The organism is Streptomyces goshikiensis, from assembly GCF_014650555.1.
In the GTDB taxonomy this organism is placed as follows: Bacteria; Actinomycetota; Actinomycetes; order Streptomycetales; family Streptomycetaceae; genus Streptomyces; species Streptomyces goshikiensis.
This window is the reverse complement of the sequence record NZ_BMVE01000009.1, coordinates 54,601-110,994: the sequence shown is the minus strand read 5'-3', so window position 1 is coordinate 110,994 and position 56,394 is coordinate 54,601. Positions and strand designations below refer to the sequence as shown.

Here is a 56,394-nt window from a genome sequence, read left to right as displayed (position 1 = left end):
TCCCCCCGCAGCCGCGCGGTCAGGGAGCGGTCCGGCCCCTCCATCAGGTGCAGATAGGCCAGCTCCAGGCCGGCGAGCCGGTCCAGCAGGGCCGCGTAGACCTCGGCCGGGTCGTCCTCGGCGATGTCGTTGTAGACGTTCCCGGGCGAGATCCGCAGGCCCACCCGGTGGCCGCCGATCGCCTCGGCCACGGCCGTGACGACCTCCACGGCGAAGCGGATGCGGCCTTCGGTGCCCGCCCCCCAGGCATCGGTGCGCAGGTTGGTGTTGGGCGCGAGGAACTGGTGGATCAGGTAGCCGTTGGCGCCGTGGATCTCCACGCCGTCGAAGCCGGCCTCGATCGCGTTGCGTGCCGCGTCGGCGAAGTCGGCGACGGTCTGCCGGATCTCGGTCTCGGTGAGCTCCTTCGGCGTCACGAACTCCTTCGGGCCCTGTTCGGTGTACACCGACCCCTTCGCGGGCACCGCCGACGGCGCGACCGGCACCAGACCCTCGGGCAGCAGGCTGGGGTGGCCGATCCGGCCCGTGTGCATCAGCTGGGCGAAGATCGCGCCGCCCTCGCGGTGCACGGCGTCGGTCACCGTCCGCCAGGCCCGGACCTGGCCGGGCGTGTGCAGGCCGGGGGTGGCGGGGTAGCCCTGGCCGACCCGCGAGGGCTGGATGCCCTCCGTGACGATGAGGCCCGCGCCGGCGCGCTGCGCGTAGTACGTCGCCGTCAGCTCCGTCGGCTCGGCGCCGGGTCCGTAGGCGCGGCTGCGGGTCATCGGAGCCATCGCGATGCGGTTGGCCAGGCGCTTGCCGCCCAGGACGATCGGATCGAAAGCAGTGGTCATGGTCTGGTCTCTTCCTCTGGATGCGTGGCACCCCGCGGCGCGGGCGCTGCCCGCCCGGAGCAGCAATGCCTGTCCGAACAAGTAAATCACCTGTCCGAACAGGTAAGCCGGAGGATTCATTCCCGGGAGCAGGATGTGAAGCAGGTAACAGGCTCTGACCTGCCCATATGCACCCGTACACCTCAAAGAGACCCGCAGGGACGCAGGCCGGAGGTAGAATCATCCTGACCAAACAGGAAAGGTGGGTACGAGGTGACGCAGTCCACGCCGGAGGCCGGGAACGACGCCGTGGGGAAGGGACCGGAGGGCACCGTCCCGATGCCGGGCGCCGCCAAGGGCGGTCCGGTCAGCCACGCGATCTTCCGCCTGGCCCGCCTGCACCGCATGTTCGCCGGGCAGCTGCTGCGCCGCATCGGCCTGCACCCCGGCCAGGAGCTGGTGATGATGCACCTGTGGGAACTCGGCCCCCAGCGGCAGGCCGATCTGGTGCGGCTGATGGACTCCGACGCCGCCACCATGACCCGGACCGTCCGGCGCTTGGAGCAGGCCGGCTTCGTCCGCCGCCGGCCCTCGCCCACCGACCGGCGCGCCTCGCTCATCGAGCCGACGGCGGCCAGCCAGGCCCTGCGCCACGAGGTGGAACGGGTCTGGAGTCAGCTCGAAGAGATCTCCACGGCGGGCCTCTCCGACGACGAACGCGCCGCGGCCCTGCGCACCCTGGAGTCCCTGGAGCAGAACCTCGTACGCGCCGCCGCCGACCCGGCGGCGTGCGCGGAGGCGGAGGGTCCGCGACTCGGGTAGGCCGGGCGCGCGGCGGGGAGGGGATAGCGGCCGGCGGGGGTCAGTTGCAGCGGCCGCTGCCGCTGTAGCAGGGCGAGTAGCCCGGGCTCGGGGCGGGCGCGGGGCGCGGGTGGGAGAGGTCGTAGTCGTGCTGCGCGAGCACGAGCAGCGCGGCCGCCGCCGCGGCGGCCAGGAGTTGTGACAGCGCGGTCCACGGCGCGCGGAACAGCAGCGCGATCACGACGAACACGATCATGGCGACGAGGAAGTGCTGCATCCAGGCGAGGTCCGCGAGCCGCGCCGCCTCGATCCGCGTTTCGTCGCCCTGCGCGGCCCACATCTCCATGCCGTGCCCGAAGCGGACCGAGAAATGGACGGCGGCCTCGACGACGAACAGCACGATGCCCAGGGCGATGTCCCGCCCGAGGGGCGTCCTGCGCGACCAGGGCCGGCCGCGCCGGGGCCGGGGCGCAGGCTCAGTGGGTGCGTACGTCATGTCCCCCACCCTGCCGTTCCGGTCACGGGAGCGCATGAGTACGCGCACTCAGATCGCCCCGGCCACGATGCGCGGCGGCACAACCCACCGTCCGGCCCGCGGACCTGACGGACCCTCACTCGCGCGGAAGGCCCGGGCCGTCAGCGTCCTTGGCGCAGGCCCGCGACGAGGAGCGCCACCAGGCGGCGCGCGTCGTAGCGGGCGTCGGCCTCGGCGCCGATGCAGAGGTTCCCGATGCCACGCATGAGCTGGTACGCGGTCAGGTCGGAGCGGATCTCGCCCGCCGCGGCGGCGGCGTCGAGGAGCTCGGCGCACACCGGCAGGAGGCGGTCGAGGAAATAGGCGTGCAGCGTCTCGAAGCCGGCGTTGTCGGCCTGCATCGCACCGGCCAGGCCGTGCTTGGTGACCAGGAAGTCGACGAAGAGGTCGGCCCACCGTTCGAGGGCGGCGTGCGGGGTCGGGCCCGCCGCCAGCAGGGCCGGGCCGGCTTCGGCGCAGGCGTCGACCTGGTGGCGGTAGACCGCGATGACGAGGTCCGCGCGGGTGGGGAAGTGGCGGTAGACCGTGCCGACGCCGACGCCGGCCTTGGCCGCGATGTCGCGCACCGGCGCTTCCACGCCCGACGTGACGAAGACCGCCGCGGCCGCGTCCAGCAGGGTCCGCTGGTTGCGCCGGACGTCCTTGCGCTTCGATCCGGCCGTGGCGCCTTCCTGACCTCCTTGGTCTCCCTGGCCTTCCTGGCCTTCCTGGCCTTCCTGCCTGTTGCCGTCGTTCAACGCGGCACTCCCTTCCCGAGCGACCTTGTGAAACGGAACAGCGTTCCGTATCGTTTGCGGAGCGAGGTTCCGTTTTGCTCATGATGGCAGACCGCGGGACCGCCGACCATGCCGCGCCCGCGCCGCATCCGAAGGAAGGCACTTCCATGTCCGATTCCCCCACGACGGTGATCTCCGCGAAGCCGGTCGTCCTGCCCGCCCCGGAGCGCGGGGAGGACCTCCAGGTCCGCGTTTCCGCTCCCGCGACCGGCGGCGACCTGCCCGTCATCGTCTTCTCGCACGGCTTCGGCTGGTCGATGAACGGCTACGCCCCGCTCGCCGACCACTGGGCCGCCAGCGGCTTCGTCGTCGTCCAGCCCACGCACCTCGACTCCCGGACGCTCGGCATCCCGCACGAGGACCCGCGTACACCGCGGATCTGGCGCACCCGCATCGAGGACCTCACCCGGGTGCTGGACGGACTCGACGTACTGGAGGCCGCCGTACCGGGCCTCGCCGGGCGCCTCGACCGCGGCCGCGTCGCCGTCGCCGGACACTCGTGGGGCGCCCAGACGGCGAGCGCGCTCCTGGGCGCGCGCGTCCTCGGCCCCGACGGCCTGCCCGGCGCGGACCTGTCCGACCCGAGGGCCCGCGCGGGCGTACTGCTCGCCCTGACGGGCCTGGGCGACGACCTCACCCCGTTCGCCGTCGAGCACCTCCCCTTCATGAGGCCGTCCTTCGAGACCATGACCGCTCCGGCCCTCATCGTCGCCGGGGACAACGACCGGTCCCAGCTGTCCACCCGGGGACCGGACTGGTTCACCGACCCGTACGTCTACAGCCCGGCGCCCAAGAGCCTGCTCACGCTGTTCGGCGCGGAGCACTCGCTCGGGGGCATCCCCGGGTACGAGGTCGCCGAGACGACCGACGAGAGCCCCGCGCGCGTCGCCCTCGTCCGGCAGCTCAGCACGGCCTTCCTGCGCAGCGCCCTCTCCCCCGGGGACACCGGCTGGAAGGCGGCGGTCACCGCCCTGGAGAACGACCCCGCACCGCTGGGGGCCCTCCGGAGCAAGTGACACCCGAACGCGCGAACGGGACAGCGGGGACAATGGGGACATGAACCTGGTGGCGCCGCCCGGTGTCGAGCAGCTGCGCGAGTACCTCGGCCGCAGTCTGTTCAGCCGTGTCGCCGGGCCCGCGGGGCCGGAGAACCGCGACCGCATCCACTACGCGCCCGGCCCCCGCTGGTTCGGTCCCGACCGCCCGATCCGCCGGGTGCACGGGGACGCGTCGATGTTCATCGGCGGGCTCAGCGCCCTGCTGCTCCAGTCGCTGCACCCGCTGGCCATGGCCGCCGTGGCCGCCCATTCCGGCTATCGCGGCGATCCCTGGGGCCGGCTCCAGCGCACGAGCACCTTCCTCGCGGTGACCACGTTCGGCCGGGCCGAGGACGCCGAGCGGGCCGTCGCCCGGGTGCGCGCCGTCCACCGCATGGTGTCCGGGGTGACCTCGGGCGGCGAGCCGTACCGGGCCGCCGATCCGCACCTGCTGGGCTGGGTGCACGCGGCCGAGGTCGCCTCGTTCCTCGGGGCCCACCAGAGGTTCGGCGCCGCCCCGCTGGACGGGACGGGCTGTGACGGCTACCTCGCCGACACCGCCCGGATCGCCTCGGCCCTCGGGGCCGAGGCCCCGCCCGCCGACCGGGCGGCCCTCACCGCGCGGCTGTCCGCGTACCGGCCCGAGCTGCGCGCCACCTCGCAGGCGCGCGAGGCCGCGCGCTTCCTGCTGTTCCGGCCGCCGCTGCCGGTGCCCGCCCTCGCCCCGTACGCGGTGCTCGCGGCGAACGCGGTCGCGCTGCTGCCGCCGTGGGCCCGCGAGCTCCTCGGCCTTCCCTGTCCGCCCCTGGTGGAGCGGATGTGCGTACGCCCGGCCGGACACGCTCTGACCGGCGCCATCCGCTGGGCCATGCCCCCGCCGCGGCGCGGCGCCGGAGGCTGAGGGCGCCGCCCGGGTCAGACGGGTGGCCGGCGGCGGTGCTCGCGCCAGCGGGCCCACATCTCGGCCGGGGTGCGCGGCGAGGGCGTGGGCTCGGCGGGCCACTGCTCGGCCGGGGTGAGCGGGAGGACCGGCATGAGGTACGACTGCCCGCCGGTCTCCAGGGTGCACAGGGGTTCACCGCCGGGGATGTCCGCGCGCCCGACGCGCACCGTGAAGCGGCGGGGGACGCCGCCCTCGGTGAACTCGCCCCCCAGTTCCGTCGGCGCGTGCCGGGGCGTCCGGGTGGCGGCCACCACCCTGCCGTCGACCAGCAGCTCGGTGCGGCGCCCGCCCGAGGACCGGACGACGGTGATCGAGTGCCCGTCCTGGTCGAGGTGAAAACGCTGATCGGCCCCAGTGCCCACGGCCGCCTCCTGGTTTCGTACCCCCGCCCACTAATTCTGCGATCAACCAATTCATTTCGCGAGTCCGGCGATTTCCAGTGAATTGGGCCGCCGGTGGGATGGCCTCGGTGACGGGCAATTAACCCCGTTCACACAACGGGGTGTACGAGTACAGTGACCAGGACGGGGAGGCGATCCTCCGTACCGGACATGACTCGTCCGGGCGGCAGATCACCAAGGGGGAAAAGCATGGTTCATCGCTTTCATCGCATTGCCGGAATTGCCGTATTGACCGCCGTCGCCGTGCTGCCGTTGGTGGATCCTGCGCCCGCGGCGGCCGCCGATGCGGTTCCGGTCGCGCGCACCGCGGTGGCGGGCCCGAGCCCGTCGTCCGGGCCCCGGCTGGTGTTCCGTGGGGACGGTCAGCAGCCGGTGGAGCAGGGCGACGAGTTCCGGATCACCGTTCTGGACATGCCCGCCGGCTGGGACGAGGTGTCCGTCGCGTCTCCGGCCCTGGTGGAGCCGGTGCGGCTGGTCCCCAGGGCCGAGGGGGCCACGGACTCCGACCCGGACCGGTACCAGGCAGGCGCCACCGTCCGGATGGACGTGGATCCGGGGACGTACTCGCTGGTGGCCACCAGCCACGGCCGCGTGGTCACCTCCGCCGAGCTGAAGGTCTCGCCGTACGGGCCGGCCCGGATCGGGCGGTTCGGCGTCTGGCAGGAAGAAACGGTTCTGGGGGATCCGGTCCGTCCCGGCAGCCGTGTCAACGTCCTCCTCGGGGACGCGCACCCCCTGCCGGGTGAAGACGTACTGGTGGCCAAGTCCCCCGCGTTCACACGGGACGTGAAGATCCGGAGGGACGGCCCGGAGGATCCGGCGTGCAAGTGTGACGACGGATCCATTCTGTTCACGGGCCACACGACCCTGCGCGACGATCTGCCCGTCGGGACGTATTCCCTCACCGTCGCCAGCCACGACGGCCGCGAGACCCACACCACGCGCATCACCGTGGCCGGTGAGCCCGTCACCCCCTCCCGCTCCTGGGCGCTCTGGGGTGTCCCGGCCGTTCTCGCCGTGCTGTGCGGGGCAGGGATCGCCCTGCGCCTGCGCCGGAAGAACACCGGTCCCGCGTAGCCGGACCATCACCAGCTGTCCTTCCTCCCCGCGTCCAGAGCCGCCGTGGGAGGCCTTCGTCTGCCTTTCGCCGGTCTCGGCGAAAGTGCTCGTCTCCTGACCAGAGAGTCTCTTCCTTGACGCCCAGAACACCTTCCGCGCGCCCTCGGCACGCACGTGCCCGCATGGCCCTCGCCGCCTGCGGGGCCCTGCTCATGGCAGGTGGCGGCACCACCGCGTACGCCGCCGGAACGCCCGCGCCGTCGCCCAGCCCCACGGTGACCGTGCCGATCGGCAGACAGCCGGCCGCCCCGGCGCCCGACGGCTCGCGCGGCCCGTCCGCTCCGGCCGTCAGCGCGCCGTCCCCGTCGGCTCCGCAGCCCCCGTCCGGATCCCCTTCCGCTCTCCCCTCCGGTTCCCCGTCCGCCCTCCCCTCCGGTTCCCCGTCGGGCTCGGCGTCCGGCAGCCCCGAGGCCGTCGTCCCGCCGAACGGCGGGGACGCGGGCTGGTCGGATGCGGACGTGCTCAAGTTCTGGACGCCGGAGCGCATGGCATCCGCCACCGACCCGGGCCGCCCCGCGTCAGGCGCCGCTGCGGAGGGCTCCGCGGCCGCGCGGTCCATGGGGGCGCTCGACATGCCCACGGCCGAGCACTTCCTCGGCGCCAAGTCCGTCGGCACCGTCTTCGTCTACGACACGAAAGACCCCACGACCGGTCAGGCGCACGCCTACTCGTGCTCGGCCAGCGTCGTGGACAGCCCGGGCCACAACCTGATCCTGACCGCCGGTCACTGCAGCGGCGGCAAGGCGGTCTTCGTGCCCTGGTACCGGTCCGAGGCCACTCTGGACAAGCAGACCTACGGGTTCTACAAGATCGACAACAAGGACTGGTACTTCGACCGCCAGTACGAGCACAACACCATGAAGGCCACCTCGGACCTGGACTACGCGTTCGCCAAGGTCTCCCTGTCGCCCAGCGGCAAGAAGGTGCAGGACGTGGTGGGTGCGAACACCCTCGCGCGCACGCCCCGGTTCGACCAGGCCGTGACGATGATCGGCTACCCCAAGGTCAAGCACAATCCGGAGGGTCACCCGGTCCGCTGCCCGGCCCGCACGAACGCGCTGCCGGGCTTCAACCAGATGCGGGTCGAGTGCGCCGGCATGTGGGGCGGGGTCTCCGGCGGTCCCTGGTTCTCGAAGATCAACTGGGAGACGGGAACCGGAGAGATCATCGGAAACGTCGGCGGCTACAACGGCGGCGGCATGGACGTAGGGGAATCGGACCCCCGGTACAACCAGATCACCTACAGCCCCATGCACGGCGACCACTTCCTCAGGCTCTACGCCGACGCCAAGAACGACAAGCACACCGACTACGGCCCCTACCGGCAGCCGCCGCTGCCCTACTCCATGGGCGACGGCGAACTCTGGAAGCACGCCAAGCAGATGACCTCCGGGAACTTCTCCGGCACCGGTCACAGCGATCTGCTCGTCATCTGGACCGACGGCGAAGTCACCCTCTACCCCGGCGACGGCAACGGGGGTTTCGGGTCCGAACGCCGCCTCCTGGCCCCCAACGACACCTGGAAGCCCATCGCCACCATCACCGCCGGTGACTTCGCCGGTTCCAACCAGTTCGACCTCCTGGTCCGCTGGGACGACGGCCGGATGACCCTGCACGCGGACGTCGGCTCCAACGGCCTGGGCATCGGCACCGAGATGGCCGGCTCCGGCTCCATCTGGAGCCACGCCACCCAGATAGCCGCCGGCCGGTTCAACGCCACCACCTACGTCACCGACCTGATGGTGCGCTGGTCGGACGGCGAACTCACCCTCTACACGAACGTCGGTGCCGGAACCCTCGGCCAGGAACACAGGCTCAAGGAACCCAACGACACCTGGAAGGACGCCACCCTGCTGACCGCGGGCCAGTTCTCCGGCAACCAGAAGTGGGACCTCATGGTCCGCTGGTCCACCGGTGAACTCGACAACTACGTCGGCACCACCACCGGCGGCCTCGGCGGCCAGCAGCAGATCCACGGCCCCAACAAGACCTGGACCCACAGCGTCATCATGACCACCGGCCAGTACACCGGCGACGGACTCACCAACGACCTCGTCATCCGCTGGACCGACGGCGAGACGACGATGTACCAGAACACCCGGACGAACAACCTCGGCAGCGAACGGACCCTCGTCCCCGCGGCCTGAGCCACCCGGGGCGTACGGGAGGCGGCAGCGGGCATTTCCGGGCCCCGGCAGATCCGGACGGGGCGGCCCGGCCGGATCTGCCGGGGCGTCAGATCGTATGCGGCGGGCTTCGGGGCTCGGGCGGCACGGCATCTGGTGGGCGCCGGGGCACCGGTCTAGGCTGCGGGGCGACGATCCCCCCGCGGCCGTGCACGTCCGAACTCAATGAGCAACGCTTCGAGGAGCTGACGCATCATGAGCACCACACCACAGGCACGGAACGTCGTTCTGGTCCACGGCGGATTCGTCGACGGGTCCGGCTGGAGGGGGGTCTACGACCTGCTGCGCGCGGACGGATACCGGGTGAGCGTCGTCCAGAACCCGACCCTCTCCCTCGCCGGCGACGTCACGGCGACCCGGCTCGTCCTCGACGCCCAGGACGGGCCGACCGTGCTGGTCGGCCACTCCTACGGCGGCGCGGTGATCTCCGAGGCCGGCAACCACGACAACGTCAGCGCGCTCGTCTACGTCGCCGCCTTCGCGCCCGACAAGGACGAGTCCGTGAACACCCTCATCGCCGACCCGCCGCCCGGCGCGCCCGTTCCGCCGATCGTGGCGACCCCGGACGGATACCTCTTCCTCGACCGGGAGAAGTTCGCCGAGGCGTTCGCCGCGGACCTGCCCGCCGACGACGCCCGCTTCCTGGCCGACTCCCAGGTGCCCTGGGGGCCGGACGCCCTGGCGGGGACCGTCGTCAACCCCGCCTGGCGCGACAAGCCGAGCTTCTACCTGGTCGCCGGTGACGACCGCATGATCCCGCCGCCGGCCCAGCGCGCCATGGCCGAACGGGCCGGGGCCACGGTGGCCGAGACCGCCGCCAGCCACAGCGTGTACGTGTCCAAGCCCGCCGATGTCGCGGCCCTCATCGCCGAGTCCGCCTCGGGAGCCACCTCCTGAGCGGTGACTGACGCACCCGGATCCGCCCGGGCGGATCCGTGGCAAGGAAAGGGCCCCGGCCAGCCGAGGGGGGAGTGGCTGGACGGGGCCGGACCCTGACCGACCGGGGGGGGATGGCAGGTCAGGGCGTATGGGGGATGTGGCCGGGCAGAGCGGTCGACGGTGTGGAGGCCGTGCGCACCGGACAGGTCGGCGCGCACGGCCCAGCCCACTAGAGCCGCTCAGCTCCAGCCGAAGACGCGTATGTCCCGCTACCGCGGATCCACACCTGTGACGCCCCTCACACGGCCCGGCGGGCGCGGCCCGGCGGTGTCAGACGAGGGTGTAGCCGCCGCTGCGCAGGGTGGAGCCCACGTTGCTGCAGTAGGCGTAGGACCACACCCCGCCCGAGCGGACCGGCCCGCTCACGTACTTGTTGTTCTGGCAGATCGCCCAGGCGTAGTAGCTGCCGGTGCCGCCGCACGAGGCCCCGTAGCTGACGTAGTTGCTGTACGTGGAGCAGGCCGCGGGCCCGGCGGGCACGGCGGCGGCGGGCGTGGCCGCCACGGCCGGGACGGCGAGTACGGCGCTCGCGGCGAGGGCCGCCGCGGCAGTCTTGAGACGCATGGTTCCCCCTGGGGACGGTCAGGACGGGTGCGCTGCGCACGCGGTCGCGTGCGGGACCATTCACCCGCATCCGGCTCCGTCCGGTCGAGACCGGTTCAGGACTCCCCCGCCCGCCCCCGAGGGCGGCGGGGAGCGCCCGCACCGGCGCAAGTCACCGGGCGGACGCGCCGCCCCGCGGCCGGTCGCGCTGGGACACCAGCGACGCGGGACCCGCCCCGGGGTGGCCGACACCCGTCCTGATCCGGAAGACAGGGCCTAGCCCAGGCGGCTGACCCGGGCGGTGAAGGAGGGCTCCGCCAGCTCGGTTCCGACCGCGACGGGCACGCTCTTCGCCCCCTCCCCGTCACCGATCGTCAGGACGCCGATCTCGGTTCCCGCCTTCGCGGTGTGCGGGACCTTGGCGGCCCCCGGCCGCAGGGTGAGCTTCAGCCGCTGGCCGGGAACGCCGATCACGTTCAGGTCCTTCGTGGCCACGATCGGCGTGCTGCCGCCGAGGCCGTCGTCCACGCGGCCGACCTGCTGGCCCTTGCGGACCGTCGGAGCCGAGGCGAGCGCCTGCCGTACCGCCTCGATGATCTTCCTGCTGTTGGCCTGTACGAGGATCAGGCTGTTCGCCCCGTTGGGGTCCGGGCCGTCCACGTGCTGGTCCATGAGCGTGCCGAGGATCAGCGGGGTCTCGTCGCCGACCGACTTGTACGCCGCCCACATCAGCGCGCCGCCCGCGGGCGTACTGGACCCGGTCTTGATGCCGCGGATGCTGAGGCCGTTGACGGTGAGCAGGGTGTTGTTGTTGTACAGCGGCGTGGACAGCCCCTTGATCTCGGCGCTCGGCAGCGCCACCACCGCGCGGAACGCCTCCTCCTTCATCACGGCGTCGGCCAGCTTCAGCTGATCGGCGGCCGTGCTGACCGTTGCGGCGTCCAGGCCGCTGGGATCGGTGTACGTGGTGTTCGTCATGCCGAGTTCCCTGGCGGCGGCGTTCATCTTCTCGACGAAGGCGGCCTCGGAGTCGGTACCGCTGTCCCAGCGCGCCAGCAGCCGGGCCACGTTGTTGGCCGACGGGATCATGAGCATCTTCAGCATGTCCTGCTGGCTGAACTTCGTACCGGCGACGAGGCCTTCGACGCGGGACTCGTGCTCCGAGGCGCCGTCCGCCACGGCCTTCGCGTCGATCTCGATCTGGGGGCCGGGGTCGCCGCCTCGCAGCGGGTGGCTCTTGAGGATCACGTAGGCCGTCATCACCTTGGCGACGCTGGCCGTGGGGACGGGCTTCTGCTCGCCGAAGGTGCCGATGTCGCCGGAGCCGGGGACGCGGAGGGCGCCCTGGCCCTTGGCGGGCCACGGTACGGAGAACTGCCCGTCGAGGGTGTACGCCGTATCGGACGCGACGAGCCGCGGCTCGGGCAGCGGGCGCAGCAGCTGCCCGCCGGCGACCGCGCCGGCCAGGGCCAGCAGGATCGGCGTCCAGATCTTCACGCGGCGGACCGCGGTGCGGCGCGGGGTCTCCGGCGGGGCGGGCGTGTTGGTGAGCTCGGCCAGCAGGTCCAGTGCGGGGGGCGCGGGCGCGGGGACCTCGCGGGTGGGCTCGACGACCTGCCCCGTGCCGGGGGCGGGGGCCGGCGGCGGGGTCGGGCGCTGGGGTACGGCTACCGGCCAAGTGGCCTTCTTCGCCGGGGCGTCCAGTTCCTTCAGGGCCACGAGCGTGCTGGTCCGCTCCGCGTCGGCCTCGTCGCCCCGAGCCCATGCCGGCACCCGCCGAGCCTCCCCGCCACCCGCGTCCGCGTCGGGCTTGGGTACGGGCCCGGCTCCGTCGGCGGCCTTCTGCTCGGACTCGGGTGCGGATACGGACTTGGCCCCGCCGGACGGTTCCGCGTCGGGGCGCGCTGCGGCCGCGTCCGCAGCCGCCCGTTCCGCCTCGGGTTCCGCTACGGCGTCGGCGCCCGGCTCCGGGTCCGCGTCAGCAGCCGCGCCTGCGGCCGACCCAGGGTCCGCACCCGGCTCCGGGTCCGTGTCGGCGTCCGACTCAGGGCCCGCGTCGGCGTCCGCGTCCGGCTCCGGGTCCGCGTCCGCGTCCGCAGCCGACCCAGAGTCCGCACCCTCCTCCGGTCCTGTGTCCGCGCCCGACTCGGGGCCCGCATCGGCGTCCGCGTCGGGCTTCGCGCCCGCGTCCGGCTCCGTGCCCGGCTCCGGGTCAAGGCTGGGGCCCGCGTCTGCGCCCGACTCCGTGTCTGCGCCCGGCTCCGTGGCGGCGTCCGACTCGGGTTCCGCGTCCGCGCCCGGCTCCGCACCCGGCTCCGAGTCCGTGTCGGCGCCCGCCTCGGGGCCCGCTTCGGAGACCGCGTCCGCGTCCGGCTCCGGGGCGGACTCGGCGTCCGCTTCGGGGGCCGCGTCCGGCTCCGGGGGCGCCGCGGCGGCCGCGGGGGTGGGCTTCTTGGCTTCGTCGGGGTTGGGGTCCGCGTTGCCGGTGCCGGGATCCGTTGCCGGGATCCCGGTTCCTTCCGGCTCCGGAGTCTCCGGGGTGTCCGGGGAACCGCCCGCCACCGATACCGCCTTCATTCCTGCCCCACCTTGCCGCTCGCTCCCGGCCGGCCACCGCCCCCGCTCGCGCGGTGGGACGGTGGCCGGCCGGATCTTGCCGATATACCGGCTAGATGCACGCCGTGCCCCGTCCGTTCCCGTAACCGGATCCTGTGACCGTCCGGTCATACTTCGGCACCGGAACAGCTGCGGTGTGGTGCGGTGCGGTGCGCCCCTCAGTGGGGCAGTCCGACGGCCCGCTCTCCGCTGCGCCGCTGCTGGATGACGACCGCGACGACCAGGAGCGCGCCCTGGGCCACGTTCTGCCAGAAGGTGTTGATGCCCTCGACGGTGAGGCCGTTCTCCAGCGCTCCCAGCAGGGCCACGGCCAGGAGGGTGCCGCCGATGCCGCCCTTGCCGCCCTTCAGCGCGCAGCCGCCGAGCGCGGCCGCGGTGATGGCCTTGAGTTCCAGGCCCTCGCTGCCCGAGGTGGGCTGGCCGGAGCCGGTGCGGGCGGTGAGCAGGATGCCGGCGACGGCCGCGACGACGCCGATGAGTGCGTAGACGAAGACGAGGTACTTGTTGATGTTGATGCCGGCGAGGCGCGCCGCGGTGTCGTTGCCGCCGATGGCGTACAGGTTGCGGCCGATGTCGGTGTGTTTGAGGAGGAGGTGGACGGTCAGGGCGACGACGGCCAGGATCCACACCATGACCGGGATCCCGGCCAGCTTGCCTCGGCCGAGGAAGATGAAGACGTCGTCGCCCAGGACGAATCCCTGGGCGCGGCCGTCGGACAGCAGCTGGGCGAGGCCCTTGTACGCGGCGAGCCCGGCCAGGGTGGCGATGGTCGGGTTGACCCGGCCGTAGACGATGACCAGGCCGTTGAGGATCCCGATGAGCACGCCGACCCCGATGGCCGCGGCCATGCCGGCCAGGGTGCCGGAGCCGGTGGACGTGAAGACCATGGCGCTGACGACGGAGGCGGCGCCCACTTGCGAGCCGACGGAGATGTCCAGGCCGCCGCAGATGATGACCACGGTCTGGACGACGGCGAGGAGGCCGGTGATGGTCGCGGCTTCCGCGATGACCTGCATGTTCGACAGGCTCAGGTAGTTGTCGTTGAGGATGGCGAACAGGCCGAGGACGACGACGAGGGCTCCGACGAGGCTGATGTTCTGTCCGCCGATCCCGGCGAGGAGTGCGGCGGCGCGCGGGGTGCGGGCGCCGTCCTGGGGCGGCTTCACGGCCGGGGCGGAGGTGCTGGTGACGGTCATGATGCGGCTCCAGGGGCGGCCGCGACGCTGTCGTCGGCCATGGCGAGTGCGAGGATCGCTTCTTCGCTGGCTTCGGCGTGACTCAGTTCTCCGGTGATCCGGCCGCCCTGCATGACCACGACGCGGTCGGCGAGGCCGAGGAGTTCGGGGAGTTCGGAGGAGATCACCACGAGGGCGACGCCCTCCTTGGCGAGGTCGGCGATGATCTGGTAGATCTCCGCCTTGGCACCGACGTCGATCCCGCGCGTCGGCTCGTCGAGGATGAGGACGGCGGGTTTGCGGGCCAGCCACCGGGCGAGAACGACCTTCTGCTGGTTGCCGCCCGAGAGTGTGCGCACCTCGTGTGCGATGGACGGCGTACGCACCCGGAGCCGGTCGGTGTAGTGCTCGGCGAGGGCGCGCTCGGCGGATCCGCGGACGAAGCGGAAGCGGCGCAGGCGGTCCATGACGGCGAGCGAGATGTTGTCCCGGACGGACCGCTGCAGGAACAGGGCCTGGGCCTTGCGTTCTTCGGGGGCGAGCCCCAGGCCGGCCCGGATCGCCTTGCCGGGGCTGCCGCCGGGCAGGGGGGTGCCGTCGAGGGTGACGGTGCCGCTCCGGATGGGCTGGTCCCCGGCGAGGGCGAGGGCGAGTTCGGAGCGCCCGGCGCCGATGAGTCCGGCGAGGCCGACGACTTCGCCGGCGTGTACGCGCAGGCTGATGTCCGTGACCTTGTCCGTGGTGACGTTGCGGACGTCCAGGACGAGCCGGTCGGTGGCCACGTTCTGGCGGACGAACAGCGTGGACAGGTCGCGGCCCACCATGAGGCGGACGAGTGCGCGCTCGTTCGTGTCGCGCGCCTGCTGGACTCCGACCAGGTTGCCGTCGCGCAGTACGGCGATCCGGTCGGCGAGTCGGAAGATCTCCCGCATGCGGTGGGATACGTAGACGATCGCGAGCCCCTGGTCGCGCAGGCCGCGGATGAGGAGGAAGAGTGCTTCCACCTCGTGCTCCGACAGGGAGGAGGTCGGCTCGTCGAAGGCGATCAGCCTGGGGGGCGTGGTGCCGGTGAGGGCGCGCATGATCTCGACGAGCTGCCGCTGGGCGGGGGTCAGCCGGGAGCCGAGGAGGTTGGGGTCGAGCACCCCGGTGAAGCCGAGGCGTTCCAGGTCGGCGGTGATGCGGCGGCGCAGGCCGGCCCGGTCCAGGAACCGGCCCCGAGTGCGGGGCAGGGCGCCTGCGTACACGTTCTCCGCGACGGAGACGTGCGGGATGATCTCGGGTTCCTGGGGGATGATGCGGATGCCCGCGGCCCGGGCACGGGCAGGCGAGGCGAGGTCGGCGGCCGCCCCGCCGATCAGGACGTGGCCCTCGGTGGGCTGGTGGTCGCCGGTGAGGATCTTCAGCAGGGTGGACTTCCCCGCACCGTTCTCGCCCATGAGGGCGGTGACCTGACCGCCGGGGAAGTCCAGCGTGACCCCGCCAAGCGCCTGGACGGTGCCGAAGCGCTTGGTGATGCCGCTGACGCCGACGGAGTCGGAGGGTGGTGCCGTGTCGGGGCGGGGGCCGCGGGGCTCCGGGGCGGCGGCCGGATCGGAGGGTGTGGACATGGACGGATGCACCGGATTCACCTCGGAGGCGGGCGTCGGACGGGTGGTCAGCCGCAGGTGAGGCCGGAGCTCTTCCAGGTGGTGTTGTCGACCATCGTGGTGGGCGCGAAGGCCTCCCGGGGGAAGTCCTTGCCGTTCTTGAGCTTGTCGTACATCGTCTGCACGGCCAGGGCGCCGACGTCCCTGCCGTTGATGAACAGCGCCGCCTTCATTCCGGAGGGCTTGTCCGACTGCCAGTCCTTGCAGGCGAGGTAGGCGCCGAGGCCGACGCCGATGATGCGGTCGGGGCCTATGCCCGCGTTCGAGAGCGCCGTGACGCCGCCCATGACGTTCTCGTCGTTGCAGCCCCACACCACCCAGTTCCTGACTCCGGCGTTGGCGGTGAGGGTCGCCGCGACCTTGTCCTGGGCACCGGTGGGGCTGTTGTCCGTGGGGACGTCGATGCTCTTCACGCCGGGAACGGCGGCGTCGAACGCCTGCTTGGCGGCCTTGACGCGGTCGCCGCAGACGGTGACGTCCTGCTTCCACGCGGAGATGACGCGGGTGTCGGCCGCCGCCCATCCCGCCTTGGTGAACTCGGCGGCGGCGCGCGCGCCGACCTCCTTGCCCATCTGGGCGCCGCTGAAGCCGATCCGCGGGACCAGGTCCGTCGTGCCGCAGGCGGCCGGGTCGGGGCCGGTGGTGCAGATCTGGTCGTCGGAGGTGAGCAGGGCGATCCTGGCGTCCTTGGCGCTCTGGACGACCTGCGGGCCGACGGCCGGGTCCGGGACGACGATGATGATGCCGTTGGCCTTCTGGGCGACCGCCGACTGCACTTCGCTGACGGTCTTGTTGGCGTCGCTGCCCAGGTTCACCATCTTGAGGTCGATCCCCAGCTCGGCGGCCTTCGCCTTGGCGCCGGCCGCCTCCCCCACGAAGTACTCCTGGTCGCCCTGTTTCTGCAGGTAGGTGATCGACACCTTCCCGTCCACCTTGGCGACCGTCCCGTCCCCGGCGGCCTCCTTGCCCGAGGAGCAGGCGGTGCTCAGCCCGAAGGCGAGTACGAGTCCGGTGGCGGCGGCCGCGCTGCGGCGGGACGTCCTGTGCATCTGAGGCTCCTTAGTGCGGACGGCGGCCCGTTGGGTCAGCGCTGCAACCCCGAAATCAATCAGAAACCAACACGTTCCAACGGATTGCTATATGAGACTCCGGGGGCGGGTGTGCGTCAACCCCGCGAACACGGAATGAGAGGAGGAGGATCCGGCCGGGCGCGGGGGGGCGCGCGGGACGCCGGGGTTACGCGGCGCGGGGAGGCCGGGGTTGCGCGGGGCGGCGGGGTTACGCGGGGCGCGGGGCGCCGGGGTTACGCGGCGCGGGGGGCGGCCAGGATCAGCTGGCCCACCGAGTCGCCCAGGACGGTCCGCGCCTGCGCGTCCAGGCCCTCGTCCGAGACGAAGTAGTCGATCTCGGAGAGGGTGATGAACTGACTCAGGCCGACCACGCCCCACTTGGTGTGATCGGCGACGACGGCCACCTGGTGGGCGGAGGCGATCAGCGCGCGGTTGGTCTGCGCCTCCGCCAGGTTGGGCGTGGTCACGCCCGCCCGTTCGGAGACGCCGTGGGCGCCGATGATCAGGAGGTCCACTTGCAGCGAGCGGATCGCCTGGTCCGCCAGCGGGCCGACCAGGGAGGCCGACTTCGTCGGGGTGCCGCCGGTCAGGAGCAGGGTGTGGCCGGTGGAGGGGTGTTCCGCCGCCGTCTTGCGCAGCAGGTCGGCGACGGGCAGGGAGTTGGTCACCACCGTCAGCCCCGGGATCTCCCGGAGCCGGGTGGCAACCGCGTACGAGGTCGTCCCGCCGGAGAGGGCGACGACGCTGCCCGGCTTGACGAGCGCGGCGGCGGCCTCGGCGACCGCCGCCTTGGCCCGCGATTCGAGGGCGGCCTTGGTCTCGAAGGAGGGCTCGTCGCCGGTGGTGACGGCGGAGCTGATGGCGCCGCCGTGCACCTTCGAGAGGGAGCCGGCCCGGGCCAGGACGTCCAGGTCGCGCCGGATGGTCATGTCCGAGACCCCGAGGCGCTCGACGAGTTCGGCCACGCGGACGGCGCCGTCACGGCGCACGATGTCGAGGATCAGGGCCCTGCGCTGGGGAGCCAGGCGCGCCGCTTCCGTCACGATCTCGTCCCCGCTCCTCGAAGCCACGCCACCCCTCACAAACGAACAGTCTACGTCCTCGGCGTGTCGCTTCCCGGGCGGTTCATTCGATGCGCCGCGCGCCCGGAGCCGCGGTGACCGGGATCAGGTGCGGCTCCCGGTACCCGGCGCCCCGGAAGGCCGCGGTGACGGCGGCGCCCATCTGCTCCGCCCGGTCCGCCGCCACGAGGGCGATGACGCAGCCGCCGAACCCGCCCCCGGTGATGCGCGCGCCCAGCGCGCCCGCGGCCACCGCCGAGTCCACCGCGAGATCGGTCTCGGGGCACGAGACCCGGTAGTCGTCGCGCAGCGAGGCGTGTGCGGAGTTGAGGATCGGTCCCAGCTCCGCGACGCGGCCCGCCTTCAGGTGGGCGACCGCCTCGGCGACGCGGGCGTTCTCCGTGACGACGTGCCGTACGAGGGGCCGCAGCCGCGCGGGCAGCATCCGCTCGGCCCGGGGGAGCTGGTCCGGGGACAGGTCGCGCAGGGCGGCCAGGCCGAGGAGGGCGCAGGCCCGCTCGCACCCGGCCCGCAGCGCGGCGTACGCGCCGTCGCCGAGGTCGTGCGTGACCCGGGTGTCGACGATCAGCAGCCGCAGCCCCGCCGCCTCGGGGGCGAAGGGGACGTGCTCGTGGCTCCCGGCGCGGACGTCCAGGTGCAGCGCCGCCCCTGCGGCGCAGCAGGAGGACGCCATCTGGTCCATGACCCCGCACGGGATGCCCGCGAACGCGTTCTCCGCCCGCTGGGCGATCCGGGCGAGAGCGGGCGGGCCCAGACCCAGGCCGTAGAGGTCGTCGTAGGCGCGGGCGACGGCGCACTCCAGCGCGGCGGAGGACGACAGGCCGGCGCCGGTGGGCACGGTGCTGTCGAAGTGGAGGTCGGCTCCGCCGGTCCGGTGCCCTGCCTCGCCCAGCGCCCAGACGACACCGGCCGGGTAGGCGGCCCAGGTGGTGACGGCGCCGGGCGTCAGGTCGGCGACCGCGAGGTCGACGACGGGGCCGCCGGCTTGGGCGCTGTGCAGCCGCAGCCGTCCGTCCGTACGCCGGCGCGCCGCGAGCCGGGTGGTCTGCGCGAGGGCGACGGGCAGGGCGAAGCCGTCGTTGTAGTCCGTGTGTTCGCCGATCAGGTTGACGCGGCCGGGGGCCGCCCAGATGCCCTCGGGACGCCCGCCGTGGACGGCGGCGAAGGCGGTGCGCAGGGCGTCGTTCACGCGCTCTGCCCCCGTGCGGACGCCCGGGCACGGGCGGCCGCCCCGCCGGTGACCGGGTGCCTGCTCATGACGCGACCTCCCGCAGGCGCCGCGCGGCGGCCTCGGGCACCACGTCGTTGACGAAGGAGTCCATGCCGGATTCCACCCCGGCGAGGTGCTTGAGCTTGCCGGCAGCGCGCCGGACGGTGAACAGCTCCAGGTGCAGGGCGAGTTCGCCGCCGCCGGTCTTCGGCGCCTGGTGCCAGGCCGCGATGTACGGGGTCGGGTCGGCCCGCTCCGGCTCCCTTTCGGGGAGGAAGAGCCGGTCGAACCTGCGCAGCAGCTCCAGGTAGAGGCCGGGGAACTCGGCGCGTTCGGCCTCCGTGAGACGGGTGAGGTCGGGGACCCGGCGGTGCGGGTAGAGGTGCACCTCGTACGGCCAGCGCGGCGCGTAGGGGACGAAGGCCGTCCAGTGCTCGCCCGCGAGGACCACCCGGGAGGCCGTGGCGCGGGCCTCGGCCAGCAGGTCCTCGAACAGGTTGCGTCCGGTGGCGGCGCGGTGCGTGGCGGCGGCGCCGGTCATCTTGGCCGTGCGCGGGGGCACGAAGGGGAAGGCGTAGATCTGTCCGTGCGGGTGGGCGAGGGTGACGCCGATCTCGGCGCCGCGGTTCTCGAAGCAGTAGACCTGCTCGATGCCGGGCAGGGACGCGAGCCGCTCCGTACGGTCGGCCCAGGCTTCGAGGACGAGCCGGGCGCGGGCTTCGGTGAGGCCGGCGAAGCTCCGCTCGTGTTCCGGGGTGAAGCACACGACCTCGCAGCGCCCGGCCCGTCCCGCCAGGGAGGGGTAGCGGTTCTCGAAGACGACCACCTCGTAGTCGGCGGCGGGGATCTCGCTGTGGTGTCCGTCGCGGGAGGGGCACAGGGGGCAGAGGTCGGCGGGCGGGTGGTACGCGCGCGCCTGGCGGTGGGAGGCGATCGCCACCCAGTCGCCGGTCGCCCTGTCCAGCCGCAGTTCCGACACGCTCTCGACGGGCTCCAGCGGGCGCCGGTCGAGCGCCTCGCGGTCGGCGGCCGCGTCGAGGTCGTAGTAGACGAGCTCGCGGCCGTCCGCGAGCTTGATGCTGCTTCTCTTCACACCAAGAGAGTAAACACGAACAAACGAAAGTCAACAGAAAGCGAAGGGTGCGGCTCGGAGCCACCGGGTCGTTCGTTTTTGTCCGTCGGTGACAGAACTGAACTCGCGTGCGGTGCGGGGCCGTATGCAGGACGCGGAGGTCCGCGTCCATCTGATCGAGGAGTGCCCATGTCCAGGAAACGGACGATGAGTCTCAAGAAGAAGCTCGTGCTCTCTGTCGTCACGGGAACGCTCGTGACCGGAGGGGTCGCCGCCACGATGGCGACCGGCAATGCGGCGGTCCCGGACGTGGTGTGTCCCGGGTCGACGGTCACGCTGTCGGGTGAGGCGGGGCCGCCCGCGGCGACCAGCGGGACGTTCCCGGTGGGCACGAAGCTGAAGGTGACCAACCTCGACAACGCCCGCTCGACGACGGTCACCGTCAACGGCCCCTCGGGCAGCTGCGCTCTGCTGAACAACGCCGCCTTCGAGAAGGTGCGGGAGCCCGGCAAGAACCTGATCCGGCGCGCCCGCATCGAGCGCGTGGGCGGGGGCAGTGCCGCACCGGCCCGGCCGGGCGCGCCCGGCGGGGCGGCTGGAGGAGCGCCGGTGGGAGCGCCTGCGGGGAAGCCCGCGGGGACGCCCGTACAAGTGCCGCCGGCCACCGGCGCGGTCGTGTGTCCCGGATCGACGGTCACGCTGTCCGGCGAGGCGGGCCCGCCCGCGGCGACCAGCGGGACGTTCCCGGTGGGCACGAAGCTGAAGGTCACCAACCTCGACAACGGGCAGGCGACCACGGTCACCGTCAACGGCCCCTCGGGCAGCTGCGCCCTCCTGAACAACGCCGCCTTCGAGAAGGTGCGGGAGCCCGGCAAGAACCTGATCCGGCGCGCCCGCATCGAACGCGTGGGCTGAGCGACCGGAGCCGGCTTCGGGTCAGCGGAGCCACGGCGGGGAGGACGCCCCTGCCCGCCGTGGCTCCGGGTGGACAGGAGTGGGCAGTGCTGGACAGCCACCGGCCCGGGTGGGCCTGGAGAGTGGACACCGTCCGGCGCGAGTGTGGATGCCGTGGACGCCGCGTCCGCCCGGCACCGTCACGGTGGGGCGGCGCCCGTGTCCGTACCGGTATCCGTATCCGAAGGGGCATCAACCATGACCTCCCGCACGCTCCGCGCCATGACCGTGCTGACCGCCGCCGCGGCCCTGTGCGCCACCGCCTCCACCGCCTACGCCGTCCAGAACACCGACCGGCGCACGCCGAGGATCGTCACCGCCTGGGCACATGCCTGGAACGGCACCGACCCCCAGGCGCTCGGCGGCCTGTTCACCGCCGACGGCACCTACACCGACGAGGCCGTGGCCGTCACCTTCCGCGGCCCCCAGGAGATCGCGGGGTGGAAGGCGCGCGCCGACGCCCTCATCGAAGACGTCCGCGTCACCGTCCGCGCCACCCGTGTCCAGGGAGACCGCATCACCGTCCGGGCCGTCTACTCCGGGCACCTCAAGGGCGCGCCCAAGCCGTTCGCGGTGCCCATGACCACGCTGCTCGACCTCGACGAGAACCACTGCCAGATCGCCTCCGACCGGGACCACTACAGCCTGGCCGCCGTCCTGACCCAGTCCGGCCTGCCCGCCGACTGGACCCCGCCCGCCGCCTGACTGACCCCGGGTCCCGGCCAAGTCCGGTGGCCAGTAGGCTCGTTCCGCAACACGACGCGAAGGGGAGCTTGTGGCGCGGGTTGCGGTGGTCGGTGGGGGTATCAGCGGGCTGGGAGCGGCGCTCATGCTGGGGCGGCGGGGCCACGCGGTCACGTTGTTCGAGCAGGACGCGCGGCAGGCCGGAGAGGACCTGGACGGGGACTTCTTCCACTGGGAACGGCCCCGGATACCGCAGGCCGTCCAGCCCCACTCGTTCCTCGCACCCGTACGCAGCGTGTTGCGCGCCGAAACCCCCGACGTCTACGCGGACTTGCTGGCCCGGGGGGCCCGGGAGTACCACGATTTCGACTGGTTCGGTGAGCACCCGCCGCACCGGGAGGGCGATGAGGAGCTGGTGACCCTGCGCACCCGCCGCATCGTGCTGGAGGCCGCCCTGGCCGCGGCCGTACGGCGGGAGCCCGCCGTCGAGGTGCGCCGGGGCCGCCGGGTGGACGCCCTTGCCGTCCGGGCGGGCCGGCCGGCCCGGGTCACCGGCGTACGGGTGGGCGGGGAAACCTTTCGCGCGGACCTCGTCATCGACGCGGCCGGCCGGCGCTCGCCGGTTCCCGGCTGGCTGGTCGCGGCGGGCTGCCGGCCGCCCGTGGTCGACAGCCACCGGACGGGGCTCGCCTATCTGTGCCGCTGGTACCAGCCGCGCGCCGGCGGCCCGCGCGACCCCGGGCGGGTGCAGACCGGCTCGGCCTCGCCGTTCGCGCTCGCCGGCGTCTTCCCCTCCGACAACGACACCTTCGCGGTGAACCTGGTGCTCTCCACGGGGGATCCGACCCGCGGCGCGCTCACCGACCCCGCCGTGTTCGAGGCCGCGGCCCGCCGGTTCCCCGCCACCGCCGCCTGGCTCGGCCTGGACCCCGAACCGCGCTCGGCCGTCCTCGCGATGGCCGGCCTGGACAACCGCTGGACCGCCCTCGCCGACGACGAGGGCCCCGTCGTCACCGGCCTGGTCAACGCCGGGGACAGCCTCATCCACACCAACCCCACCCTGGGCCACGGCGCGGCCCTCGGCCTGCTCGCCGCCCAGTACCTCGCCGGCCATGCCGACGAGATCGCCGAGGACCCCGCCGGCTACCACGCCTGGGCGGCGGGTGCCCTGCGCCCTTGGTTCGACGCGCAGGTGACCGCCGACCGGGGCAACGAGCAACGCCTCGCCGAGAGCGCACCGCCCCCGGACCGGCAGGCTGCCGCGCGGGCCGCCTGCGCCTTCGACGACCCCGTCGTCATGCGGGCCCGGGCCCACGTACGCCATCTCCTGCGGTCAGCCGACGACGCCTACGGCACCGACGAGGTGGAGCGGCACGTCACCGCCTGGCTGGCGGCCCGCCCGGAGTTCACTCCCCGGCACGACGGTCCGACCCGAGAGGAGTGGGACGCCCTCATCCCGGCCTGAACCCGCTCCCGAGCCCGTTCAGCCGGCTGCGGGCGCGGCCACCTCGACGGCCTCGACGGCCTCGTGGCCTTCGCGGCGCATCCGCTCGGTCCCCCAGGCGCCGAGCGGTCCGAGCGCCTGGTTGAGCGTACGGCCGTGGTCCGTGAGGGAGTACTCCACGCGCGGCGGCACCTCGGCGTGGACCTTGCGGTGGACGAGGCCGTCCGCCTCCATCTCCCGCAGGTGCTGCGTCAGCATCTTCTCGCTCACGCCCACCAGAGCGCGGCGGAGCTGGGCGAAGCGGCGCATGCCGTGAGCATCGAGTTCCCAGAGGATCAGCCCCTTCCACTTGCCGCTCACCACGTCGAGCGCGGCGTCGATGCCGCAGATGTACGGTCCGTTCCTCGGCCCCTTGGCCATCGCTGACCCCCCTTACTGAAAGGTAAGTACCGCAGAAAACAGTGGGTACTTCCGAGACTAGCGGCGCTCTCCGAGCATGGAGGGGTGAACGCACCCCAGACCCCCACCACCAGCCAGAACAGCGCCGTCACCGTGATCGGACTCGGCCCCATGGGCCAGGCGATGACGCGCACGCTCCTCGCCTCCGGTCACCCGGTCACCGTGTGGAACCGCACCGCCGGCCGGGCCGCCGGCGTCGTGGCCGACGGCGCCGTGCTCGCGCCGACGCCCGCCGGGGCGGTCGAGGCGAGCGACCTCGTGATCCTCAGCCTCACCGACTACCGGGCGATGTACGAAGTCCTCGGCGGCGCCACCGGATCGCTCGCGGGGCGGACGCTGGTCAACCTGAGCTCCGACACCCCCGACCGGACGCGCGAGGCGGCGCGCTGGGCGGCGGGCCACGGCGCCGCCTTCCTCACCGGAGGTGTCATGGTCCCCGCCCCGATGGTCGGAACGGAGGCGGCCCACGTCTACTACAGCGGCGGCGGCGGCGAGGCGGCGCGGAGCCACCTGGAGACTCTGGCGCCGCTCGGGACGCCCCGTTACCTGGGGGAGGATCCGGGTCTCGCCCAGCTGATGTACCAGGCGCAACTCGCGGTGTTCCTGACCACCTTGTCCGCGCTGATGCACGCCACCGCGATGCTGGGCACCGCGGGCCTGAAGGCCGGGGAAGCGCTGCCGGAGCTGCTGGCCGGCGCCGACGCGATCGGCGCCATCCTGCGGGCCGGCGAAGAGCACCCCGGCGCCGCGCTCGACGCGGGAGAGCACCCCGGCGACCTCAGCACGGTCACCATGATGGGCGCGACGGCCGATCACATCGTCGAGACCAGCACCTCCCTCGGCCTCGACCTCGCACTCCCCCTGGCCGTCCGGGCCCACTACCGGCGCGCGATCGAGGACGGACACGGCGGCGACAACTGGACCCGCATCATCGACGGCATCCGGGGACCGCGCCGGGCGGACCCGGCTTCGGCCGATCGGGTCATTGCGGCCCCGGCCGGGTAGGCAGTCGCCCCGAGGGGGTACATCGCCTCGGCCACGGGCTGACGCGCGCGGCTCACGCCGAGAGGGAATCACCCATGTGCACGCGGATCTTGTGGAACACCAACGACCGCGCCGTGCTCACCGGCCGGACGATGGACTGGCCGGAATCGACCGAGCCGGTCCTGACCGTCTTCCCCCGGGGGCTCCGGCGCGACGGCGGGATGCTGAAGGGCACCTCCGTCGTCGCCGAGAACCCCCTGCGATGGACGAGCGGACTCGGCAGCATCGTGACGACCGTCTACGGCGCCGGTACGGCCGACGGCCTCAACGAGGCGGGCCTCGGGGCGCACATGCTGTACCTGGACAGCACCGACCTCGGCCCCCGCGACCCCGGCAGGCCGGGCCTCCAGATCGGCCTGTGGATCCAGTTCCTGCTGGACGGCGCCCGCACCGTGACGGAGGCCCTGGAACTGCTCGACACCTGCCAGCTGGTCCCGGTCGAGCTGCACGGCTTCCCGGCCACCGTGCACATCGCCCTGGAGGACGCGTCGGGGGACTCCGCGATCGTCGAGTACCTCGCGGGCGAACGGCGGGTGCACCACGACCGCGGCCACACGATCATGACGAACGCCCCCGCCTACGACGAACAGCTGCGCCTGCTGCGGGAGGAGGTGCGCACCCTGCGGGAGCTCGGCCACGTCAAGCCCGGCAGCGAGGTCCCGCTGCCCGGGAACGTCAACGCGGTCGACCGCTTCCAGCGGGCCGCCTACTTCAGCTCGCTGCTGCCCGAGCCGGCGGACGACCGGCAGGCGGTCGCCGGCATCCTTGCCGTCACGCGCAACGCCTCGGTGCCCTTCGGTGCGCCGTACCGCGAGGGGAGGTTCCGGACCTACAACACCGAGTACCGCACCGTCTGCGACCTCACCAACAAGCGGTACTTCTTCGAACTGTCCACCAGTCCGAACCTCGTGTGGGCCGAGATCGACCGCTTCGACCTGTCGCCCGGCGCCCCCGTGATGACGCTGTCTCCCGAGGGGACCGACCTCGTCGGGGACGTCTCGGACCGGTTCACGCGAGCCCCCGCCCCGTTCTGAGCGGTCAGCGCGGAAGCACCCAGTCCGGCGTCCAGGTCCCGGCGTCGTCGTGGCCGGCCGCCGTGGCGGCGAGGTGGGCGCGGAGCAGGGCCAGCGCCGGGTGCGGGTTGTCGCGGTGCCACAGGAGCGAGTGCGGGTAGACGGGCGTCGGGCCGGTCACCGGGATGCGGCGCAGGCCGCGGCCGGCGGGCCAGGCGGTGCCGGCGCCTCCCGGCGGTAGCCGGGGGAGGGTCAGCCCGCCCATGAAGGTGGCCAGGGCCGGGGTGTCGGCGACGGTGTCGAGGAGCGCGTCGGAGCCGAAGTTGGGGCCGGTCACCTCGATGGTGAGACCGAACTCGGCGACGAGGTCCTCGTAATAGGCGGCCCACTCGGTACCTGGGACGATGCCGGGCATCCAGATCCGGTGCCCGACGAGCTGGGCGACGGTCACCGAGCCGGCACCGGCCAGCGCGTGGGCGGTGCCGGTGAGGAGCTGGAGCGGCTCGTCGAGCACCCGGACGGATTCGATGTCCTCGGGAAGGGGCCGTCCGGGCACGGCGACGGCGCGGAAGGACGCGTCGATCGCACCGGAGCGGATGGCGGCGACGGCCGCCTCGATGTCGATCAGCGTCAGTACGTCGAGGTCGACCTCGGGGTGCGCGCGGTGGAAGGCGCGCATCAGGCCCGACGCCGCGCCGCGCGGGGCGATGACGTCGACGCGCAGCGGCCGGCGGCCGCCGCGCACGGACGCGGCCGCGCGCTCGGCGACGCGCAGCAGCTCGCGCGCGTGGGGCAGGAAGGCCTGCCCGTCGATGGTGAGCTCGGCGCCGCGCGGGGTGCGGGTGAACAGCCGCACCCCGAGGCTGCGCTCCAGTACGGCGATGCGTTTGGAGACGGCCTGCTGGGTGACGGCCAGCTCGGCGGCGGCCTCCTGGAACCGCCCCGCGTCGGCGGCGATGACGAAGGTCCGCACGGTGTCGAGGTCCATGCCGACAGCCTATGGCGTGCGACCACAACCGTTGGTTGTGGGCGGCGGCTCCGTGGTTGTTTGATCCCCGGGTACGGCCTTGCTTTGATGCGTCCGGACGCCCACCGGTTGTGCGGGTGCGGGTGCGGGACGGTGTGGGGCTGAGGGCGAGGGGCGTCGGGCATGAGCGGCGGGCACCGGCTGGGGCGGCGGTTCGGGTGGCTCTGGGGGGCGTACGGGACGAGCGCGCTCGGCACGTGGCTGGCCTTCGGGGCGCTTCCGCTGATCGCCATCCAGGTGCTGCACTCCGGGCCGGCCGAGGTCGCCGCGCTCTCCTCCGCGGGCGCCGCGGTGGGCGCGGTCGTGGCGGTGCCGCTCGGCCCGTGGGTGGAGTTCCGCCGCAAGCGGCCGGTGCTGATCGCGATGGACCTGGTGCGGTGCGCGGCGCTGCTGACGGTCCCCGTCGCGTTCGCGCTCGGCGTGCTCACCTTCGTTCAGCTCCTGCTGGTCTCGGTCGTCGTCGCGGCGGCGGACATCACCTTCCGCGCCGCCTCCGGCGCGTACCTGAAGACGCTGCTGCCGGCCGGGGACCTGCTCGTGGCGAACGCCCGGTTCGAGTCCACCGCCTGGACGACCACGATCATCGGACCGCCGCTGGGCGGCGCCGCGATCGCCTTCCTCGGCCCGGTGGCGACGGTGGTGGCCGACGCGGTCAGCTACCTGCTCTCGGCCCTGGGCATCCGCGCGATGGGCGGGCCGGAGCCGGTGCCCGAGCGCCGGGAGGCCGCGCGGCTGCGGGCCGGGGACCTGCTCGACGGGTGGCGCCACCTTCTCGCCGACGCGACGCTGCGCCCGCTGCTCTTCAACACCGCCCTGTTCAACGGGCTGGTGATGGCCTCCGGGCCGCTGCTGGCCGTCCTGATGCTCGGCCGGCTCGGGTTCGCGCCGTGGCAGTACGGACTCGCCTTCGCCGTGCCGTCGATCGGCGGGCTGCTCGGTTCGCGGCTGGCCCGGCCGCTCGTCGCCCGGTTCGGGCAGCGCGAGGTCCTGGTCGGGGCCGGGGCGCTGCGCGCGCTCTGGCCCGTCGGCCTGGCGTTCCTCGGGCCGGGCACCGGGGGGCTGCTGCTGGTGATGGGGGTCGAGTTCGGGCTGATCCTGTGCTGCGGGGTCTTCAACCCCGTCTGCGCCACCTACCGGCTGGAGCGCACCCCGGCCGACCGGGTCGCCCGCACGCTGTCCGCCTGGGCGGTGACGACCAAGGCCGGGACCGCGCTCCTGACGGCCCTCTGGGGCGTGCTCGGCGCGCTGCTCGGCCCGCGTACGGCCATCGGCCTGGCCGGCGTGCTCCTGCTGGCGACCCCACTGCTGCTCCCCCGCCGCGCGGCGGCGCGCGACACCGAGCCGGAGCCGGAGCCGGAGCCGGGGCCCGGGCAGGAGCCGGAGCCCGCGCCGCACCGCGTCTGACGGGCCACGAGGGCCGCGGCCGCGGTCTCAGCCGCGGGCGGCGACCGCCGCTTCGAGGAAGGCCCAGCCGTCGACCTTGGTTTCCCCGCGCTCCTGCGGGTCCCAGCCGCGGGCGATCGCCGTGTCGAGCAGGAACCGTACGGTGCCCGGTTCGTGCAGGTTCAGGGCTCCGGCGGCGGAGGCGCCGACCTCCCCCGACCCCGTGGTGAAACCCGAGACGTACCGGCCGGGGCCCTCGTCGAAGACGAAGCGCAGCAGTCCGCCGGTGCCCGTGGGGTGGGTGCGCAGGGTGAGGGTCTTGCGGCAGCCGCCGTCGTCCAGCACGTGGTGGCCGTGGCGGACGGTCCACAGGTAGGTGCGGCCGTCGGCGACGAGCCGGCGGGCCTTCTTCGGGGAGCGGGGCATGTGGCCGAGCGTACGCGGCCCGGCGGGACGGTCCCCAGGGGTTTCCCGGCCGCCGGGGCCGGGGGACGCCGCCCCGGCTACGGTGCCCCCATGACTGATCACGTGATCGTGCTGACCACCGTCGACTCGCAGGACGCCGCGCGGAGGCTGTCGCGCTCGGCCGTGGAGGCGAACCTGGCCGCCTCGGGCCAGGTGACCGGCCCCATCGACACCACCTACCGGCACCTCGGCGAGGTCCGCGAGGGCACCGAGTGGCAGGTGACCTTCCGCACCGCCCAGGACCGGCGCGTTTCCCTGGAGGAGCACCTGGTGGCCGAGCACCCCTACGACTCCCCCGAGGTCCTCACCTTCGGCATCGACGCCGGCCGGGCCGAGCACCTGGCCTGGATCACCCGGTCCACCCGCTGAGGGCTCCGCCATACCGGCCCTGACCTGCGGTTTCGCTCTCACGAGATGCGGCTGGGCGGGCCTCGGCGGAGAATCTTGCGTTGGAGATCGTTTCGGCAGCGTCGCCGCGGCCTCCGCTTCTCTGTCGGAAGAAGGAAGGTACTCCATGGCTTCCGGATCCATACGACGCAGCTACACCCTCACCTGCGCATCCTCGCTCCTGCTGCTCCTGGGCACCGCGGGCACCGCTTCGGCGGCGCTCGCCACTCCGCCCGCGCAGAGCACGCGCGCCGTTCTGCCCATGGCCTCCGACCCGGGCAAGATCCTCGAATTGGTGAACGAGGCCCGCAAGGCGGCTGGTTGCCAGCCCCTGGCGGTGGACCCGAAGCTCACCGCCGCGGCCCAGGAGTACGCGAACGACTCGACCACCAGCCACACGGGGTCGGACGGTTCGTCCATCCAGGACCGCCTGAAGAAGGCCGGAGCGACGTTCAACGCCTCTGCGGAGAACATCGCCTGGGGCTCCGTCGACGAGAAGAAGCACGTGGACGGCTGGCTCGCCAGCGCTGTCCACTCGGGCAACATCAAGAACTGCAGCTACACGAAGACGGGCGTCGCCGTATCCGGCGACAGGATCGTCCAGGTGTTCACGGACTGACCGGGGCCACCGCTGCCCGCGCACCCCTCACGGGGTGTGCGGGCTCGCTGCCGTCGGGCCGTAGTGGTCCAGGTAGTCGCGCAGGGGCTGGTCCAGTTCCGCCGGGCCGCCGCCGTGGACCGCGTGCCATATGCGGTTCTCGGCCCAGAACCGGTACGCGAACTCCTCGAACGCCGGGGCGCACCAGCGGATCTCCGCCCGCAGCTCCGCCGCGCCTGCCTCGCGGCCGCGCTCGTACTCGTACGCGAAGTCGACCGGGGACCAGACGACGCACGTCTCGCCCGAGGGCCGCAGGCACAAGTACCAGTGGACGCAGTCCTGCTGGTCCCGCAGGAACCGTACGAGGAAGGTGCCGGGCTCGCCGGGGCAGGGCAGCGGTTCCGAGAGGCTGGTCCAGCAGGCCGTCACCGACACCTCGTCCAGCGCGTGGTGCGTCCGCTCCCCCGCCTGGAAGGCGATGAACTCCGCGGGCAGCGCCAGCCCGTGGGCCGCGAGCGCGCCGTCGAGCGCCGCCAGCGCCGCGCTGCGCTCCGGCGAGGCGGCACCCGGGCCCCCGAGCCAGGCGAAATCGCCGGTGAACCGGGCGGAGTCCAGGGGCGGCAGGCTCTCGTAGGGGTAGTACTCGTAGGTGTACCGGCACGGCCGGTGCTCGCCCAGGTCGCTCGCGCACCACCCCGCCTCGAAGCCTCCGGGCTCGGTGGTCTCGGTGGGCTCGGTCCTCACAGGTCGCTCGGCAAGCATCGGATCCCCCGTCGGTCTCGCGCGTGATGTTCGGGAACCAGCATCACAGCCGGCACTGACAATCGGGCGCGCGCCGGTGTCGGGCCGCCGCCCCGCCGGTAGCGTGACGACAGCCGGGACGACGACCGGGACGACGACCGGGACGAGGAGGGGACATGACGCGACGCGAGACCGCGGCGGAGGTGTTCGACGCGCTGGGCGCGCGGTACGAGGACCTGTTCGGGCGGGTGCCCGAACAGATGGCTGCCCTGGACTGGATCGCGGAGCGGCTGCCCGCCGGCGCCCGGGTGCTGGACGTGGGCAGCGGCACCGGCCGGCCGACGGCCGAGGCGCTCGCCGGGGCCGGGCACGCCGTGACCGGCATCGACGTCTCGGCGGCCATGGTCGAGACGGCCCGCGCCCTGGTGCCGGGGGCGCGCTTCGAGCAGGCCGACGTCCGCACGTACGTACCGCGGGAGGCGGGCGGTTTCGACGCCGTGTGCTCCTTCTTCCCGCTCCTGGTGATGGACCAGCCGGAGATCGAGGCGGCCCTCGACCGGATGGCCTCGTGGGTCGCGCCGGGCGGGTACCTGGTGCTGGCCACGGTGCCGGGGGACATCCGCGGTCTGGACATCGAGTGGATGGGCCACCCGGTCACGGTCAGCAGCCTGTCCGTGGACCAGCACCTGCGCCGGCTGACGGAGGCGGGCCTGGAGGTGCTGCACCACCACACCTCGACCTTCGTCCCCGCCGACCCCCTCGCCGGCCCGGAGGAACACTTCTTCTGCTACGCGACGCGCCGACCCGCATGACGGTCGGGCGCGACGGGGCTGCGGTGTGGGTCAGGGCGTCGTGGGCGGGTGCGCGGGGAAGGTGTGCGACCACGACACGGGGAGGGCGGCGACGCCCCTGAGCATGGCGCCGGGGCGGCGCTCCACGGAGTCGGGGTCGGTGGCCAGGGTGAGGTCCGGCAGCCGCCGCAGGAGGGTCGCCAGGGCGATGCGTCCTTCGAGGCGGGCCAGCGGCGCGCCCAGGCAGTGGTGGACGCCGTGCCCGAACGCGAGGTGGCCGCGGGCGGGGCGCCGGATGTCGAAGCGGTCGGGGTCGGGGAAGTGGGCGGGGTCGCGGGAGGCCGAGGCGAGGGAGAGCATCACGCTGTCGCCGGCCGGGATGCGGACTCCGGCGATCTCCAGGGGTTCGGCGGCGTGCCGGAAGGCCGCGGCGGTGACGGGCCCGTCGTGGCGGAGCATCTCCTCGACCGCGCCGGCCAGGAGGCCCGGGTCGGCGCGCAGGGCGGCGAGCTGGTCCGGGTGGCGCAGCAGGCTGAGCACGCCGCCGGAGATCAGGTTGACGGTGGTCTCGTGGCCGGCGACGAGCAGGAGGAAGGCCATCCCGAGCAGTTCCCCGGGCGACAGCCCCTCCTCGCCCGCGGGCGTCAGGACGAGGGCGCTCATCAGGTCCGTACCCGGATCGAGGGTCTTGGCGGTGATGAGCGAGGCGAAGTAGGCGGTCATCTCGGCGCCGGCGGCGGCGGCCGCGGCGGGTGAGGACGGTGCCACGAGCTCGGCCGACCAGGTGTGGAAGAGGTGCCGGTCCCCGGCGGGCACTCCGAGCAGCTCGCATATGACGGTCAGCGGCAGCGGGAGGGCGTAGCCGGCGACCAGGTCGAAGCCGCCCGCCGGTGGGAGGGCGTCGAGGAGCGCGTCGGCGATCCGCTGGACGCGGGGCCGCAGCGCTTCCACCCGTCCGGCGGTGAACTCGCGGGCGACCAGGGCGCGCAGCCGGGTGTGCCGGGGTGCGTCGGTCTGGAGCATGTTGAGGCCGATGGCGTGTCCGCCGTCGCTCTCCCAGGTAGCGGAGTGCCGGACGTCGTTGCGCAGCCGCTGGTCCGTCAGCGCCGCGCGGACCTCGTCCCTTCCGAGTACGAGCCAGACGTCGCCGGTTCCGGGTACGTGGACGCGGTGCACGCGGCCGCGCTCGCGGAGCGCCGCGAGGGCGGGGTGGGGGTCGGCGGTCAGGTCGCTTCCCGCCGGGGCGAGTTCCTCAAGGGTCGGTGCAGGCACGGCGGTTCCTCCCTCACGGCAAACGGGGACCACTCCCCGTTTCCATGGGAAGGACGCTAGCACGGGGCGGGAGCCAAGTGGGGACCACTCCCCGGATCGTGGCTGCGGCATCCGGTTGTCCGGCGCCGACGGGGCGCACTCGGTCAAGGGACGGTCATTTACCCGCCCGTTGCCGCCGGAACGCAGCCCCGGACCTGTGGGCGCCGTCTTAGGCCGTGTTCACGAGCGATCATGAACGTTCGCACTACTGGCCGTTGTGAGGGGATACGCAGGTGGCTGGAGGATTCCGTTTCGAGGTTCTGGGCGCGGTTCGGGCATACCGGGGGGATGTCGAACTGCGGGTGGGGCCGCCGCAGCAGCAGGCGCTGCTGTCGCTGCTGCTGCTGCGCGCCAACCAGCCCGTCTCCATGGCGCAGATCGTCGGTGCGCTCTGGGCGGACGCGCCGCCGACCCGCGCGGTGACCACCATCCGCACCTACGTCTGGCGGCTGCGCAAGCTGCTGGAGACCGACGGCGCCGCGCCGACCGTCCTCGAGCTGGCCGGCGACGGGTACCGGCTGGCCGTGCCCGGCACGGCCCTGGACGTGTGCCGGGCCGAGGAGCTGGCAGCCGAGGCCTCGCGCGCCTGCGCCGACGGCCGGGTGCCGCAGGCCCGGCAGTTCCTCGCACGGGCCCTGGACCTCTGGCAGGGAGAGCCGCTGGCCGGGGTGCCCGGCCCGTTCGCGGAGCGCCAGCGCGTCCGGCTGGAGGAACTGCGGCTGGCCCTGCTCGAAGAGCGCTTCGAGCTCGCCCTGGCCCTCGGCCACCACCGCCCGGCCATCCCGGACCTCGTCGAGCTGACCGACGCCCATCCGCTGCGGGAACGCCCGTACGGCCTGCTGATGCGCGCGCTCTACGGTGCGGGCCGCCAGGCCGACGCCCTCGCGGTGTTCAGCCGGGTACGGGACCTGCTCGTCGAGGAACAGGGCATCGAGCCCGGTCCGGAACTGGCCGAGGTGCACCGGCGGATCCTCACCGGCGACCCCGCGCTGGCCGGGACCTCCCCGGCGCTGCCCGCGGAGCCGCCGGAACCGGGCGGCGACGACGAGGACCGCGAAGAGGCCCGCGACGAGGCCGCGGACCCGTACGCCCACCCGCCGCGGCGGGAGGACGGCGAGGCGGACCGGCCGAATCCGCCGCCCTCGGCGAAGGCGCACCAAAGCGCCGGGCAGCAGACCGCCGCGCACCCGGCGGGGGCGCCGGTGCCCGCCCAGCTCCCCTACGACGCACCGGACTTCGTCGGCCGGACCGAGCAGGTCGACGCCTGGCACGCGCTGCTCACCGAACCGGCGCGCCGGACCCCGGTCGTCCTGGCCGCCGCCGGGATGGGCGGCGTCGGCAAGACCTGCCTCACCCTGCACATCGCCCACCGGGCCCGCGCCCACTACCCCGACGGCCAGCTCCACGCCGACCTGCGGGGCAGCGGCGCCGACCCGGCCAAGCCGGGCTTCGTCCTGGCCGGGTTCCTGGCCGCGCTCGGCGTGCCCGAGGACAAGGTGCCCGACGGCGTCGAGGAGCGCTGCCGGCTCTTCCGGTCGCTGGTGGACGGGAGACGGCTGCTGATCGTCCTGGACAACGCCCGGGACGCCGCCCAGGTCAGAGAGCTGATACCGGGTTCGGCCAGCTGCGCCGTCATCCTCACCAGCAGATCGCCCATGTTCGACCTGCCGTTGACCTCCCAGCTCCTGCTGGAGCCGTTCCGCAGCGACGAGGCGCTGGCCCTGCTCGGCTCGATCATCGGCCGGGAGCGGCTGGCGGCGCAGCGGGAGGACGCCCTGCGGCTGGTCGAGACCTGCGGCCACCTGCCGCTCGCGGTGCGGATCGTGGCCACCCGGCTGTCGGCCCGGCCCGCCTGGTCGGTGGCGACGCTGACCGCGCGCCTGGCGGACGAGCAGCGGCGCATCGCCGAACTGCGGATCGGCGCGCTGGCCATCGACGCCGCCTTCGAACTGGGCTACCAGCAGCTCACCGGCGCCCAGGCGCGGGCCTTCCGGCTGGTCGCCCTGGCCGGCGCGGCGGACATCGGGGTACCGGCGGCGGCCGCCGCGATGGGGGTCGACGAGAGCACGGCGGAGGTCCTGCTGGAGTCGCTGACCGATGCCGCGATGCTGGAGTCCGCCAAGCCCGGCCGTTACGGCTACCACGACCTCGTACGGGTCTTCGCCCGGCAGCGCGCCGAGTCGCACGACCCCGCGGAGGCGGCGGCGGCCCTCGGCCGGCTGCTGGACTTCCTGCTGGCGACGGCCGCCAGCGCGTTCCCGCACGCGATCCCCGGGGATCCGGTGGCGGACGCCTTCGGCCCGCTGCGGTCGGCCGGGCTGGAGTTCCGCGACGTGCACGCCGCCCGCGCGTGGGTGGCGGCCGAGATCGACGGCCTGGTCGCGGCCGCGCTGAGCACCGTCACCCTGCGCCTGCCGGACGCCGCGCAGGACCGGCTCGGCAGCGCGGTGGACCTGCTGCTCGCGGTCAGCCCGTACACCCACGCCGTGTGGTACGACCGGATGACCCCGGTGGCGCTCGCGCTGACCGAGACCGCGGAACTGACCGGCTGTCCGAGGATCATCGGGCGGGCCCGGATGCTCTGCGGGGGCATCGCGCTGCGCGCCGACCGGATCGCCGACGCGGGGCGGCACGCCGGACTGGCCGTCGAGGCGGCGCGCGCCGCCGAGGACGTGTACACCCTGCGCCAGGCCCTCAACGACCTCGGCCTGGTGGCGCAGTTCCTGCGCCGCTTCGAGGAGGCGGCGGCCTGCTACGACGAGGCGATCGCCCTCGCGCACACGCTGGGACACCGCTCGGGTGCGGCGGTGACCACCGTCAACGCGGCGCTGGCCCGGGTGCGCAGCGGGCGCTCCGAGGAGGCCATTCCGTCCTGCGAGTCCGCGCTGGCGCTGATGCGCGAGCTGGACGACGACGCCAGTGCGGCCTACGCCCTCTACGTGCTGGGCCTGGCCCTGCACGAACTGGGGCGCTACGAGGAGGCGGTGGCCCGCTACGGCGAGGCCCTGACGGTGTGCCGGGCGGCCGGGCTGCGGGAGCGGGAGGCGCAGGTGCTCTACCGGCTGGCGGAGACCCTGCGCAGCACCGGGCGGGAGCTGGAGGCCGTGCAGTACGCGGCCGCGGCGGTGGCCCGCTGCGAGGAGGCGTGCTCCGAGCGGGACCGGGCGCACTCCCTGGTCGCGATGGGGCGGGCGCTGGCCGGTCTGGGGGAAACGGGCCGGGCCAGGGGCCATCTGACGGAGGCCCACGGGGTCTTCACCCGCCTCGGGCTGCCCGACGCGGCCGACGTGTCGAAGCTGCTGGCCGGGCTGGGCTGACGGCGCGGCCGCGCGACGGGGGGCGCGGGGGCGGGGGCACGGGGGCGGGGGCACGGGGGACGTACGGAAACGGGCCGCGCGGGGGCGCGTACGGAAAAGGCCGCCCGGGGCGGGGTTACCCGCGCCGCCGGACGGCCTCCCGTCAGCCCTGGATCACATCTTCTCGCGCGGGTCGAAGCTGGACCCGGTGTTGTTGACCTCGGGCACCTCGTCGTGCCCCGTCCCCATCCCGTCGGCCTGGACGACGACCCGCTGGCCCACCGGCGTGGGGGTGTGCGCGAGGGCGGCGGGGGTGAGGCCGGCGGCGCCCAGGGCGGTCGCGGCGAGCAGCGTCAGGCCGAGTGCCGCACAGGCACGGGGCAGCTTGAACATGAGGGGTCCTCCTTGACGTTCACCACCGGTGGTCTGCCGGTGGGTCGAGCGGGTGGTGCGTGGCCGCGGACGGGTTCCGTCAGCAGCAGAGGGGAATGTCCTTGGTGTGCGCGGCGCTCTCGATCCCCGTCAGTACGCCGTGGAACTCCGGTGCCGTCGCCGTGGCGAGTTCGGCGGGCCAGGCCGCGAGCAGCAGGGCCAGTACCGCCGCCTGAACGCTGCGGTGCCGGAACGGGCCGGTGACGGCCCCGGAGGACGTACGGACACCGGTGGTGCGGCTGGCTGCGTGCGGCATGCGGGCGTCTGCTTTCGTCGCGGGGAGGAACCGGTGAGCGGTGTCGGGAAGGGGCGATCGCCCGTTCCCGCGCTGTCTCCTCCGACGTTAGGCGCCGGCGATCAACACGATATCTGCAAATGATCTACGGCCGCGTCTATCGCCCGTCGCCTACCCGCCTACCCGCCTATCGCCCGCGGTCGGCGGCCCCTGCGGCTCCCGCCCGGCCCGCGGCCGATCCGGCGCCGGCCGGTCCGTCGGCGGCCGGGAGCAGGCTGCTGCGCTGGCCGAGGCAGCGCAGGCTCTGACGGAAGGCCCACACGGCGCGCTCGGTGCGCCCGGAGCGCTCCAGCAGTTCCCCGAGGTCGTTCCAGGCGGAGGCCGCCTGCCGGTCCGCCTCGGAGGCCTCCAGCAGCAGCGCGGCCCGCTCGCAGCCGGCCTCGGCCGCCTCGGCGTCGCCGAGTTGCAGTTGGGCGCCCGCCAGGACCAGGAGGGTGCGCGCGGTCTCCAGCCGGTGTCCGGAGCCCAGCAGTTCCAGGGCCCGCCGGGCGTGCTCCCCGGCCTGGCGGGGGTCGGACTCCAGCAGGCAGGCGCGGGCGAGCGCGGTCTCGCAGTACGCCATGTCCACGGTGCTGCCGTGGTCGGCGAGGGTCTCGGCGCTGCGCACCAGCTGTGACTTGGCCTCCGCGATGTCACCGGACTCCGACTGCATCAGCACCGACGCGTACGCGTTGCGCAGCCGGGACAGCGCCCGGGCGTCGTCGCCCTCGGAGTAGATGGCCAGGGCGCGTTCGAGCAGCAGCAGGGCGTCGGCGGAGGCGCCGCCCCGGTGCGCCACCACTCCGGCGTTCCAGTAGGCGGCGCCCAGGGCCTTGCGGTCGTCGATGCCCTCCGCCTCCTCGATGGCGGTCCGGGCCAGGGCGGCCGCGCGGTGCAGGTCGCCGCGCTCGCAGTACAGCCCGACGAGGGTGGCCAGCAGTTCGACGCCCAGCACGGTCGGGGTGAGCCGGAGCGCGCGGGCCTCCTCCAGGGTGGCGTTGGCCAGGTCGATCGCGTGGGCCAGGTCGCCCGTCTCCCGGTAGCAGCGGCACAGTGCCACCGCCACCGCCAGCCGCGGGATCAGGGACTGTCCGTATCCGGCGTGGTCCAGCAGCGCCTGGTAGCGGTCGGCGGCCTCCTCCAGCCGGCCGTCGTGCTCCAGGGCCTGGGCCACGCCGTACTCGGCGGTCAGCCGGATGCCGTCCTGCCCGGCGGCGGCGGCCTTGTCGCGGACCGCGGAGTAGGTGTCCAGGGCGGTCTTGGGGTCGCCGTTGCGCAGGCTGATCTCCGCGTAGCGCAGGTCCGTCTGGAGGGTGTCGTGCCGTTCGGGCGCCAGCAGTTCCAGCAGCTGCCCGGGGGCGCAGCCGAGCCGGGCGGCGATCTGTTCCAGGACCTCCGGGGAGGGGGTGCGCTTGCCCGCCTCCAGCAGCGAGATGTAGCTCGGGGAGAGGTTCTCGCCGGCCAGGTCCATCTGCGACAGGCCGGCCTCGCGGCGCAGCCGGCGGATCCGTGACCCCAGAGTCTGCGATTCCGCCATGACGGCTTCCCCCTATTGTGACTGACGGCAGGACATCCCGAGTGAATATAGTGAATATACTCGGTCAAGGCCAGGCGGAGCCGGGCCGCCGCAGTCCGCGGTCCCGTGGGTTCAGCCGGCCGCGAGCAGCCCCCCGAGCCCGTGTGCCCGCTCCACGACGAAGCTCTCCGCGCGGTCGGTTCCGCTCAGGCTCCCGTGGAAGCGGTCCGCTGCCTCCACCGCCGCCAGGTCGAGGGGCCGGAAGCCGGGCCGGGCGGCGGCGAAGGGTTCCAGGGCGCGCCGCTTGGCGGCGGAGTGGGCGGTGATGTCCACGAACACCTGCGGGGCGAAGCGGGAGAACGCCGGGGTACGGGTCTCGCCCGGCCGCATCCCGTAGAGGTCGACGCGGCAGGTGCGGGTCGCGGCGGCGGCCGCCCGGGCGGTGAGGCGGTGGTCCGCGTGGCCGTCGCCGCTCCAGTGGGTGAGCACCGCCCGGGGGGCGACCTCGGCGATCAGCCGGTCCACCGTGGCCACCAGGGCGATCTCCCCGATGTCGGCGACCTGCCGGTTCTCGCCACGGGTCGGCCAGCGCAGCTCGTAGCCGAGGGTCTCGGCCGCCCGCTCGGTGTACCGGGTGCGCCGCTCGCCCTGCGCACCGGACTCGGGCAGGGAGAGGACGGCGGTGACCACCCGGACGCCGGAGGAACTGAGGCGGGCGATGGTGCCGCCGGCGGCGATCTCCGCGTCGTCGGGGTGGGCGACCACCACCAGCACGGTGGCCGGGTGGTGCCCGGCGTCCGGGGCGGCGGCGGGGGCGCCGGTCACACCTGCCATCCGTAGAAGGCCACCGTCTTGTCGATCTCCTCGGCGGGCAGCCGGGCGTACCAGTCCAGGGTCTCCGCGAGCGAGGTGGTGTAGTCGCTCAGGCGCGGCTCGCCGAGGACCTCGCGCAGCTCGGCCATGTCGGCGGTGAGGACGGTGCGCGGCACCTCGCCCGGGCGCATCGGCAGGTGCAGGATGCCCGCGGCGTTGCCGAAGTGCTCGTTGACCGAGGCGGCCACCTCGTTGACGCTGACGCTGATCCCGCTGCCGCAGTCCGGGATCACGTCGGTGCGCTCGGTGCGGGTGAAGCGGATGGTCATGTCGGCGAGGTCGTGGGAGTAGACCATGTCGACGATCTGCTCGCCGTCGCCGTAGACCTGGATCGGCAGGCCCCGCATGGCCTGCGCGGCGAAGGCGGGGACGATCTTGCGGATGGGGAGCAGGGCCTGGCCGGGGCCGTAGGCGTTGTAGTAGCGCAGGGAGCAGATGCGGCTGGGGCCGGACTCGTTGGCCATCTGCGCGAAGGACTCGGCCGCCGCCTTGGTGATGGTGTAGGTGTTCAGCCAGACGTTGGGCTTGCCGGGGTAGAAGACCCGGGGCACTCCGCAGGTGCCGGCCGCCTCGAAGACCTTGACGGTGCCGCCGATGTTGACGTCGATGGCTTCCTGCGGGGTCTCCTGGAGTTCGGAGGTCCCGAGGACGCCGGCCAGGTGGTAGACCTCCTCGGCGTCCTGGAAGGTCTTCATCAGCAGTTCGGAGTCGCGGACGTCGCCCTGGACGAAGCGGGCGTCGGGGCGCAGGCCCTTGGTGCCGATGGGCTTCAGGTCGAGGACGGTGACGTCGTGGCCCTCCTCGATCAGTCGGCAGGCGATGGTGCTGCCGAGGAATCCGCTTCCGCCTGTGACGACGGCTTTCATGGGGTCTCCCTGGTGCTGGTGCGCGGGCGCGGTGGGTGAAGGGTGTGCGTACGGGGGGCAGGGCGGCCGGGGCTCAGGGCCGGGGCGCGCGGTGCCGGAGCCCGGCGGCGGGGCTCAGGGCCGGGGCTCGGCGGCGGGTCGCGTGGCGGGGGTGCCCCATTCCGCGTAGCGGACTGCGGTGCCGCGCAGCGTGGCGCCGTAGCTGCCGAGGTTGTCCACGACCGCCGGCGGGTCCGCCAGCGCGGCGAGGCGGGCGGGCAGGTCGCCGTAGAGGTCGTGCGGGGTGACGGCGACCAGGGTGCCGAGGCCGCCCAGGTCGTCCGGCCAGCTCAGCGGCCGGGCGCCGGTGAGGGAGGTGATCTCCTCGGGGGTGAAGTACGGGTCGTGCAGCAGCACGTCGGCGCCGCGGGCGAGCAGGTGCTCGGCGAGCCGCCGGGCGGGCGAGCCCTCGACGATCCGGGCGTTGGGCGCGTAGCTGAGGCCGAGGATTCCGATGGGGCCGTCGGCGATCCGGAGGATCGATTCCGCGACCCGGGCCGGGTGGTCCCCGTCCCAGGCCATCGCGGCGGCGACCAGCGGGAGCAGGCCGTCCTCGGCAGCGCCCGGGCCGCCCTCGACATCGACCGGGCCCTCGCCCGCCCCGTCGACGGCGAACCGGGGGCTGAGCGGGATGCAGTAGCCGCCGATGCCGATGGAGGGGTGGAAGGTGGGCACGTTCCACTTGGTGCCGGCCAGCCGCAGCACCTCGGGCACGTCCAGGCCCGGGTACGCCTCGGCGAGCTGGTTGGTCAGCACCAGGTCCAGGTAGCGGTAGAGGTTCTCGACCGGCTTGGTCAGACCGGCGTGCCGCCAGTCCGGCGCGGGATGGACGACCTCGCTGATCGCCTCGTACAGCTCCCGGGCCAGGGGCAGGGACTCCGGGCGGGCGGTGCCCACCACGCGGGGCAGGGTCCGCAGGTTCATCTCGGGGGAGAGCATCCAGTCCCGGCGGGGTGCGGCGACCAGGTGGAGCGACGGGTCGCCCGCGGGGGCCGCGCCGAGGGCGGCGGGCACCAGTTCGTCGAGCCAGCGCAGGCTGACCGTGCTCTCCAGGGCGATCAGGGTCTCGCCGCCGGTGCGGGCCCCGGCGATGGCGGTGAGCACCTCGGTCAGCGGCCCGGTCACCGGCCGGCCGTCGCGGTCGGTGTTGACGCAGACCAGGTGCACCCGGGCGGCGACCGCCGCGGTGTCCTCGGGGGACGCCGCCCGCAGCCGCCCGCCGGAGCGGGCTTCGGCGAGGGGGATGACGTCCTCGAAGCCCGGCAGCGGCACCACGCCGGCGTTGATCTGGCCGACCCGGTTCCCGTCGGTGTCGAGCACCGTGCAGGGGAATCCGGCTCCGGCCAGGGCGCACGCGGCGGACAGACCGATGTAGCCCGCCCCCCACACCGTGACGGACTCCGTCCGGTCCTGGAGCGCCGCCGACAGCGGGCGCGGGGACGTCGAGGGCTTCATCGGCCTTGCTCCCTTGGGTCGAATCTAATTGACTGGATCATATGGAGAGATTGACAAGCTAGTCAATATTCGAGTCACAAACGAAGTCAAAAAAAATTACACCGGATTCAGGTCGAGGTCCCTGGTGACCCCGGTGGCGGCCGCGTTCTGCAGGGTCAGCCGCCCGGAGGCGGCCTCCTTCTCCCCCACCAGCGCGAACCACTGGCTGGGCCGGGCCGGCACCCGGCGCAGCTGGCGCCCGAGCCGCCGGGGCTGCCAGTGCTCCAGCACGTCGTACCCGGCTCCGCGCAGCCGCCGGGCGACGGCCATGAAGGTGCGCAGGTCGGCGGAGGGCATGCGCATCAGGTGCACGCACTCCGCGTCGGGCACCGGCCCCAGCTCGGCCAGCAGGTTGACCGAGGCGCTGGTGCTCCAGCAGCTGCTGAGCCCGATGTCCAGGGTGCGCACCATGTGGTGGTAGCCACCGCCGTCCCCGAGCGTGCGGCCGTCACCGGTGCGGGCCAGGAAGCACAACCCGGCCTGGTACTCCGGCGCGTGCTCCCAGTCGAGGGCGAACTCCACCCGTACGCCGAGCTCGTGGGCGATCGCCAGGACGGTCCGCAGATGGGCCATCCGCTCCCCCGTCACCGGCTCCGCCGCCGCCACCCGGTCCGGGGCCTCCCGCGGCGGCAGTCCGCGGCAGAGCTCGGAGAGCCGGTCCAGGCGCCGCAGGAACCCCGCGGGGGACGGCGGAGCGGGCTCCGCCGCCTGCGGTCCCCCGGGCGGCAGCACCTGCTCGTCGTCCCGCGGTTCCCCGGGCGGCAGCACCTGCTCCGCCGCCCGCGGTTCCCCCGCCTCCGGCGCCGGTCCGCGGCGACGGTGGTGGAGCGCGTTGCGGGCGGCGGCGGGGCTCAGCCCCTCGTCCGCGGCGATCGCGTCGAGCACCCCGTAGTCGCAGTACTCCAGCCGCCCCCCGGCGGCCGGGCCCAGGACCTCGAAGAGCTCGGCCCAGAGCCGCAGCAGGGTCAGGTCGGCGGCGAGTTCGTCGGCCTCGTTGCAGATGACCGCGACCGCCTGGCTCCAGCCCCGGTGCCGCTTGCGCCGGTACCGGGCGATGGGCACGCAGGCGGCGCCGAGGGCGCTGGCGCCGCCGGTCAGCCGTCCCGACCCGGCCAGGGCCCGCAGTACGGCCACCAGCGAGTCCGCCGTCAGGGCGAGGCGCCTCCCGGAGAGGTCCTCGAAGGCGAAGATGCGGCCGGTGGCCGCGGAGCCGAACTGCTCGAAGGTCTCGGCGTAGCCGACCGGCGCCACCGTGACGGGCGCGAAGCCGAAGCTGCGCGTCACCGACCGGAACATCGACTCGGCCCACACCCCCTGCGCGGCCTCCTCGCCCACCAGGTCGCTGAACCCTCGGGGCAGCGCCTCGAACGCGTAACTCATGTGTCGTCCCTCCCCTGGGAGCGCGCTCAGCGCAATGACAGTGATCCGGTGCGGACGGTGTGCCGCAGCGCTCTGGTCAGCAGCAGCCAGGCCAGCAGCCCCCAGCCCGCCGCCACGGCCGCCTCACCGGCCACCGCGCCCAGGTCGAGCGGGCCGCCGGCGGCCAGCGTCCGCGCCGCCGACAGGCCGTGGGTGAGCGGCAGGATCCGGGCCAGCAGACCCGCGGCGCCGGCCTGCGGCACCGCCGTGGTGACCCCGGCGAGCAGCATCAGCACGATGGTGGTGCCGGCGGTCAGGTACATCCGGGAGCCGGGCCTGCGCACGCTGATGCTGGTCATGCACAGGGCCAGGCAGTAGCAGGAGACCGTGCTCAGGCAGAGCACGGCGAGGATCGCCGGCAACGCCGCCCAGTGCAGCGGCACCCCCAGCAGCGGGGAGACCACGCACAGGGCGATGGTCGAGGTCAGCAGACCGTCCGCCATCCAGTGCAGACCCCGCGATGCCAGCACCAGGAAGGTGCTGCCCCGGCTGAGGAGCAGGAACTCCAGGGTGCCGGAGACCCGTTCGCCGACGGTGGAGGAGACCACGCCGAGCGAGCCGAGCGGCCCGAGGATCGCGGCGTTGCCGAACGCGAGGTAGGCCTCGGCGGAGGGCGAGCCCACCAGCCGGCCCAGGCTGGCGAAGAACAGCACCTGGCAGATCAGGCGTACGGTCCAGCCGAACAGCCAGGTCCGCAGCGTGAACATCGCGCGGTAGTCCTGGAAGCTGGCCAGCGCGCCGTAGGCGACCTGGCGGGCGGCGGCGCGCAGCCGGACGAGCGGCGAGGCGCGCCGCCCGGAGAGCGGATCCGGGGCGAGGTCGCCGCGCGGGCGGCCGGGAACGCGACCGGGGAGGCGTTCGGGAGCGAGCTCGGTCATTGGAGAACCACCCGTCCACTGCGTACGAAGGACAGCACCCGCCGGACGGCCCACAGCCCGGCGGCCATCTGGAGGGCGACCAGGGCGCACAGCACGGCCAGCCGGGCGCCGAGTTCGGGCACCGGCCCGGCGGCGGCGTCCCGGAGCAGTTGCGCGCCCCAGGAGAGGAAGAAGCCCCGGGCGATCCACCGCAGCGGTTCGGGGAGCGTCGCGATCGGCAGGATCAGTCCGCCCAGCAGGTAGAAGGGGTAGGTCAGGGCGTTCTGGAGGCTGCGGGCGGCGCGGACGAGGATCATCAGGCCGCTCATCAGCAGCGCGGTGGCCGCGACTCCGGCCGTCACGAGCGCCGCGACCAGCAGGGTGAGCCCCGGGCGTTCCACCCGGATCGGCAGCCCGAACACCCAGCGGCCGACGAGGAACATCTCGCCGAGCACCGGCAGTGCGAGCGAGGTGGTGAGCAGGGTCCGGGTCGCCAGCGCCAGCAGGTAGCGGGTCGGGGTCAGCAGGGAGAGGCTCAGGGTGCCCTGGGCCCGGTCGTCGTCCACCGCCTGCGAGGCCACGAACACCGCGTGGGACCAGGCGCCCATCAGGAAGGCGGTGAGGGCCGTGGTGGTGGCCAGCTCGCCCTGGTGGTGGGCCTTGAGGAAGTGGAAGAAGACCAGCGAGTAGAACGGGATCACCACGAGGGTGGCGAAGAGCTGGGGCGACCGCATCAGCATCTGTGCCTGGGCGCGCATGAAATGGAGCATCAGAGCGCGAACTCCCGGTCGGTGATGACCGTGCGGTACAGCTCGGTGAGCCCGGGCGGCGCCACCGCGATCTCGGTGGCCCGCGTCTCCACCAGCACGGCCAGCGCCGCGGACTGGGCCTGCGCGCCGTCGAGCCGGGCGGTGAGACTGCCCTGCTCGGTCACCTCTACGGTGCCGGGCAGCTCCGCGATCCGCGCGGCGGCCTCCGCCGTCACGCCCTCGGCGCGGATGGTGCGGGGTGCGCCGATGCGGGCCAGCAGCTCTCCGGCGGCACCGATGCGCAGGATGCGGCCGTGGTCGATGAGGGCGATGCGGGTGCAGACGTCCTGGGCCTCGTGCATGTCGTGGGTGGTCAGGACGATGGTGCAGCCCGCCCCCTTCAGCTCGTGGACGAGCTCGCGGAAGCCGGCCCCGGCGTGCGGGTCCATGCCGTTGGTGGGCTCGTCCATGATCAGCAGCGGGGGGCGGCTGAGGAGGGCCCGGGCGAGGTGGACCCGCTGCACCATGCCGCGGGAGAACAGCTCGACGCGGTCGTCCGCGCGGGCGCCCAGCCCGAAGCGCTCCAGCATCTCCTCGGTGCGCTGCCGGGCGGTCCTGCTGCCGAGGCCCTGGAGGGCGCCCCAGTACAGCAGGTTCTGGCGCGCCGTCAGCCGTCCGTAGAGGCCGCGGTCGCCGCCCAGGACCAGGCCGATCAGGCGGCGGACCTCCTTGGACTGGCGCACCACGTCGTAGCCGCCGATCCGGGCGGTGCCGGAGGTGGGCAGCAGCAGGGTGGTCAGGATGCGGGAGAGGGTGGTCTTGCCGGCGCCGTTCGGGCCGAGCAGACCGAGCACCTCCCCCTCCCCGATGCTGAGGGTCACCCCGTCCAGGGCGGTGACCCCGGCGCCCCGGCGGGGGGTGAACACCCGGCCGAGTTCCTGTACGTCGACGATCGCCATGGCTCAGCTCCCACTGTCGGCGGGGACGGCGCCGGCGGCCGCGTGAACGGGTGCCCGGGGGGACGGCGCCGGGGCGGGGGCCACGGCCGGGGCCGGACGCTCCTGCCACGGGGCGAGCGCGGACAGCGCGGCCAGCGCCGCCTCGTGGTCGGCGGGGTCGACGAGTTCACCGGAGACCAGCAGGAAGTCCGCGACCGGGGTGCGCCGGAGCAGCACCCCGCCGAAGTCGTGGTCCTCGGCCGCGTCCCCGGCGCCGCGCCGCAGCGGTTCGGTGAGCTGGAAGCCGTAGTGGCGGGGCTCCTCGGCGGCGGGGCCGGCGGCGGCCCGGCGGGCGCGTTCGAGGCGGGCGGGCTCGCGCAGCCCGTCCGTCAGCTCCGCGGGGACGGCGCAGGCCAGGGCCGGGTGGCCGGCGGCCTTGGCGCACAGCTCCTCCAGCTCCGGCGCCAGCGCGTAGTCGGCGGCGGCCCGGACCAGGGCGGCCGGGTCGGGGGCCGCGGGCGAGGTGAGGACGAAGACCAGGTCCAGTACGTCCTTGAGGCCGAACTCGCGCTGGAAGCGCTCCTCCGCCACCGCGAGCACATCGGCGTACACCTGCTCGGCGGGCAGCTCGGGCCGCAGCGGCACCGCCCGCTCGGGCAGTCCGCCGTAGGCGAAGGTGGTCACCTCCACGCCGCGGTCGAGGTCGAGCATCGGGTCCTCGCCGAGCCACCACACGGAGACCAGCAGGTCCCGCCGGCCGCCCTCGTGCAGCTCCGTCATCAGGGCCTCGCCCGCCTCCCGGCGGTCGAGCACCTCGGCCAGCACCCGCCACAGCGCCGCCTCGTCGGGGACGACGACGTCGAGGTCGCCGATCGCACGGAGCAGACCGGCCGGGTAGTGGCGGGCCAGGGAGGGGCCCTTGACGGTGCGCGCCCCGGGTACCGCGCGGACCGCCGCCTCCAGTTCCCGGTAGAGGTCGGACCGCCGGGTCATCCGGGCCAGCTCGCCGCGGGCGCCTTCGCCCAGGGCCAGCCCCTCGCGCTCGGCCAGGGAGAGCACCAGGGTCGACACGACGGCGCCCTCCTGGCGCGCCCGGCGCAGCAGGTACCGGGGAGGGAGCTCGGGGTCGACGTCCAGCAGCTCGTACAGCAGGCCGAGGCTGAGGGGGAAGGGGGAATGGGTCGGTGGTTTCACGGGGTCTCTTCCTGGTCCTGGGATGCGGCCTCGGCGCGGGGGCCGGCGCTGGGGCGGGGCGCGTGGCGGTACTGATGGGTGCGGCGCCAGCCGCGGGCCTCCAGGGCCGTGACCACGGCCCCGCTGCGGCCGGCCTCGTCGAGGCCGTGGCAGACGTTGCCGAGCAGCGGCAGCCCGAGGCCGTCCGCCACCCGGGCACAGGCCCGCACCAGGGCCGCGATCGCGGCGGGGCGCAGCGCGGGGTCGTCGATGAGGATGTCGACGAGGTCCACGAAGTCCGTTCCGCTGGGGTCGTCGTGGGCGTCGACGGAGAGGGTGGCGTGGCCGACCGGCTGGTCGCGGCCGTCGGCGTACACGACGAAGGTGCGGCGGCCGGGAGAGTCCAGCAGGTCGTCCACGGCGGCGCGGACCGCCTCCGGCAGGGTGCTCAGGCCCCGGCCGGCGGCCGCGGTCTCCATGGCCCGGCGCAGCCAGTCGTGGACGGCGGCGTCGTGTGCGCGGGCCTCGTCCGGGGCGACCGTCAGCCCCGGGGCCGGCGCGCCCTCGGGGGCGCTGCCGCTCGCCGCGGCGGGCAGCGCCAGGTAGCTGAGATGCGGGGTGAGTACGGGGTGCGGGTCGTCGGCGCCGGGCACCCGGACGATCGCCTCGGTGCATTCCGGGAAGCGGGCGAAGAGCGCTTCGAGGAAGTCCGGCGCCGCGCGCAGCAGTTGTGGGTCGGCGTGCTCCACCAGGCACTGCTCGACTCCGGTGAGCGGCTCGCGGTAGGCGCCGGCCACGTAGACCAGCCCTTCGCTGCGGTGCAGCAGCCCCGCCTCGTCGGCGGCGGCCAGGTACTCGGCGGAAGCGCTCAGCGCGCCGGCATCCGCCGAGACGGGCGCGGACGCCGGGGCAGGGGCGGGCGGTTGGGCTTCGGGAGGGGTCGTCGGCATCGGGGTCAGGCCGCCTCGGGGCGGACCACGGCGACCAGTTCGCGCGCCACGTCGGCCGCCGCGGCGGCGACCTCGGCGGCGGTGACCCGGCCGAGGGCCTCGATCTCCTGCTCGGGCAGGGTGACCTCGGCCGCCAGTGCCCGGTCGACGGCCAGCGCGATCGCGGCCTCCTGCTGGGACTCGGCGCGCAGCACGACCTCCACCACGGCCTGCCGGACGGCTGCCGAGAAGGCCTCCTCGCCCGGCCCGTCCGAGGCGATCTCGGCGAGCAGCGAGCGGAAGGCTTCCAGGACGCGGGGGGCGTTGGCGGGCTCGGCGCCGGCCAGCATCCGCCAGGCGCCGGTGTCGCTGTAGCTGCGGGACCAGGACTGGAAGGAGTAGGCGAGCGCCTCGTCGTTGCGGATGCGCGCGTAGAGCAGGGACGCGGGGCTGGAGCCCATCAGGTGCCCCAGCACGTTGTAGGCGTGGCGGCGCGGATCGCCGAGGTGGGGCGCCCGGCTGCCGGCCTGCAGCCAGCAGAACTCGTCGGGCCAGCGCTCCGGGATCCCGGTACGGACCGGCGGCGGGGTCTGCGGCGGGCGCGCGCCGAGCGGCGCCGCGGCCGGGAGGGCGCCGATGCCCGCCTTGTCGAGGGCGGCGAGCAGTTCCGTCGCCGGCAGTCCGCCGACGGCGCTCACCGCGACGGGTGCGCCGGCCAGGGCCTGGCGGTGGGCGTCGCGCATGACGTCCACCGTGATGCGGGCGATGCTCTCGGGGTCGCCGCCGACCGGCGATCCGAGGGGGTGGCCGTCGAACAGCCGGGCCAGGAAGGCGTCCTGGACGGCGTCGGCGGGGTCGGAGGCCGCCGCGCTCAGTTCCTGGAGGACGACCTGGCGCTCGCGGTCCAGGTGGGCGGCGGTCAGTTCGGGGCGGAGCAGGGACGCGCCGATCCAGCCGATGACCTCCGGCGCGTCCTCGTTGAGGACCTGGGCGTGGATCACCAGGAGTTCGGGGCTGGTGAGGGCGTTGCAGGTGCCGCCGAGCCGTTCGACGCGCTCGCTCAGCGACGGGCCGCCGTCCAGCGGGCACGACATGACGAGGTGTTCGAGCATGTGCGTGGCGCCGGCGACTCCCTCGGGGTCGTGCCGGGCACCCGATCCGACGGCGACGCACACGGTGGTGGTGCGGCTGCCGGGGGTGTGGTCCACCAGTACGGGGACGTTCTGCGTCAGGAGCTGTTCGGTCACGGGGGAGGTCTCCGTCGCTGCGCGGTGCGGGCGGGGTGGGGCCGCGTTCGGTCCCACCCCGAATCCGCCGGGGCGCGCCCGGTACCGGGCGCGCGCGCACGGCCGGAGGGGAGAGCTGCGAACACGGCCGGGAGCGGGGCCGGATGCGGCCCCGCTCGCTGGGACCGTCAAGGGCCCGGAAATGCGGCGGCCGGGCTGCCGCCGGAGGTGATCCGGCGGCAGCCCGGCACTCGGCGTGCTTACTTGCCCGAGCGGACCTTGATCTTGTCGAGGCGGGGACGCATGCCGACAGCGTGGTTACGGGTCATGATGACTCTCCTTCATTGGGTGTGATGCCCCGCAAGGTGTTCGTTCCCTTGCGGTGAAGCGATATGACCATGATCTAGACCCGCGAGTCAAGCCCCCCTGTCAATATTGCTTCCGAGCGACTCCACAAGAGGCCGAGCAGCCACAACCTCCCATGTACTCCTGAAGGTTGGCGACCGCCTCACCCACACGAAGGCAACTTGACTAGCTTTATTGACTCAGTCGCTCATTTCGTGTCAATCTCGCTGTGACAAGCACGCGAATGTGAGGGGAATCAGTTGGAACGCCTGTTGGAGAGCCAGCACTCCCTGCTCCTGATCAAGCCGGACGGGGTCTCGCGCCACCTCCAGCCGTACGTCCTCGACACGGTGCGGGAGGCCGGACTGACCGTCCTGTGCCACCACCGGATCCTGTTGGACGAGGACGACATCCGCCGGGCCTTCGCCGACATGCGGCGCAGCGAGAACCCGCTGGAGCACCTCACCCTCGACCTCTGGTACGCGCACCGGCCCATGGAGGTGATCGTCGTCCGCGGGGGCGAGGACACCGTGGAGACGGCCGCCGCCGTCAAGCGCAAGGCGCGCGCCGCCTACCGCCTCGGCGTGTGGGCCAACGTGGTCCACACCCCGGACCACTGGGAGGAGTTCGCGCTCCAGCTCTCCGTCTTCGGGCAGCACTGCCCCGACTGCCGGGCCCTGCTGGCCGGCACCGACTTCGGGGACTACGAGGACGTCACCCAGGCCTACCCGCCCGGCATCTCGCTGCCCCCGCGCTGGCGCGACCCCGAGGCGCTGCGCGCGGTCGTCGAACCGATGTGGCGCGACCCCGCCTCCTGCGTCTGGCGCCCCACCTATCCGCCCCTGTACGAGGCTCCGCGGCGCGCGGACGGGCCGCGCGACCACGTCGTCTGCGTCACCCGCTCGCCCAACCAGCTCTCCTTCGACAACCTGGTCGCCGCCGTGATGGCCGCCCTGCCCGGCATCGACTTCCCGCAGGCCTTCGAGGTGATCTTCACTTCGCTGCACCACGCCGAGTTCCCGCTGGCCGCCGGCACCCTCGCGGAGTGCCAGGGCTACGCGGATTCGCTGTGGGACACCGGCCTGCGCACCGTCATCCGCGCCCTGGACGAGGACTTCCGCTACCCCGCCGGGGACGGACTGCGCGGAGACGAGATGCCCGGGGACCGGCGGCCGTCCGTCCGGAAGGTGCCCGCGTGACCACCCCCGCCACCCTGACCGGCGCCCCGGCCGGCGCCCCCGCCGCTCCCCTGGCGGGCGCCACCCAGCGGCTCGACGCGCTCCTCGAACTGGCCTGCGCGCGCTTCGCGGACCGCGTCGCCCTCGACGACGGGGAGGACGTCCTCGGCTACCGCGAACTCGGCGAGCGGGGCCGCGCCCTCGCCGCCGCCCTGACCTCGGCCGGCCTGCGGCGCGGGGAACCCGTTCTCGTCGCGGTGGACAACCGGTGCGGGGACCTCGTGTGCGAACTCGCCGCCTGGTCCGCCGGGGCGGTCGTGGTGCCGGTGCACCGGGACTCCCCCGCGCTGGTGCTGCGCGCCACCGCCGAACGCGTCGGCGCCCGGTTCCTGCTCGGCGACCCCCGCCACCGCCCCGCGGCCTGGGAGGACGCCACCGGCCCGGCCGGCCACCCCTGGATCGGCGAAGTCGTCCATGACGGCGCCCCCAGCAGCCCGCCGGTCCCGCCGGCCGAACTGGACGCCGAGCAGGCCTTGGTGGTCTTCACCTCCGGCTCCACCGGCCGCCCCAAGGGCGTGGTGCTCTCCCACCGCGCCCTGTACACCAAGCTCCAGGCGATCGCCCGGACGCTGCCGTTCGGCGAGGGCCAGACCGCCCTGCACCTGCTGCACCTCAACTTCAGCTTCGGGCAGTGGACCTCGCTGCTCACCCTCGCGACCGGCGGCACCCTGCTGCTCACCCCGCGCTTCCGGGCCCGCCGGGTGCTGGAGCTCCTCGCGCGGCGGACCGTCGACCGGACCGCCGTCGTCCCCAGCATGCTGCGCCTGATCCGCCGCGAGCTCGACTCCCCGGACGGGACCGCCCTGGCGGCGGGGCTCGCCGCGGCGGGCTCCCCCGGCACCTGGATCTGCGGCGGCGAACCCCTGCCGGCCGGCCTCGGCCGCGGGATGCGGGCCCTGCTGCCGCACGCCGGGATCGCCGACGTCTTCGGGCTGAGCGAGAGCGCCACCTCCGACTTCATCCTCACCCCCGACCGCTACGACGAGGAGGCGGGCACCATCGGGCGCCCCTCCCCCGGCGTGGAGTACCGCATCGTGCCCGTGGACGGCGCCCCCGGCGCCCCCGGTGCCGACGCCGAACCCGGTGCGGCCGGTGAACTCTGGCTCCGTACGCCCCATCTGATGACCGGCTACCTCGACGACCCCGCCGCCACCGCCGCCACAATGGCCGGCCGCTGGCTGCGCACCGGCGACCTCGCCCGGCACCGGCCGCCGGACGGCCGGGTGGAACTCGTCGGGCGCGCCAAGCAGCTCATCGTGCGCGGCGGCGCGAAGATCTCCCCACTGGAGGTGGAGGCCGCGTACGCCGATCACCCCGACTGCGCCGCGTGCGTGGCCGTCGGTGTCCCGGACGCGCTGTTGGGCGAGCGCCTGCACCTGCTCTTCGTACCGCGCGCGGGCCGGATGCCCGCCGAGGAGGAGCTGCGGGCCCACGGGCGGCTCCGGCTGGAGGCCCACAAGGTGCCCGAGCGCGTGCACCGCGTCGAGCAGCCCCCGCTGGGACGCACCGGCAAGACCGACCGGGCGGCGGCCGCGCGCCTCGCCGAGGCGGCCGCCGCAGCACCGGGAGGTGCGGCATGACCCTGCTGGGCGTCTCCACCGGTGTGCTGGCCGACCGCACCGATCTGACGGGGCTGCTCGCCTACGAGCCCGAGGTCGTCGAGTTCTACAACTACCCCCGGTCGATGCTCGCCGCGATCGAGCGGTTCTGCGCCCGCCACGGCATCCGGCCCGCGCTGCACACGCCCGTCCCCTACGACGAGCCGAGCCCGCTGCGCCGGTTCGCGCCCACCGGTCCCGACCCGGACGAGGCGGCGACCGCGCTGCGGCTGACCGAGGCCACCGTCCGCTGCGCGGCCGACCTCGGCGCGCTCCACGTGGTGGTGCACTTCCCGAGCCCCTACCCGCCCTACCCGCTCGCGGGGTTCGACAGCTGGTGCCGCGACTTCCTCGACGCCGCCTGCGGGCTGGCGCGCGAGCACGGGGTCCCCGTCCTGGTGGAGAACCTCTCCGCCCACCCGCTGCTGCACACCGCGGAGCACTACCGCGACGCGCTCGCCGGGCGCCCGGAGCTGGGGCTCTGCCTCGACGTCGGCCATGCGCACCTGCTCGGCCCGGAGCACGGGCCGCTCGGCTACGCCCGCGCCCTGGGCCCGGTCGTGCGCAGCATGCACCTCTACAACACCACCAGCGCGCGCTACCCCGAGCACGGCCACGAGCCCGCCCACGCCGGCCAGTCGGCCGCCGACGGCTACCTGCCGCTGGCCGAGCTGCTGCCCGAGCTGCTCGACCTCACCGGCGCCCCCGCCGTCGTCCTGGAGCACCGGCCCCCGGCGCCCGGCGACCCGGGGCCCGAGCAGATCAGCCGGTGGATCCGCGCCCTGATCGGCCACCGCAGGCCGGACCGCCCCACACCGGACGGCCCTGCCGCTCGTACGCCGGACAGCGCCGGCCCTCGTACCCCCGGCGGCCCTGCCGCTCGTACGCCGGGCGGCCCTGCCCTTCGTACGCCGGGCGAGCCCGCCCGGACCGCGCCCACCGGACCTCCCCGTCCCGCCCACACCTGAGGAGCCCCGATGCCCGACACCACCGCGCTGGAACTACTGCGGCACCTGGCCGCCGCCGACGAGGAACTGCGCCCCGCGCTGCTCAAGCACGTCTCCGAAGTCACCCAGGGCCTGATCGACACCACCGGCCGCGGCATGGACCTGACCGAGGCCGACCTGAGCAACCTCGACCTGCGCCGGGTCGACCTGCGCCGCGCCACCCTCAACCGGGCGCTGCTGCACGGCACCCGCCTCCAGGAGGCCGACCTCTCCGAAGTCAGCATGGTCTGCCCGGGGATGGAACGCACCAACCTCACCGGAGCCAGCCTGCGCTCCGCCTACGTCCACGCCCTGGCCGCCCAGACCTGCGTCTTCGACGGCGCCGACCTGACCGGGCTGCGGGACGCCACCGGCACGCTCTTCCACGGGTGCAGCATGCGCGGCACCCACCTGGACGACGGCCACCTGTCCGGCTCCTCGTTCTACCAGTGCGACCTGTCCGACGCCTCGATGCGCAACATGAACCTCCAGGGCGCGCTGATCAGCGAATGCCTGCTGGACTCCGCCGCCCTGGACGGCTCCTGCGTCGACCAGCTCTCCGTCACCAAGTCCAGCCTCCGCGACACCTCGCTGCGCTCGGTGGCCGGTCACGGCCTGGCCCTCCAGCGGCTCACCGCTGCCGACGGCCTGGTGCTCGCCGACGCGGGGCTGCCGCAGCTGCGGCTCACCGGCGTCCAGGCGCACGAGTGGCGGGCGGCCGGGCTCAAGGCACCCGACGCCGACTTCACCGACCTCACCGTCACCGCCGCGGACTTCAGCGGCGCCCAGCTCACCGGTGCCCGCTGGACGCGCTGCACCCTGCCGCAGGTCCGCCTCGGCGGGGCTTCGCTGAGCAACGGCAGCATCGTGGAGAGCAGTCTGCGCGGCGCGATCCTCACCGCCGCCCGCGGCGAGAACCTCCACATCGTGGAGAGCGACCTGTCCGACGCCGAGATGAGCACCTTCCTCGGCCGCTGCCTCACGGTGCGCGACTCCAGCCTCGCCCGGGCCAACCTGCGCCACGCGAACCTCTACCGCGCCATGATCACCGGTGATCCGCCGCGCGGCATGAGCCTGCGCCGTGCCGTCCTGGACGGTGCCACCCTCGTCCAGGCCTACATCGCCGCCGACCTGCGCGAGGCCGGGCTGGTGGGCGCCAACTGCGCGTACAGCCGGTTCAGCCAGTCCGACCTGTCCGGCGCCCGGCTCGACGGCGCCGGCATGTACCAGTCCACCTGGGTGAAGACCGTCGTCACCGGCGCCTCCCTGACGGGTGTGAAGGCACCGGTGTTCACCGACCGCTGTCCGGGCCTCGCCGAAGCCCTGGAGCGCGACGGCGGACCGGCCGCGACCGAGTTCGCCGCCTTCGTCGAGAACCTCGGCGCCGCGCTGGCGAAGGGCCGCAAGGGGTCGACGTGACCATCGACCAGACCCCCGACGACGGCTCGGCCGGCCGGCGCCGGCTGATCGAGGCCGGAGCGACGGTCGGGCCGGGCGTGCGTGCCTGGCTCGGCTCCAACGTCCTCATCGGCCGCGACGTGACGATCGGCGCCCGTGCCGTGCTGGCCGCGGACACCCTGACGCTGGGCGACGGCGTCACCATCGGCGAGGACTGCGACCTGCGCGCCGGCACCCTCTTCCTGGGGGACGCGACCGAGCTCCAGGCCTCGGTCACCGTGCTCGTCGCCGACGCCTTCGAGGTCGAGGGCGGCGGGCGCATCGAATCCGGTACGCACGTCACCTGCCGCTCCTTCCAGGCCGACCGGCTGCTGTACCTCGGTCAGGGCACCAGCGTCGGCTACGGCGGCACCACCGCCTCCACCTCGCACGTCGTCCTGGGTGCCCGGGTGGCGATCGGACCGCACAGCATCCTCAACGCCAACCACCCGATCATCCTGGGCGACCAGGTCGGCTCCGGCTCCCACCTGACCATCTGGACCCATGGGTTCCACTTCGGTCACCGGCTCCTGGACGGCTACCCGGCGACCTTCGCGCCCGTGCGCATCGAGCGCAACGTCTGGCTCGCCTACCACGCCACCGTGCTCCCCGGGGTGACCATCGGCGCCGACACCATCATCGCCGCAGGCAGCGTCGTCAGCCGCGACCTGCCCGCCGGAGTACTGGCGGGCGGCGTGCCCGCCGCCGTCAAACGCACCCTGGAGCCGCGGCCCCCCGAGGACGAGGAGGCCCACCGGCGCGTGGACGCCCTGCTCGACGAATGGATCGCCGAGCTCCAGTGGAAGGGCCTCGGCGCCGAGCGCACCCCCGACGGCGGCATCGACGTCGAGGGCCGCCACCGCGTGCTGCTGGTCACCGAGGACACCTGCCTCGACGCCGTCCACGCCCACGCCAACGCGGCCCACCGGCGCGGATTCCACCTGCTCGCCGTGGACGACCGCCCCGACCTGCGTCCCTGGACCAGCCGCAGCCGCGCCCTGTTCGAACTGCGCTCCGGGCGGCTCACCGGCGGTCTCGACGAGGTCGGCCACGACCTGCGCGACTTCCTGCGGCGCAACGCCCTGCCCTGCGGCGACCAACTGCCCTTCCGCAGCCTGCCCGTCGAGGGATTCGCCCGGCTGGCCGCGCTCACCTCCAAGCCCACCACCACCGGGAACGGCCGATGACCAGCACCCCCCGCCAGGCACCCCACACCACCACGCCCCACACCACCATGCCGCAGCACACGGCCCTGCCCGGGCCGGCCGGCGGCCCCCGCAATCTGGACCTGCGCTACGCCGACCGCCCCGTGGACAGCGAGCACCCGCACTACTTCCCCTTCGTCGTCGACCACGCCGAGCCCTGGCTGCGGGACCACCCGGACGGGCCGGTGTGCGAAGTGGGCTGCGCGGCCGGAGCGTTCGCCCACTACCTCCTCGGCCGCCATCCCGGCACCGACCTGACCTGCGTGGACCTCCAGCCCACGCTGATCGAGCAGGCCCGGCTGCGGGTGCCCGGCGCCCGCTTCCTGACCGGCGACGTGCTGCGCCCCGACACCCTGCCCGCCGGGCCGTTCACCACCGTGTTCATGGTCGCCCTGCACAGCCACTTCGACGACCCCCAGCAGTGGATCGACGCACTGCTGCGCCTGACCGCACCCGGTGGGCGCGCCTACGTCTTCGGGCTGTTCAACCCCGAACCGGTGGACGTCGTCATCCGGCTGCGCCATTCGGACAGCGACCCGGAGTGGCTGCCCGGGTGGAACCAGTTCTCCGTGCAGACCGTCGGCCGGCTGCTGGACGCGGCCGGACTGGGGCACGCCTTCCACCGCTACCTGCCCACCGCACCCCGCGCCCGGCAGTCCCAGGACCCGCTGCGCTCGCACACCGTGCCCGACCCCGACGCGCACCCCGAGGCCGGCGCGGACCCGGCGCTGGTCTACCTCAACGGCAGCCAGATGCTCCACCGCTTCGCCCTGCTGGAGATCCACCGGCCGGAGGCCGAAGCGGCCGCCGCCGGTGACCGGTCGTGACAGGACACCGGCAGCACCCGCCCGGCAGCGGCGGGCGCTGCGGCACGGCTGCCGCGCCTGCGGACTCTGCGGTCCCTGCCGCCCTTGCCGCCCCCGCGCGCCGCGGCCGCCTCGCCGCGCACGGGCACAACGTCTTCGCCGAGATGTCGGCCCTGGCCGAGCGGTACGACGCCGTCAACCTCGGCCAGGGCTTCCCCGACACCGCGGGCCCCGACTCCGTCGTCGAGGCCGCCGTCCGCGCGCTGCGCGCCGGCCACCACCAGTACCCGCCCGTCCCCGGGCTCCCCGCCCTGCGCCGCGCCATCGCCGACCACCAGCGGCGGCGCTACGGCCTGGACATCGATCCCGACCGGGAGACCGTCGTCACCACCGGTGCCTCCGAGGCGCTGGCCGCCGCGCTGCTCGCGCTG

53 protein-coding genes (2 of these 53 cut by a window edge) are annotated in these 56,394 nt (G+C 73.9%); 23 read left to right on the top strand and 30 right to left on the bottom strand.

The features are described from left to right. Window positions 1–833, bottom strand: partial view of an alkene reductase gene (locus IE248_RS24665; RefSeq protein WP_190031700.1) — the 5' portion only. 241 nt of this gene lie to the left of the window's left edge; only the first 833 of its 1,074 coding nucleotides appear in the window; its start codon is at window positions 831–833; its stop codon lies beyond the left edge, outside the window. 252 nt (window positions 834–1,085) lie between these two features. Here IE248_RS24665 and IE248_RS24660 point away from each other — a divergent pair, with 252 nt between their 5' ends. Beyond that, a complete protein-coding gene (locus IE248_RS24660) occupies window positions 1,086–1,634 on the top strand; it encodes a MarR family winged helix-turn-helix transcriptional regulator (protein WP_190031699.1) in 549 nt (182 codons plus the stop codon). A 40-nt stretch (window positions 1,635–1,674) separates the two neighbouring features. Here IE248_RS24660 and IE248_RS24655 read toward each other — a convergent pair whose 3' ends face one another. Next, window positions 1,675–2,109: a DUF6234 family protein gene (locus tag IE248_RS24655; RefSeq protein WP_229895494.1), complete on the bottom strand. Its 435-nt coding sequence runs from the start codon at window positions 2,107–2,109 to the stop codon at window positions 1,675–1,677. A gap of 140 nt (window positions 2,110–2,249) precedes the next feature. After that, entirely contained in the window at window positions 2,250–2,765 is a 516-nt protein-coding gene (locus tag IE248_RS24650; RefSeq protein WP_229895510.1) for a TetR/AcrR family transcriptional regulator, read from the bottom strand. A gap of 266 nt (window positions 2,766–3,031) precedes the next feature. Between IE248_RS24650 and IE248_RS24645 the strand changes: the two genes are divergently transcribed. Beyond that, entirely contained in the window at window positions 3,032–3,940 is a 909-nt protein-coding gene (locus IE248_RS24645) for an alpha/beta hydrolase family protein (protein ID WP_073797410.1), read from the top strand. A gap of 40 nt (window positions 3,941–3,980) precedes the next feature. Beyond that, window positions 3,981–4,862: an oxygenase MpaB family protein gene (locus IE248_RS24640; RefSeq protein ID WP_190031696.1), complete on the top strand. Its 882-nt coding sequence runs from the start codon at window positions 3,981–3,983 to the stop codon at window positions 4,860–4,862. Between the two features lie 14 nt (window positions 4,863–4,876). Here IE248_RS24640 and IE248_RS24635 read toward each other — a convergent pair whose 3' ends face one another. Further along, window positions 4,877–5,266 carry a hypothetical protein gene (locus IE248_RS24635; protein ID WP_073797412.1) on the bottom strand — a complete coding sequence of 130 codons (390 nt, stop codon included), beginning with the start codon at window positions 5,264–5,266 and terminating at the stop codon, window positions 4,877–4,879. A gap of 267 nt (window positions 5,267–5,533) precedes the next feature. Here IE248_RS24635 and IE248_RS24630 point away from each other — a divergent pair, with 267 nt between their 5' ends. From IE248_RS24630 to IE248_RS24620, 3 genes are all read left to right on the top strand, one after another. After that, complete coding sequence (locus tag IE248_RS24630; RefSeq protein ID WP_190031695.1) at window positions 5,534–6,382, top strand: cytochrome c-type biogenesis protein; 849 nt, start codon at window positions 5,534–5,536, stop codon at window positions 6,380–6,382. A gap of 164 nt (window positions 6,383–6,546) precedes the next feature. Further along, complete coding sequence (locus IE248_RS24625; RefSeq protein WP_190031694.1) at window positions 6,547–8,571, top strand: trypsin-like serine peptidase; 2,025 nt, start codon at window positions 6,547–6,549, stop codon at window positions 8,569–8,571. Window positions 8,572–8,805: 234 nt separating this feature from the next. Further along, window positions 8,806–9,507: an alpha/beta fold hydrolase gene (locus tag IE248_RS24620; RefSeq protein ID WP_190031693.1), complete on the top strand. Its 702-nt coding sequence runs from the start codon at window positions 8,806–8,808 to the stop codon at window positions 9,505–9,507. A 312-nt stretch (window positions 9,508–9,819) separates the two neighbouring features. Here the strand turns inward: IE248_RS24620 and IE248_RS24615 are convergent, their stop codons facing one another. The 8 genes from IE248_RS24615 to galT all read right to left on the bottom strand — a co-directional run bounded on the left by IE248_RS24615 (window position 9,820) and on the right by galT (window position 19,987). Beyond that, a complete protein-coding gene (locus IE248_RS24615) occupies window positions 9,820–10,113 on the bottom strand; it encodes a hypothetical protein (RefSeq protein ID WP_190031692.1) in 294 nt (97 codons plus the stop codon). Window positions 10,114–10,368: 255 nt separating this feature from the next. Then, window positions 10,369–12,669 (bottom strand): serine hydrolase, encoded by a 2,301-nt coding sequence (locus IE248_RS37515; RefSeq protein ID WP_229895493.1) that lies wholly within the window; start codon window positions 12,667–12,669, stop codon window positions 10,369–10,371. A 197-nt stretch (window positions 12,670–12,866) separates the two neighbouring features. Continuing rightward, window positions 12,867–13,904 carry an ABC transporter permease gene (locus tag IE248_RS24605; protein ID WP_190031691.1) on the bottom strand — a complete coding sequence of 346 codons (1,038 nt, stop codon included), beginning with the start codon at window positions 13,902–13,904 and terminating at the stop codon, window positions 12,867–12,869. Then, window positions 13,901–15,493 (bottom strand): sugar ABC transporter ATP-binding protein, encoded by a 1,593-nt coding sequence (locus IE248_RS24600; protein ID WP_190031690.1) that lies wholly within the window; start codon window positions 15,491–15,493, stop codon window positions 13,901–13,903. Before IE248_RS24600 ends, IE248_RS24605 begins: the two co-directional genes overlap by 4 nt. A gap of 47 nt (window positions 15,494–15,540) precedes the next feature. After that, a complete protein-coding gene (locus tag IE248_RS24595; RefSeq protein ID WP_073794744.1) occupies window positions 15,541–16,581 on the bottom strand; it encodes a substrate-binding domain-containing protein in 1,041 nt (346 codons plus the stop codon). Between the two features lie 254 nt (window positions 16,582–16,835). Continuing rightward, on the bottom strand, window positions 16,836–17,648 hold the full coding sequence (locus tag IE248_RS24590) for a DeoR/GlpR family DNA-binding transcription regulator (protein ID WP_190031814.1): 813 nt from the start codon (window positions 17,646–17,648) through the stop codon (window positions 16,836–16,838). A gap of 79 nt (window positions 17,649–17,727) precedes the next feature. Further along, window positions 17,728–18,873: a galactokinase gene (gene galK, locus IE248_RS24585; protein WP_190031689.1), complete on the bottom strand. Its 1,146-nt coding sequence runs from the start codon at window positions 18,871–18,873 to the stop codon at window positions 17,728–17,730. A 64-nt stretch (window positions 18,874–18,937) separates the two neighbouring features. Beyond that, the gene (galT, locus tag IE248_RS24580) at window positions 18,938–19,987 is read right to left on the bottom strand and encodes a galactose-1-phosphate uridylyltransferase (RefSeq protein WP_190031688.1); all 1,050 of its coding nucleotides are present in this window, start codon (window positions 19,985–19,987) and stop codon (window positions 18,938–18,940) included. A 186-nt stretch (window positions 19,988–20,173) separates the two neighbouring features. Here galT and IE248_RS38700 point away from each other — a divergent pair, with 186 nt between their 5' ends. From IE248_RS38700 to IE248_RS24565, 3 genes are all read left to right on the top strand, one after another. Then, window positions 20,174–20,881 carry an RlpA-like double-psi beta-barrel domain-containing protein gene (locus IE248_RS38700; protein WP_229895492.1) on the top strand — a complete coding sequence of 236 codons (708 nt, stop codon included), beginning with the start codon at window positions 20,174–20,176 and terminating at the stop codon, window positions 20,879–20,881. 237 nt (window positions 20,882–21,118) lie between these two features. Next, the gene (locus IE248_RS24570; protein ID WP_100582171.1) at window positions 21,119–21,625 is read left to right on the top strand and encodes a nuclear transport factor 2 family protein; all 507 of its coding nucleotides are present in this window, start codon (window positions 21,119–21,121) and stop codon (window positions 21,623–21,625) included. A gap of 70 nt (window positions 21,626–21,695) precedes the next feature. Then, on the top strand, window positions 21,696–23,069 hold the full coding sequence (locus tag IE248_RS24565) for an FAD-dependent oxidoreductase (RefSeq protein WP_190031687.1): 1,374 nt from the start codon (window positions 21,696–21,698) through the stop codon (window positions 23,067–23,069). Window positions 23,070–23,087: 18 nt separating this feature from the next. On the opposite strand, the gene IE248_RS24560 is transcribed toward IE248_RS24565, so the two are convergent. Then, window positions 23,088–23,468, bottom strand: a complete 381-nt coding sequence (locus IE248_RS24560; RefSeq protein ID WP_008741283.1) for a winged helix-turn-helix transcriptional regulator — start codon at window positions 23,466–23,468, stop codon at window positions 23,088–23,090. 84 nt (window positions 23,469–23,552) lie between these two features. Here IE248_RS24560 and IE248_RS24555 point away from each other — a divergent pair, with 84 nt between their 5' ends. Further along, window positions 23,553–24,512: an NAD(P)-dependent oxidoreductase gene (locus tag IE248_RS24555; protein WP_190031686.1), complete on the top strand. Its 960-nt coding sequence runs from the start codon at window positions 23,553–23,555 to the stop codon at window positions 24,510–24,512. A gap of 74 nt (window positions 24,513–24,586) precedes the next feature. Further along, on the top strand, window positions 24,587–25,585 hold the full coding sequence (locus IE248_RS24550; RefSeq protein ID WP_100582174.1) for a linear amide C-N hydrolase: 999 nt from the start codon (window positions 24,587–24,589) through the stop codon (window positions 25,583–25,585). 4 nt (window positions 25,586–25,589) lie between these two features. Here IE248_RS24550 and IE248_RS24545 read toward each other — a convergent pair whose 3' ends face one another. Continuing rightward, complete coding sequence (locus IE248_RS24545; RefSeq protein ID WP_190031685.1) at window positions 25,590–26,552, bottom strand: LysR family transcriptional regulator; 963 nt, start codon at window positions 26,550–26,552, stop codon at window positions 25,590–25,592. Between the two features lie 162 nt (window positions 26,553–26,714). Here IE248_RS24545 and IE248_RS24540 point away from each other — a divergent pair, with 162 nt between their 5' ends. Then, window positions 26,715–27,995: an MFS transporter gene (locus IE248_RS24540; protein WP_190031684.1), complete on the top strand. Its 1,281-nt coding sequence runs from the start codon at window positions 26,715–26,717 to the stop codon at window positions 27,993–27,995. 27 nt (window positions 27,996–28,022) lie between these two features. On the opposite strand, the gene IE248_RS24535 is transcribed toward IE248_RS24540, so the two are convergent. Then, window positions 28,023–28,400, bottom strand: a complete 378-nt coding sequence (locus IE248_RS24535) for a hypothetical protein (RefSeq protein WP_190031683.1) — start codon at window positions 28,398–28,400, stop codon at window positions 28,023–28,025. A gap of 90 nt (window positions 28,401–28,490) precedes the next feature. Between IE248_RS24535 and cutA the strand changes: the two genes are divergently transcribed. Further along, on the top strand, window positions 28,491–28,808 hold the full coding sequence (cutA, locus tag IE248_RS24530; protein WP_008741290.1) for a divalent-cation tolerance protein CutA: 318 nt from the start codon (window positions 28,491–28,493) through the stop codon (window positions 28,806–28,808). 145 nt (window positions 28,809–28,953) lie between these two features. Further along, window positions 28,954–29,445, top strand: a complete 492-nt coding sequence (locus IE248_RS24525; protein WP_100582178.1) for a CAP domain-containing protein — start codon at window positions 28,954–28,956, stop codon at window positions 29,443–29,445. A 27-nt stretch (window positions 29,446–29,472) separates the two neighbouring features. On the opposite strand, the gene IE248_RS24520 is transcribed toward IE248_RS24525, so the two are convergent. Beyond that, the gene (locus tag IE248_RS24520; protein WP_229895490.1) at window positions 29,473–30,168 is read right to left on the bottom strand and encodes a hypothetical protein; all 696 of its coding nucleotides are present in this window, start codon (window positions 30,166–30,168) and stop codon (window positions 29,473–29,475) included. Window positions 30,169–30,341: 173 nt separating this feature from the next. On the opposite strand from IE248_RS24520, the gene IE248_RS24515 reads away from it, so the two are divergent. Next, a complete protein-coding gene (locus tag IE248_RS24515; protein ID WP_073794764.1) occupies window positions 30,342–30,977 on the top strand; it encodes a class I SAM-dependent methyltransferase in 636 nt (211 codons plus the stop codon). Window positions 30,978–31,007: 30 nt separating this feature from the next. Here the strand turns inward: IE248_RS24515 and IE248_RS24510 are convergent, their stop codons facing one another. Next, window positions 31,008–32,228 (bottom strand): cytochrome P450 family protein, encoded by a 1,221-nt coding sequence (locus IE248_RS24510; protein ID WP_190031681.1) that lies wholly within the window; start codon window positions 32,226–32,228, stop codon window positions 31,008–31,010. 272 nt (window positions 32,229–32,500) lie between these two features. Between IE248_RS24510 and IE248_RS24505 the strand changes: the two genes are divergently transcribed. Then, complete coding sequence (locus IE248_RS24505; protein ID WP_229895489.1) at window positions 32,501–35,584, top strand: AfsR/SARP family transcriptional regulator; 3,084 nt, start codon at window positions 32,501–32,503, stop codon at window positions 35,582–35,584. Window positions 35,585–35,737: 153 nt separating this feature from the next. Here IE248_RS24505 and IE248_RS24500 read toward each other — a convergent pair whose 3' ends face one another. The 13 genes from IE248_RS24500 to IE248_RS24440 all read right to left on the bottom strand — a co-directional run bounded on the left by IE248_RS24500 (window position 35,738) and on the right by IE248_RS24440 (window position 48,369). Then, entirely contained in the window at window positions 35,738–35,956 is a 219-nt protein-coding gene (locus IE248_RS24500; protein ID WP_100582182.1) for a hypothetical protein, read from the bottom strand. Window positions 35,957–36,035: 79 nt separating this feature from the next. Then, on the bottom strand, window positions 36,036–36,251 hold the full coding sequence (locus IE248_RS24495; protein WP_100582183.1) for a hypothetical protein: 216 nt from the start codon (window positions 36,249–36,251) through the stop codon (window positions 36,036–36,038). Window positions 36,252–36,417: 166 nt separating this feature from the next. Further along, window positions 36,418–37,806, bottom strand: coding sequence for a helix-turn-helix domain-containing protein (locus IE248_RS24490; protein ID WP_008741298.1), 1,389 nt, complete (start codon window positions 37,804–37,806; stop codon window positions 36,418–36,420). Between the two features lie 111 nt (window positions 37,807–37,917). Next, entirely contained in the window at window positions 37,918–38,619 is a 702-nt protein-coding gene (locus tag IE248_RS24485; RefSeq protein WP_229895488.1) for a PIG-L deacetylase family protein, read from the bottom strand. Beyond that, window positions 38,607–39,524, bottom strand: a complete 918-nt coding sequence (locus IE248_RS24480; protein WP_190031680.1) for an NAD-dependent epimerase/dehydratase family protein — start codon at window positions 39,522–39,524, stop codon at window positions 38,607–38,609. Before IE248_RS24480 ends, IE248_RS24485 begins: the two co-directional genes overlap by 13 nt. 114 nt (window positions 39,525–39,638) lie before the next feature. Further along, on the bottom strand, window positions 39,639–41,018 hold the full coding sequence (locus tag IE248_RS24475) for a UDP binding domain-containing protein (RefSeq protein WP_229895487.1): 1,380 nt from the start codon (window positions 41,016–41,018) through the stop codon (window positions 39,639–39,641). Window positions 41,019–41,114: 96 nt separating this feature from the next. Beyond that, the gene (locus IE248_RS24470) at window positions 41,115–42,437 is read right to left on the bottom strand and encodes an ATP phosphoribosyltransferase regulatory subunit (RefSeq protein ID WP_190031679.1); all 1,323 of its coding nucleotides are present in this window, start codon (window positions 42,435–42,437) and stop codon (window positions 41,115–41,117) included. A gap of 26 nt (window positions 42,438–42,463) precedes the next feature. Then, on the bottom strand, window positions 42,464–43,354 hold the full coding sequence (locus tag IE248_RS24465; protein ID WP_037793026.1) for an ABC transporter permease: 891 nt from the start codon (window positions 43,352–43,354) through the stop codon (window positions 42,464–42,466). Beyond that, on the bottom strand, window positions 43,351–44,091 hold the full coding sequence (locus tag IE248_RS24460; RefSeq protein WP_158071260.1) for an ABC transporter permease: 741 nt from the start codon (window positions 44,089–44,091) through the stop codon (window positions 43,351–43,353). Before IE248_RS24460 ends, IE248_RS24465 begins: the two co-directional genes overlap by 4 nt. An 11-nt stretch (window positions 44,092–44,102) precedes the next feature. Then, window positions 44,103–45,041 carry an ABC transporter ATP-binding protein gene (locus IE248_RS24455; RefSeq protein WP_008741305.1) on the bottom strand — a complete coding sequence of 313 codons (939 nt, stop codon included), beginning with the start codon at window positions 45,039–45,041 and terminating at the stop codon, window positions 44,103–44,105. A 3-nt stretch (window positions 45,042–45,044) separates the two neighbouring features. Then, window positions 45,045–46,214, bottom strand: a complete 1,170-nt coding sequence (locus IE248_RS24450) for a hypothetical protein (protein ID WP_190031678.1) — start codon at window positions 46,212–46,214, stop codon at window positions 45,045–45,047. After that, window positions 46,211–47,143 (bottom strand): hypothetical protein, encoded by a 933-nt coding sequence (locus tag IE248_RS24445; protein WP_190031677.1) that lies wholly within the window; start codon window positions 47,141–47,143, stop codon window positions 46,211–46,213. Before IE248_RS24445 ends, IE248_RS24450 begins: the two co-directional genes overlap by 4 nt. Before the next feature lie 5 nt (window positions 47,144–47,148). Beyond that, window positions 47,149–48,369, bottom strand: a complete 1,221-nt coding sequence (locus IE248_RS24440; RefSeq protein WP_159032058.1) for a M16 family metallopeptidase — start codon at window positions 48,367–48,369, stop codon at window positions 47,149–47,151. Between the two features lie 584 nt (window positions 48,370–48,953). On the opposite strand from IE248_RS24440, the gene IE248_RS24435 reads away from it, so the two are divergent. The 7 genes in view from IE248_RS24435 to IE248_RS24405 are tightly spaced (at most 9 nt apart) and all read left to right on the top strand, a layout consistent with a single transcriptional unit that may run on beyond the window. Continuing rightward, complete coding sequence (locus tag IE248_RS24435) at window positions 48,954–49,892, top strand: nucleoside-diphosphate kinase (RefSeq protein ID WP_190031676.1); 939 nt, start codon at window positions 48,954–48,956, stop codon at window positions 49,890–49,892. Next, window positions 49,889–51,511 carry a class I adenylate-forming enzyme family protein gene (locus IE248_RS24430; RefSeq protein WP_190031675.1) on the top strand — a complete coding sequence of 541 codons (1,623 nt, stop codon included), beginning with the start codon at window positions 49,889–49,891 and terminating at the stop codon, window positions 51,509–51,511. Before IE248_RS24435 ends, IE248_RS24430 begins: the two co-directional genes overlap by 4 nt. Continuing rightward, window positions 51,508–52,497 carry a sugar phosphate isomerase/epimerase family protein gene (locus IE248_RS24425; RefSeq protein WP_190031674.1) on the top strand — a complete coding sequence of 330 codons (990 nt, stop codon included), beginning with the start codon at window positions 51,508–51,510 and terminating at the stop codon, window positions 52,495–52,497. Before IE248_RS24430 ends, IE248_RS24425 begins: the two co-directional genes overlap by 4 nt. 9 nt (window positions 52,498–52,506) lie before the next feature. Next, window positions 52,507–53,934 carry a pentapeptide repeat-containing protein gene (locus tag IE248_RS24420; RefSeq protein WP_100582191.1) on the top strand — a complete coding sequence of 476 codons (1,428 nt, stop codon included), beginning with the start codon at window positions 52,507–52,509 and terminating at the stop codon, window positions 53,932–53,934. Further along, window positions 53,931–55,139: a DapH/DapD/GlmU-related protein gene (locus IE248_RS24415; protein ID WP_037792396.1), complete on the top strand. Its 1,209-nt coding sequence runs from the start codon at window positions 53,931–53,933 to the stop codon at window positions 55,137–55,139. Before IE248_RS24420 ends, IE248_RS24415 begins: the two co-directional genes overlap by 4 nt. After that, window positions 55,136–55,984, top strand: a complete 849-nt coding sequence (locus IE248_RS24410; protein ID WP_190031673.1) for a class I SAM-dependent methyltransferase — start codon at window positions 55,136–55,138, stop codon at window positions 55,982–55,984. The genes IE248_RS24415 and IE248_RS24410 overlap by 4 nt, the downstream gene beginning before the upstream one ends. Then, a protein-coding gene (locus IE248_RS24405; RefSeq protein WP_268254102.1) for a pyridoxal phosphate-dependent aminotransferase crosses the window boundary here: on the top strand, window positions 55,981–56,394 show its start. It continues 834 nt past the right edge of the window; only the first 414 of its 1,248 coding nucleotides appear in the window; the start codon lies at window positions 55,981–55,983; the stop codon falls past the right edge of the window. Before IE248_RS24410 ends, IE248_RS24405 begins: the two co-directional genes overlap by 4 nt.

Coding starts and splice junctions, on each gene's coding strand:
- IE248_RS24655 (WP_229895494.1), bottom strand. CDS start 2,109: ATGACGTACGCACCCACTGAGCCTGCGCCCCGGCCCCGGCGCGGCCGG.
- IE248_RS24645 (WP_073797410.1), top strand. CDS start 3,032: ATGTCCGATTCCCCCACGACGGTGATCTCCGCGAAGCCGGTCGTCCTG.
- IE248_RS24640 (WP_190031696.1), top strand. CDS start 3,981: ATGAACCTGGTGGCGCCGCCCGGTGTCGAGCAGCTGCGCGAGTACCTC.
- IE248_RS24625 (WP_190031694.1), top strand. CDS start 6,547: ATGGCCCTCGCCGCCTGCGGGGCCCTGCTCATGGCAGGTGGCGGCACC.
- IE248_RS24620 (WP_190031693.1), top strand. CDS start 8,806: ATGAGCACCACACCACAGGCACGGAACGTCGTTCTGGTCCACGGCGGA.
- IE248_RS24615 (WP_190031692.1), bottom strand. CDS start 10,113: ATGCGTCTCAAGACTGCCGCGGCGGCCCTCGCCGCGAGCGCCGTACTC.
- IE248_RS37515 (WP_229895493.1), bottom strand. CDS start 12,669: ATGAAGGCGGTATCGGTGGCGGGCGGTTCCCCGGACACCCCGGAGACT.
- IE248_RS24605 (WP_190031691.1), bottom strand. CDS start 13,904: ATGACCGTCACCAGCACCTCCGCCCCGGCCGTGAAGCCGCCCCAGGAC.
- IE248_RS24600 (WP_190031690.1), bottom strand. CDS start 15,493: ATGTCCACACCCTCCGATCCGGCCGCCGCCCCGGAGCCCCGCGGCCCC.
- IE248_RS24595 (WP_073794744.1), bottom strand. CDS start 16,581: ATGCACAGGACGTCCCGCCGCAGCGCGGCCGCCGCCACCGGACTCGTA.
- IE248_RS38700 (WP_229895492.1), top strand. CDS start 20,174: ATGAGTCTCAAGAAGAAGCTCGTGCTCTCTGTCGTCACGGGAACGCTC.
- IE248_RS24570 (WP_100582171.1), top strand. CDS start 21,119: ATGACCTCCCGCACGCTCCGCGCCATGACCGTGCTGACCGCCGCCGCG.
- IE248_RS24560 (WP_008741283.1), bottom strand. CDS start 23,468: ATGGCCAAGGGGCCGAGGAACGGACCGTACATCTGCGGCATCGACGCC.
- IE248_RS24550 (WP_100582174.1), top strand. CDS start 24,587: ATGTGCACGCGGATCTTGTGGAACACCAACGACCGCGCCGTGCTCACC.
- IE248_RS24545 (WP_190031685.1), bottom strand. CDS start 26,552: ATGGACCTCGACACCGTGCGGACCTTCGTCATCGCCGCCGACGCGGGG.
- IE248_RS24540 (WP_190031684.1), top strand. CDS start 26,715: ATGAGCGGCGGGCACCGGCTGGGGCGGCGGTTCGGGTGGCTCTGGGGG.
- IE248_RS24535 (WP_190031683.1), bottom strand. CDS start 28,400: ATGCCCCGCTCCCCGAAGAAGGCCCGCCGGCTCGTCGCCGACGGCCGC.
- cutA (WP_008741290.1), top strand. CDS start 28,491: ATGACTGATCACGTGATCGTGCTGACCACCGTCGACTCGCAGGACGCC.
- IE248_RS24525 (WP_100582178.1), top strand. CDS start 28,954: ATGGCTTCCGGATCCATACGACGCAGCTACACCCTCACCTGCGCATCC.
- IE248_RS24515 (WP_073794764.1), top strand. CDS start 30,342: ATGACGCGACGCGAGACCGCGGCGGAGGTGTTCGACGCGCTGGGCGCG.
- IE248_RS24500 (WP_100582182.1), bottom strand. CDS start 35,956: ATGTTCAAGCTGCCCCGTGCCTGTGCGGCACTCGGCCTGACGCTGCTC.
- IE248_RS24495 (WP_100582183.1), bottom strand. CDS start 36,251: ATGCCGCACGCAGCCAGCCGCACCACCGGTGTCCGTACGTCCTCCGGG.
- IE248_RS24490 (WP_008741298.1), bottom strand. CDS start 37,806: ATGGCGGAATCGCAGACTCTGGGGTCACGGATCCGCCGGCTGCGCCGC.
- IE248_RS24485 (WP_229895488.1), bottom strand. CDS start 38,619: ATGGCAGGTGTGACCGGCGCCCCCGCCGCCGCCCCGGACGCCGGGCAC.
- IE248_RS24480 (WP_190031680.1), bottom strand. CDS start 39,524: ATGAAAGCCGTCGTCACAGGCGGAAGCGGATTCCTCGGCAGCACCATC.
- IE248_RS24475 (WP_229895487.1), bottom strand. CDS start 41,018: ATGAAGCCCTCGACGTCCCCGCGCCCGCTGTCGGCGGCGCTCCAGGAC.
- IE248_RS24470 (WP_190031679.1), bottom strand. CDS start 42,437: ATGAGTTACGCGTTCGAGGCGCTGCCCCGAGGGTTCAGCGACCTGGTG.
- IE248_RS24465 (WP_037793026.1), bottom strand. CDS start 43,354: ATGACCGAGCTCGCTCCCGAACGCCTCCCCGGTCGCGTTCCCGGCCGC.
- IE248_RS24460 (WP_158071260.1), bottom strand. CDS start 44,091: ATGCGCGCCCAGGCACAGATGCTGATGCGGTCGCCCCAGCTCTTCGCC.
- IE248_RS24455 (WP_008741305.1), bottom strand. CDS start 45,041: ATGGCGATCGTCGACGTACAGGAACTCGGCCGGGTGTTCACCCCCCGC.
- IE248_RS24445 (WP_190031677.1), bottom strand. CDS start 47,143: ATGCCGACGACCCCTCCCGAAGCCCAACCGCCCGCCCCTGCCCCGGCG.
- IE248_RS24425 (WP_190031674.1), top strand. CDS start 51,508: ATGACCCTGCTGGGCGTCTCCACCGGTGTGCTGGCCGACCGCACCGAT.
- IE248_RS24420 (WP_100582191.1), top strand. CDS start 52,507: ATGCCCGACACCACCGCGCTGGAACTACTGCGGCACCTGGCCGCCGCC.
- IE248_RS24410 (WP_190031673.1), top strand. CDS start 55,136: ATGACCAGCACCCCCCGCCAGGCACCCCACACCACCACGCCCCACACC.